At 69.2% G+C, this 55,933-nt stretch carries 55 protein-coding genes and 1 pseudogene (1 of these 56 cut by a window edge); 20 read left to right on the top strand and 36 right to left on the bottom strand.

What is annotated here, in order from left to right; all coding sequences use genetic code 11:
• Together Q9R26_RS00280 and Q9R26_RS00275 are read left to right on the top strand one after the other, a co-directional pair.
• A protein-coding gene (locus Q9R26_RS00280; RefSeq protein WP_311226216.1) for a putative oxygenase MesX crosses the window boundary here: on the top strand, positions 1-668 show its 3' portion. The gene continues 307 nt to the left of window position 1, outside the view; the window shows 668 of its 975 coding nt (coding positions 308-975); the start codon falls outside the window, past its left edge; the stop codon is at positions 666-668.
• 20 nt (positions 669-688) lie between these two features.
• Entirely contained in the window at positions 689-1,738 is a 1,050-nt protein-coding gene (locus Q9R26_RS00275; protein WP_311226215.1) for a methionine synthase, read from the top strand.
• 129 nt (positions 1,739-1,867) lie between these two features.
• Here Q9R26_RS00275 and Q9R26_RS00270 read toward each other — a convergent pair whose 3' ends face one another.
• Positions 1,868-2,266 carry a hypothetical protein gene (locus tag Q9R26_RS00270; RefSeq protein WP_311226214.1) on the bottom strand — a complete coding sequence of 133 codons (399 nt, stop codon included), beginning with the start codon at positions 2,264-2,266 and terminating at the stop codon, positions 1,868-1,870.
• A gap of 145 nt (positions 2,267-2,411) precedes the next feature.
• Positions 2,412-4,298 carry an alpha/beta hydrolase gene (locus tag Q9R26_RS00265; RefSeq protein ID WP_311226213.1) on the bottom strand — a complete coding sequence of 629 codons (1,887 nt, stop codon included), beginning with the start codon at positions 4,296-4,298 and terminating at the stop codon, positions 2,412-2,414.
• A gap of 369 nt (positions 4,299-4,667) precedes the next feature.
• Here Q9R26_RS00265 and Q9R26_RS00260 point away from each other — a divergent pair, with 369 nt between their 5' ends.
• A complete protein-coding gene (locus Q9R26_RS00260; RefSeq protein WP_311226212.1) occupies positions 4,668-5,078 on the top strand; it encodes a hypothetical protein in 411 nt (136 codons plus the stop codon).
• Positions 5,075-5,647, top strand: a pseudogene (locus tag Q9R26_RS00255) (methionine synthase); the annotation flags it as partial. The gene Q9R26_RS00260 and the pseudogene Q9R26_RS00255, both read left to right, overlap by 4 nt.
• 51 nt (positions 5,648-5,698) lie before the next feature.
• On the opposite strand, the gene Q9R26_RS00250 reads toward Q9R26_RS00255, so the two are convergent.
• The 3 genes from Q9R26_RS00250 to Q9R26_RS00240 form a co-directional block, all read right to left on the bottom strand.
• Entirely contained in the window at positions 5,699-6,145 is a 447-nt protein-coding gene (locus tag Q9R26_RS00250; RefSeq protein ID WP_311226211.1) for a hypothetical protein, read from the bottom strand.
• Positions 6,146-6,270: 125 nt separating this feature from the next.
• On the bottom strand, positions 6,271-6,867 hold the full coding sequence (locus Q9R26_RS00245) for a hypothetical protein (RefSeq protein ID WP_311226210.1): 597 nt from the start codon (positions 6,865-6,867) through the stop codon (positions 6,271-6,273).
• A 107-nt stretch (positions 6,868-6,974) separates the two neighbouring features.
• Positions 6,975-8,900 carry an alpha/beta hydrolase gene (locus tag Q9R26_RS00240; protein WP_311226209.1) on the bottom strand — a complete coding sequence of 642 codons (1,926 nt, stop codon included), beginning with the start codon at positions 8,898-8,900 and terminating at the stop codon, positions 6,975-6,977.
• A gap of 297 nt (positions 8,901-9,197) precedes the next feature.
• On the opposite strand from Q9R26_RS00240, the gene Q9R26_RS00235 reads away from it, so the two are divergent.
• Together Q9R26_RS00235 and Q9R26_RS00230 are read left to right on the top strand one after the other, a co-directional pair.
• Entirely contained in the window at positions 9,198-9,605 is a 408-nt protein-coding gene (locus Q9R26_RS00235) for an SdpI family protein (RefSeq protein WP_311226208.1), read from the top strand.
• 8 nt (positions 9,606-9,613) lie between these two features.
• Positions 9,614-10,039 carry a hypothetical protein gene (locus Q9R26_RS00230; protein WP_311226207.1) on the top strand — a complete coding sequence of 142 codons (426 nt, stop codon included), beginning with the start codon at positions 9,614-9,616 and terminating at the stop codon, positions 10,037-10,039.
• A gap of 124 nt (positions 10,040-10,163) precedes the next feature.
• Here the strand turns inward: Q9R26_RS00230 and Q9R26_RS00225 are convergent, their stop codons facing one another.
• On the bottom strand, positions 10,164-10,793 hold the full coding sequence (locus Q9R26_RS00225; RefSeq protein ID WP_311226206.1) for a TetR/AcrR family transcriptional regulator: 630 nt from the start codon (positions 10,791-10,793) through the stop codon (positions 10,164-10,166).
• 91 nt (positions 10,794-10,884) lie between these two features.
• On the opposite strand from Q9R26_RS00225, the gene Q9R26_RS00220 reads away from it, so the two are divergent.
• Entirely contained in the window at positions 10,885-11,631 is a 747-nt protein-coding gene (locus tag Q9R26_RS00220) for an SDR family oxidoreductase (protein ID WP_311226205.1), read from the top strand.
• A 217-nt stretch (positions 11,632-11,848) separates the two neighbouring features.
• Here Q9R26_RS00220 and Q9R26_RS00215 read toward each other — a convergent pair whose 3' ends face one another.
• Positions 11,849-12,733 carry a type II CAAX prenyl endopeptidase Rce1 family protein gene (locus Q9R26_RS00215; RefSeq protein WP_311226204.1) on the bottom strand — a complete coding sequence of 295 codons (885 nt, stop codon included), beginning with the start codon at positions 12,731-12,733 and terminating at the stop codon, positions 11,849-11,851.
• A gap of 255 nt (positions 12,734-12,988) precedes the next feature.
• Positions 12,989-13,630, bottom strand: coding sequence for a GNAT family protein (locus Q9R26_RS00210; RefSeq protein WP_311226203.1), 642 nt, complete (start codon positions 13,628-13,630; stop codon positions 12,989-12,991).
• A gap of 146 nt (positions 13,631-13,776) precedes the next feature.
• Between Q9R26_RS00210 and Q9R26_RS00205 the strand changes: the two genes are divergently transcribed.
• Positions 13,777-14,229, top strand: coding sequence for a GNAT family N-acetyltransferase (locus Q9R26_RS00205; protein ID WP_311226202.1), 453 nt, complete (start codon positions 13,777-13,779; stop codon positions 14,227-14,229).
• An 8-nt stretch (positions 14,230-14,237) separates the two neighbouring features.
• On the opposite strand, the gene Q9R26_RS00200 is transcribed toward Q9R26_RS00205, so the two are convergent.
• From Q9R26_RS00200 to Q9R26_RS00180, 5 genes are all read right to left on the bottom strand, one after another.
• Entirely contained in the window at positions 14,238-14,762 is a 525-nt protein-coding gene (locus Q9R26_RS00200) for an ATP-binding protein (protein WP_311226201.1), read from the bottom strand.
• Between the two features lie 119 nt (positions 14,763-14,881).
• Positions 14,882-15,097: a hypothetical protein gene (locus Q9R26_RS00195; protein ID WP_259580290.1), complete on the bottom strand. Its 216-nt coding sequence runs from the start codon at positions 15,095-15,097 to the stop codon at positions 14,882-14,884.
• A 974-nt stretch (positions 15,098-16,071) separates the two neighbouring features.
• A complete protein-coding gene (locus Q9R26_RS00190) occupies positions 16,072-17,121 on the bottom strand; it encodes an IS110 family transposase (protein ID WP_311226200.1) in 1,050 nt (349 codons plus the stop codon).
• A gap of 377 nt (positions 17,122-17,498) precedes the next feature.
• Positions 17,499-18,302: a CPBP family intramembrane glutamic endopeptidase gene (locus tag Q9R26_RS00185; protein WP_259580294.1), complete on the bottom strand. Its 804-nt coding sequence runs from the start codon at positions 18,300-18,302 to the stop codon at positions 17,499-17,501.
• Positions 18,303-18,512: 210 nt separating this feature from the next.
• On the bottom strand, positions 18,513-19,388 hold the full coding sequence (locus Q9R26_RS00180) for a hypothetical protein (protein ID WP_311226199.1): 876 nt from the start codon (positions 19,386-19,388) through the stop codon (positions 18,513-18,515).
• A 233-nt stretch (positions 19,389-19,621) separates the two neighbouring features.
• On the opposite strand from Q9R26_RS00180, the gene Q9R26_RS00175 reads away from it, so the two are divergent.
• A complete protein-coding gene (locus tag Q9R26_RS00175; RefSeq protein WP_259580296.1) occupies positions 19,622-20,230 on the top strand; it encodes a hypothetical protein in 609 nt (202 codons plus the stop codon).
• Between the two features lie 219 nt (positions 20,231-20,449).
• On the opposite strand, the gene nrdF is transcribed toward Q9R26_RS00175, so the two are convergent.
• The 4 genes from nrdF to nrdH all read right to left on the bottom strand — a co-directional run bounded on the left by nrdF (position 20,450) and on the right by nrdH (position 24,852).
• Positions 20,450-21,451 (bottom strand): class 1b ribonucleoside-diphosphate reductase subunit beta, encoded by a 1,002-nt coding sequence (gene nrdF / locus Q9R26_RS00170; RefSeq protein ID WP_232832744.1) that lies wholly within the window; start codon positions 21,449-21,451, stop codon positions 20,450-20,452.
• 514 nt (positions 21,452-21,965) lie between these two features.
• Positions 21,966-24,071, bottom strand: a complete 2,106-nt coding sequence (gene nrdE, locus Q9R26_RS00165; RefSeq protein ID WP_209135566.1) for a class 1b ribonucleoside-diphosphate reductase subunit alpha — start codon at positions 24,069-24,071, stop codon at positions 21,966-21,968.
• Between the two features lie 17 nt (positions 24,072-24,088).
• Positions 24,089-24,505, bottom strand: coding sequence for a class Ib ribonucleoside-diphosphate reductase assembly flavoprotein NrdI (gene nrdI, locus Q9R26_RS00160; RefSeq protein WP_182064923.1), 417 nt, complete (start codon positions 24,503-24,505; stop codon positions 24,089-24,091).
• A 113-nt stretch (positions 24,506-24,618) separates the two neighbouring features.
• Entirely contained in the window at positions 24,619-24,852 is a 234-nt protein-coding gene (nrdH, locus tag Q9R26_RS00155) for a glutaredoxin-like protein NrdH (protein WP_017886897.1), read from the bottom strand.
• A gap of 355 nt (positions 24,853-25,207) precedes the next feature.
• On the opposite strand from nrdH, the gene Q9R26_RS00150 reads away from it, so the two are divergent.
• From Q9R26_RS00150 to Q9R26_RS00140, 3 genes are all read left to right on the top strand, one after another.
• Positions 25,208-26,413: an MFS transporter gene (locus tag Q9R26_RS00150; RefSeq protein WP_259580297.1), complete on the top strand. Its 1,206-nt coding sequence runs from the start codon at positions 25,208-25,210 to the stop codon at positions 26,411-26,413.
• A gap of 195 nt (positions 26,414-26,608) precedes the next feature.
• The gene (locus Q9R26_RS00145; RefSeq protein WP_311226198.1) at positions 26,609-27,427 is read left to right on the top strand and encodes an aldo/keto reductase; all 819 of its coding nucleotides are present in this window, start codon (positions 26,609-26,611) and stop codon (positions 27,425-27,427) included.
• 56 nt (positions 27,428-27,483) lie between these two features.
• On the top strand, positions 27,484-28,056 hold the full coding sequence (locus tag Q9R26_RS00140) for a hypothetical protein (RefSeq protein ID WP_182064920.1): 573 nt from the start codon (positions 27,484-27,486) through the stop codon (positions 28,054-28,056).
• On the opposite strand, the gene Q9R26_RS00135 is transcribed toward Q9R26_RS00140, so the two are convergent.
• Entirely contained in the window at positions 28,053-28,391 is a 339-nt protein-coding gene (locus Q9R26_RS00135) for a hypothetical protein (protein WP_311226197.1), read from the bottom strand. The two genes, Q9R26_RS00140 and Q9R26_RS00135, sit on opposite strands and share 4 nt — an antisense overlap.
• Before the next feature lie 118 nt (positions 28,392-28,509).
• On the opposite strand from Q9R26_RS00135, the gene Q9R26_RS00130 reads away from it, so the two are divergent.
• Together Q9R26_RS00130 and Q9R26_RS00125 are read left to right on the top strand one after the other, a co-directional pair.
• Complete coding sequence (locus Q9R26_RS00130) at positions 28,510-29,352, top strand: hypothetical protein (RefSeq protein ID WP_311226196.1); 843 nt, start codon at positions 28,510-28,512, stop codon at positions 29,350-29,352.
• Between the two features lie 63 nt (positions 29,353-29,415).
• A complete protein-coding gene (locus tag Q9R26_RS00125; protein WP_027465941.1) occupies positions 29,416-29,937 on the top strand; it encodes a ribonuclease H in 522 nt (173 codons plus the stop codon).
• A 28-nt stretch (positions 29,938-29,965) separates the two neighbouring features.
• Here the strand turns inward: Q9R26_RS00125 and Q9R26_RS00120 are convergent, their stop codons facing one another.
• Positions 29,966-30,217: a DUF6458 family protein gene (locus Q9R26_RS00120; RefSeq protein ID WP_182064916.1), complete on the bottom strand. Its 252-nt coding sequence runs from the start codon at positions 30,215-30,217 to the stop codon at positions 29,966-29,968.
• Positions 30,218-30,281: 64 nt separating this feature from the next.
• Entirely contained in the window at positions 30,282-32,852 is a 2,571-nt protein-coding gene (locus Q9R26_RS00115) for a DUF3516 domain-containing protein (protein WP_311226195.1), read from the bottom strand.
• Between the two features lie 182 nt (positions 32,853-33,034).
• Between Q9R26_RS00115 and Q9R26_RS00110 the strand changes: the two genes are divergently transcribed.
• Positions 33,035-34,048, top strand: coding sequence for an LLM class flavin-dependent oxidoreductase (locus Q9R26_RS00110; protein WP_311226194.1), 1,014 nt, complete (start codon positions 33,035-33,037; stop codon positions 34,046-34,048).
• Between the two features lie 505 nt (positions 34,049-34,553).
• On the opposite strand, the gene Q9R26_RS00105 is transcribed toward Q9R26_RS00110, so the two are convergent.
• Positions 34,554-36,992, bottom strand: a complete 2,439-nt coding sequence (locus Q9R26_RS00105; protein ID WP_311226568.1) for a glycoside hydrolase family 3 C-terminal domain-containing protein — start codon at positions 36,990-36,992, stop codon at positions 34,554-34,556.
• Between the two features lie 217 nt (positions 36,993-37,209).
• On the opposite strand from Q9R26_RS00105, the gene Q9R26_RS00100 reads away from it, so the two are divergent.
• Positions 37,210-37,800 carry a TetR/AcrR family transcriptional regulator gene (locus Q9R26_RS00100; RefSeq protein WP_209135543.1) on the top strand — a complete coding sequence of 197 codons (591 nt, stop codon included), beginning with the start codon at positions 37,210-37,212 and terminating at the stop codon, positions 37,798-37,800.
• Positions 37,801-37,913: 113 nt separating this feature from the next.
• Positions 37,914-38,777: an NAD(P)-dependent oxidoreductase gene (locus Q9R26_RS00095; protein WP_071245140.1), complete on the top strand. Its 864-nt coding sequence runs from the start codon at positions 37,914-37,916 to the stop codon at positions 38,775-38,777.
• A gap of 3 nt (positions 38,778-38,780) precedes the next feature.
• Here Q9R26_RS00095 and Q9R26_RS00090 read toward each other — a convergent pair whose 3' ends face one another.
• Positions 38,781-40,379 carry a methyltransferase gene (locus Q9R26_RS00090; RefSeq protein ID WP_311226193.1) on the bottom strand — a complete coding sequence of 533 codons (1,599 nt, stop codon included), beginning with the start codon at positions 40,377-40,379 and terminating at the stop codon, positions 38,781-38,783.
• Positions 40,376-40,741: a helix-turn-helix domain-containing protein gene (locus Q9R26_RS00085; RefSeq protein WP_311226192.1), complete on the bottom strand. Its 366-nt coding sequence runs from the start codon at positions 40,739-40,741 to the stop codon at positions 40,376-40,378. Before Q9R26_RS00085 ends, Q9R26_RS00090 begins: the two co-directional genes overlap by 4 nt.
• A gap of 103 nt (positions 40,742-40,844) precedes the next feature.
• Between Q9R26_RS00085 and Q9R26_RS00080 the strand changes: the two genes are divergently transcribed.
• Positions 40,845-42,101, top strand: coding sequence for an MFS transporter (locus Q9R26_RS00080; protein WP_182064912.1), 1,257 nt, complete (start codon positions 40,845-40,847; stop codon positions 42,099-42,101).
• 10 nt (positions 42,102-42,111) lie between these two features.
• Here Q9R26_RS00080 and Q9R26_RS00075 read toward each other — a convergent pair whose 3' ends face one another.
• Together Q9R26_RS00075 and Q9R26_RS00070 are read right to left on the bottom strand one after the other, a co-directional pair.
• Positions 42,112-42,561 (bottom strand): TIGR02611 family protein, encoded by a 450-nt coding sequence (locus Q9R26_RS00075; RefSeq protein ID WP_311226191.1) that lies wholly within the window; start codon positions 42,559-42,561, stop codon positions 42,112-42,114.
• A 130-nt stretch (positions 42,562-42,691) separates the two neighbouring features.
• A complete protein-coding gene (locus Q9R26_RS00070) occupies positions 42,692-43,024 on the bottom strand; it encodes a TraR/DksA C4-type zinc finger protein (protein WP_259532384.1) in 333 nt (110 codons plus the stop codon).
• Between the two features lie 50 nt (positions 43,025-43,074).
• On the opposite strand from Q9R26_RS00070, the gene Q9R26_RS00065 reads away from it, so the two are divergent.
• Both Q9R26_RS00065 and Q9R26_RS00060 read left to right on the top strand, forming a co-directional pair.
• Complete coding sequence (locus Q9R26_RS00065; protein ID WP_311226190.1) at positions 43,075-44,112, top strand: LLM class flavin-dependent oxidoreductase; 1,038 nt, start codon at positions 43,075-43,077, stop codon at positions 44,110-44,112.
• A 109-nt stretch (positions 44,113-44,221) separates the two neighbouring features.
• Complete coding sequence (locus Q9R26_RS00060; RefSeq protein ID WP_182064908.1) at positions 44,222-44,668, top strand: DUF2510 domain-containing protein; 447 nt, start codon at positions 44,222-44,224, stop codon at positions 44,666-44,668.
• 150 nt (positions 44,669-44,818) lie between these two features.
• Here the strand turns inward: Q9R26_RS00060 and Q9R26_RS00055 are convergent, their stop codons facing one another.
• The 11 genes from Q9R26_RS00055 to Q9R26_RS00005 all read right to left on the bottom strand — a co-directional run bounded on the left by Q9R26_RS00055 (position 44,819) and on the right by Q9R26_RS00005 (position 55,501).
• Complete coding sequence (locus Q9R26_RS00055; RefSeq protein ID WP_311226189.1) at positions 44,819-45,799, bottom strand: site-specific tyrosine recombinase XerD; 981 nt, start codon at positions 45,797-45,799, stop codon at positions 44,819-44,821.
• A gap of 37 nt (positions 45,800-45,836) precedes the next feature.
• Complete coding sequence (locus tag Q9R26_RS00050; RefSeq protein WP_311226188.1) at positions 45,837-46,436, bottom strand: DUF1349 domain-containing protein; 600 nt, start codon at positions 46,434-46,436, stop codon at positions 45,837-45,839.
• Positions 46,433-47,008 (bottom strand): NUDIX hydrolase, encoded by a 576-nt coding sequence (locus Q9R26_RS00045; protein WP_311226187.1) that lies wholly within the window; start codon positions 47,006-47,008, stop codon positions 46,433-46,435. The genes Q9R26_RS00050 and Q9R26_RS00045 overlap by 4 nt, the downstream gene beginning before the upstream one ends.
• Before the next feature lie 125 nt (positions 47,009-47,133).
• Entirely contained in the window at positions 47,134-48,849 is a 1,716-nt protein-coding gene (locus tag Q9R26_RS00040; protein ID WP_259580310.1) for a CTP synthase, read from the bottom strand.
• Between the two features lie 126 nt (positions 48,850-48,975).
• Positions 48,976-50,670, bottom strand: a complete 1,695-nt coding sequence (gene recN, locus Q9R26_RS00035; protein WP_182064904.1) for a DNA repair protein RecN — start codon at positions 50,668-50,670, stop codon at positions 48,976-48,978.
• A 90-nt stretch (positions 50,671-50,760) separates the two neighbouring features.
• Positions 50,761-51,684 carry an NAD kinase gene (locus Q9R26_RS00030; protein ID WP_071245131.1) on the bottom strand — a complete coding sequence of 308 codons (924 nt, stop codon included), beginning with the start codon at positions 51,682-51,684 and terminating at the stop codon, positions 50,761-50,763.
• Positions 51,681-52,514, bottom strand: a complete 834-nt coding sequence (locus Q9R26_RS00025; protein ID WP_209135527.1) for a TlyA family RNA methyltransferase — start codon at positions 52,512-52,514, stop codon at positions 51,681-51,683. The genes Q9R26_RS00030 and Q9R26_RS00025 overlap by 4 nt, the downstream gene beginning before the upstream one ends.
• Positions 52,507-52,674: a hypothetical protein gene (locus Q9R26_RS00020; RefSeq protein WP_182064902.1), complete on the bottom strand. Its 168-nt coding sequence runs from the start codon at positions 52,672-52,674 to the stop codon at positions 52,507-52,509. The genes Q9R26_RS00025 and Q9R26_RS00020 overlap by 8 nt, the downstream gene beginning before the upstream one ends.
• Positions 52,675-52,684: 10 nt before the next feature.
• Entirely contained in the window at positions 52,685-53,674 is a 990-nt protein-coding gene (locus Q9R26_RS00015) for an HAD-IIA family hydrolase (RefSeq protein ID WP_259580312.1), read from the bottom strand.
• A 13-nt stretch (positions 53,675-53,687) separates the two neighbouring features.
• Entirely contained in the window at positions 53,688-54,539 is an 852-nt protein-coding gene (locus tag Q9R26_RS00010; RefSeq protein ID WP_259580313.1) for a hypothetical protein, read from the bottom strand.
• On the bottom strand, positions 54,530-55,501 hold the full coding sequence (locus Q9R26_RS00005) for a hypothetical protein (protein ID WP_311226186.1): 972 nt from the start codon (positions 55,499-55,501) through the stop codon (positions 54,530-54,532). Before Q9R26_RS00005 ends, Q9R26_RS00010 begins: the two co-directional genes overlap by 10 nt.
• Positions 55,502-55,933: the final 432 nt, after the last annotated feature.

Genomic DNA, 55,933 nt, shown 5'->3' with positions numbered 1-55,933 from the left:
ACCAGCACACCGGCGAGCGCCACCGCGGGATCCTCGGCAACAACTTCTCGTCGTACCTGCGCGACTACGACTTCTCCGTCCTGCTGCCCTCATCGCCGGGCTTGCCGTCTGACTTCGGGGCGCTGCACGGGGCGCTCTTCCAGCGCTTCCTGGAGTCCGACGCCTTCCACGCCGACTTCGACACGGAGCCGGTCGTCTGCATCAGCGTCTCGACGAGCCAGACCTACCGGCAGAACGGGTACGTCCACCCGGTGCTCGGCGCCGAGTACGAGCACGAGCACTCCTCGCTCACCGACGACTACTTCGGCCGGATGGGCATGCGGGTCCGGTACTTCCAGCCCGCCGGAGCGGCAGCCCCGCTCGCGTTCTACACGCGCGGCGACCTGACCGGCGGCTACACGGACCTCCAGCTGATCGGGACGATCGCCACCATGGAGACGTTCCAGAAGATCTACCGTCCGGAGATCTACGCCGCGAACACCCCGGCCGGCAGCACCTACCGCCCCACCCTCGACCACACCGGCTTCACGCCCACCCCGGTGTCCTACGACCGCGAGGAGCGGAGCCGCCTCGGGATCACGCAGGGGCGCTGGACCGAAGAGCACCTCGTGACACCGCACGGCGCGCTCCTCTCCCGTTTCGCTGCCGAACCCGTCCCCGCCCGCTGACCGTCTGGACCGCCACTCCCATGAGCTCTCTCCTCCCCACTTCGATCGTCGGCAGCCTGCCGAAGCCGTCCTGGCTCGCCGAGCCCGAGCGACTCTGGTCCCCCTGGCTGCTCGAGGGTGCCGCCCTGGTCGAGGGCAAGCAGGATGCCCTGCGCTCCGCCGTGCACGAGCAGGAGCACCGCGGGATCGACATCGTCAGCGATGGCGAGCAGACCCGCCAGCACTTCGTCACGACGTTCATCGAGCACCTGGACGGCATCGACCAGGAGCGCAAGGAGACCGTCCGGATCCGCGACCGCTACGACGCTGCTGTCCCCACGGTGGTCGGCGCCGTGAGCCGTCCCGCCCCGGTGTTCGTCGACGACGCCAGGTTCCTCCGCGCGCAGACCGACCGGCCGATCAAGTGGGCGCTCCCCGGCCCGATGACGATGATCGACACCCTCTCCGACCAGCACTACAAGAGCCGCGAGAAGCTGGCGTGGGAGTTCGCCACGATCCTGAACGAAGAAGCCCGCGAGCTCCAGGACGCGGGCGTCGACATCATCCAGTTCGACGAGCCCGCCTTCACCGTCTTCCACGACGAGGTGCAGGACTGGGGCGTCGCCGCGCTCGAACGCGCGACCGAGGGCCTGCGCGCCGAGACCGCCGTGCACATCTGTTACGGCTACGGCATCGAGGCGAACAACAAGTGGAAGGAGACGCTCGGCGCCGAGTGGCGGCAGTACGAGCAGTCCTTCCCGCTGCTGCAGCAGTCGTCGATCGACATCGTCTCGCTGGAGTGCATCCACTCGCACGTGCCGCTCGAGCTCGTCGAGCTGATCCGTGGGAAGAAGGTCATGCTCGGGGCGATCGACGTTGCGACCGAGACCGTGGAGACCCCGGAGGAGGTCGCGGAGGTGCTGCGTCGGGCGCTCGAGTTCGTCGATGCGGACAAGCTCATCCCGAGCTCGAACTGCGGGATGGCTCCGCTGGCGCGGGGGGCGGCGCTGGACAAGCTCAGCGCGCTGTCCGCTGGTGCGGACATCGTGCGGGCCGAGCTCGCTCGCGTCGCGGTGCCGGCTGCGCGCTAGCGTCCCGATCCGCCCGGACGGCTCGCCTCGGCAACGGGGCGGGCCGTCTTCCATCTCACGTCCGGCAGGGGCTCGCGTCCCGGGCCGGTCTGGAGGCGCGGCTCGGTTCCGGCGATCAGGTCGCGGTCGTCATTCCTGGCCGTCGAGGCTCATCTTCTCGAAGTCACCCGCGACGCACTGTGAGCTGCCGTCGATCGTGTATCCGCGGGGATCCGCGCGGAAGTCGGAGGAGCTCACCGGGCCACCCCTGCCACGGACGCCGAGGATCGGGTCCTCGCCCCCGGTCTGGTACCGCTCGGTCGTGACCCCGAGCTCCTTCCAGTGCTGCTCCACCGCCTCGACGTCGGCCTTCGGATCAGCGCTGGCAGCGCGGACCTTCGCGTAGACGTACTGGACGCCCCCTTGCCCGAGGCCGAGGCCGCACTTCCCGAGTCCGGGACCATCACTGACCTCCCAACCGTCGCCGACCACGCTCGTCGATCCTTCTACGAACGTGACGATCGACTGCTTCGCTTCTTTCGTGTTCATGCCAGACCCTTCGCTGCAACCAGTGAGAACGGCAACGGTGAGCAGTGCTGCTCCTGTCGCCCGGAGAACGGAGACGGCTTTCGGCCGAGGTTTCTTCATCTGGGAGTTCCTTCCAGACCACTTCGCTTCTGCGAAATCGGCATCATCAGTTCGTCAATCGTTCGGGCTGTCCGGTCGTGGCGTACGCGACGTTCTGCAGCGACTGTGTGTCCTCGTCGAGGTAACCGCCTCCGTACCAGGTGTGCACGCCATGATCGCGAACGGGCTTGAGGCCTGGCGCTCCGTCGGCGCCGAAGCTCGTCGCACCGAACTCTGGAGCAGTCGGGTCCTGATGATGGTCGGAGCTGAAATCACGCCCGACCGCCGCCCATTCGTCGCCACTCCAGTGCTCGATGATCGGCTTCACCACTTCTGCTTGCCCGGCGTACACCGCATCCGCTTGGATCTCGTCCGCCTCGTCGATGCTGTCGGGAATGCCCGCTGATGCGATGGCGGTGAATGAATCGACATGCACGCCCTCCGTCGTGAGTGCGTATGACGCAGTCGTCGTGCCGTAGGAGTGTCCGAGGACGTTGACCGTCGGCATGCTACCGGCTCTCGTCGCGTCGAGGCCCTTGATCGACGCGGCCAACTTCTCGCCGCCGGCCTTCGCGTAGTCGCTGCCGAAGACGGCGGTGCTCGCCGGCGGAACGGGCGGTGCTTCGTATCCCATCCACGCTACGACGGCGTTCGTAGTGCCGTGTCCTGCGGAGAGGGCCTTTGCCTGCTCGCTGTAGACGTTCTGCGCGGCATCTGTCCAATCGGTCATGCTGCCCGTGCTCGATCCCATCCCCGGCACCGCCCAGGTGACGTTAGTCGCCTCGTCGAGGTCTCCGATCGACACCGCAGCCAGGGGCGGATGGTCCGCGCTGAGCACCGTGAGGCTTCGCGGGCCTTTGCGGCCGTTCTGGTTGAGCGATGCTTTGATCGATTCGAGTGCGGAGAGGTCTTCCGCGTTCTTGCGCCCTTCAGCGCTGTAGACGCGGTCCGGACGACCGAGGTCGTCGAGGAACCGCTCGGCGGACGCGATCCGGCGGTTGAGCACAGCGACGTTCGCTGCTCCGCGCGCCCAGTACGGCGCCCCTTCCAGATTCCCGAGAGCGGTCAGCACCGAGGTCGGGAGAAGTGCGACGTCCGCAGCGTCCGCCCTCGTCAGACCGAGATCCGCCCACATCGCCGCGACCTGGGTCGGGGTCAAGTCGTCGGCAAAGAGCCGCTGAACATCGCGGACGAGCTCGTCGTCGGTCGCCTTGTCGATCCTGGCGTTCGCCAGCGATCCGCCGCTCCCGGCTTGCTCGAACGCGTCCGCGATGCGGTCGATCCATGCGGCATCGGCTCGGTTCTCCTCGAGGAAGCGATCAAACCCAGTCACGAAGGTGCATCCCTCGATGAGCACCCAGGAACACGAAACGGTGAACGCCGTCCATGCACTGGCGAGCGTTGCGGCCTTCGACTCGGCAGTCGTGTCGTTCGCCCGGCTGACGATGCTGAAGTCGCGCAGTCGTGCCGGGTCCGCCGAACTTCGACCGTGTCCCGTGCCGCCTCCGGACCGCCTGCGGTCCCGAGGCGCGAACGCCGCATGGATCGACGGCGGTCGGATCGCGACCTCCGACGGTTTCGGTGCACGGATTGCGATTGGGGGCAATGTGGTCGTCGTGAGCAGGGACGTCGCCGCGGCATGTTCGCGTTCGCGTTCGGCTTCGTTCCAAGCATCGAGTGCGTTCAGCCGTTCCTCCTCGGCCTGCGCAGAGGACTTGGCGTCGCGCACCTGACCGACGAGCTCATCCAGGACGGACGCCAACTTTCCCCGGTCGGTGGACTCAGTCGAGGCAGACTCGGTGAACCGGTCCGCGTAGGCTCCGGAGAAGTCAGCTGCCGCCTCCTCGACGGCGGACCGACGAGTCCCCGACTGAGCGCGGAGTTCCTCCTTCGCCGACGTGGCCGCTCTGATGACGGCGTCTGCTGCCGCCGCGTCAAACTCGATCTTCCCCATGACGTCCCCCTCAGGCCCACCCCGGTCCGATCTCTGACCCTACCCCGAAGCGTCGCCGAAGCGTGTGTTCTACACAACAGTGAGCTGTCGAGAGCATCGTTCCGGTGCCCGGTGCTCACCAACACGCGATCTCGACCGAGATGCAGTGTCTCAGTAGCCTCGCTCACGCCACCATCAATCAAGAAGGGAAGCTCACGAAGTGAACCCTCAGCATCAGCAACCACCACGAATCCGCCGATCACGAGTAGCGACTTGACTCGACGCATGATTCAACGGACTCCCCAGCTGTTGGCGGTTCGACTGTCGGCCACCATCGCCGTGGTCGTCGCAGCGGCATTGTCATTGAGCGGATGCAACGGAGGAACCACCGTGGAGAACGAGCAGACCCCAACAGGGGCAAAAGAGGCCATCGTGGCGATCATCGACGACACCGCGAACGCGATCGGCGGCGCGTGGTCGGTGGCGAGCGGACCGGCAGTTCAAGGATGCAATCGCGACAACGGCGGACGCGGCGCTGCGTACTTCTACACGAAGATGCGGGAACAGCGCAGTGGCGATCCCGCCGAAGATGTAGCGAACGTCGAACGGCTCTGGAAGGAGAAGGGGATCAAGACCGAGCGCTATAAGAGTGGCGGCGCGGATCCGACGCTCGGCCTGCGAGGTGTCGGTGGCCCGATGAAGAGCATCGACTTCCTCGCCGACGAACGCGGGTACAGTCTCGACGCCGTCTCTTCCTGCACCGCCGGCGACGCGGAGGAACTCCAGCGCAACGGGGAGTGAACCAGGAAGCGCGGGAGCTCGAAGCCGCCGGCGTCGACATCATCCAGTTCGACGAACCCGCCTTCACCGTCTTCCACGACGAGGTGCAGGACTGGGGCGTCGCCGCACTCGAACCCGCTACCGAAGGCCTGCGCGCCGAGACCGCCGTGCACATCTGTTACGGCTACGGCATCGACGCCAACAACAAGTGGAAGGAAACGCTCGGGGCGGAGTGGCGGCAGTACGAGCAGTCGTTCCCGTTGCTGCAGCAGTCATCCATCGACATCGTCTCGCTGGAGTGCACCCACTCGCACGTGCCGCTCGAGCTCGTCGAGCTGATCCGGGGCAAGAAGGTCATGCTCGGGGCGATCGACGTTGCGACCGAGACCGTGGAGACCCCGGAGGAGGTCGCGGAGGTGCTGCGTCGGGCGCTCGAGTTCGTCGATGCGGACAAGCTCATCCCGAGCTCGAACTGCGGGATGGCGCCGTTGGCGCGGGGCGCGGCGCTCGGGAAGCTCAGTGCGCTGTCCGCGGGTGCGGACATCGTGCGGGCCGAGCTGGCGAACTTCGCGGTGCCGGCAGCGCGGTAACGGCGCGGCTCCGGACCGGCCTGGAGGCACGGCTCGGCTCCGGCAGGCGGGTCACGTCCGTGAGTCCTGGCTGTCCAGGCTCATCCGGTCGAAGTTCCCCACGAAGCACTGCGAGCTGCCGTCGATGGTGTACCCGCGGGGATCGGCCCGGAAGTCCGAAGACTGTACTGGGCCACCGCCACCTCGGACGCCGAGGATCGGGTCCTCGCCGCCGGTCTGGTAGCGCTCGGTCGTGACCCCGAGGTCCTTCCAGTGCTGCTCCACCGCCTCGACGTCGGCCTTCGGGTCAGCGCTCGCGGACCGGACCATGGCGTAGGAGTACTCGACGCCGCGGACGCCCGGGGCGAGGCCGCACTTCCCGAGCCCAGGGCCCTCACTGACCTCCCAGCCGTCCCCCACCACGTCAGTCGAGCCCTCGACGAACGTGACGATGGACTCCTTCGCCTGCTCGGGAGTCTTCCCGATGCCGGCGCTGCAGCCGGTGAGGACGACCACCATGAACAGTGCGGCTGCGGTCGCCCGGAGGCCGGCGACGGCCCCCCCCCCCCCCCCCCCGAGTGGGTGCCACGCGGGAGTTCCTCGCAGACCGGTCGGCGTCTGCGAGGCGCACCCTCGTCCGGAGATCAGCGCTGCCGGACAGGATCGCTCCACTTCGGGAACGGCTCCGAGACACCCGGCTCGGATTCATCGGGGAAGTCGGCGGGGTCGCGCAGTGCGATCGCCTTGATGAGCTCCGGAGCATCGTGTGCCCAGAACGCCTTGCTGTACACACCGAGCGAGTACTGCCCGTTCGGCCGCACGTTCCAGGTCACCCACCATCCGTCACCGGTGTCGGCCCGGACCTCGTGATCCGTACCGACCTTCGCGTTGCTCCAGCGCCACCCTTCTTCATCGAAGTAGCGCTGCATCGGATCGAGGTCCTCCACCGCGCCGGTCGCACCCTCCGGTTCGATGATCCGTACGGCACGGAACGCGTAGGAGTTCTCCTTGGTCGCACCCTCCGGCGCCTTTCCAAACGCGTCGTCGCCTGCGGGCAGAGGACGGACGTCTCCGCCGTTCCAGTACCACGTGCCGTCCGAGATCTGTCGTTGTGCGGCTGCGAGCACGGCCTGCCCGTGCTCGTACCGCTCGCCAGCCAGCTCGAACTCGTCCTGCAACGAGAGATCGGCTACCTGCGCCTGAGTCTTACCTGCTGCGTCTTGCGCGTCCTGTCCGGTCACGTCGCCTCCTCTGCCTGCGCCGCTTGAGGCGCATCCGGTCGTCGCGAGCACCACGGCCGCGAGCATGGTCACGATCGCGCCGCGCAGTCGGGGACGAATCTTGACTCTCATGGCCCCATCTTCCCGTCTGCGACGATCTGCGCCAGCGTGCGGAGCGTGGTCGAGTCGTTCGAGAGGTACCCGACGTCGTCCGAATCGGAGTCGTGCCACATGTCGTGGCCCGTCACCCCTCTCGTACCCTCGGCTGCCTCCGAGGAGAACTCCTGCACGCCGTCGAACCCGAGCGGATCTGCCCGGGTCGCCACGCCCAGCCACTGACCGCCCGGCCCGAGCGGATCGTCCTTCGCGGCCGTCGCGTACACGTTCGCGGCATGGACGTCGTCGATCTCGGTCCCGCGCGGGAAGCCGACGGACCCGTACGACACGAACGAGTCAACCTGGTGTTCCGTCAACTGAAGCCCCTGCACCGCGGTGGTGGAGCCGTACGAGTGCGCTGCAACCGTGAAGGTGTCGGGGCCACCGTCCGATCTGCTGTCGAAGACACCGTCCACGAAGGAAGCCAGTTGACCTGCGCCGGATTCTGATCGGTCGGGCCAGCCCACCTCCGCCGGGTTCGGCGCGTGGTAGCCGACCCAGGAAACGACGGCGTAGGTCTGCGATCGGTCATCGCTGTGCGCCTGGCGCAACAATCCCTCGGCGGCCACGACGCGCTCGCCCATGCCAGCCACGTCCGAGTTCATCCCCGGCACGTTCACCGTCACGTTCTTCGCCGTGTCGAGGTCGCCAAGCGACACGGCGGCGACCAGCGCACCGTCGTGCACCCCGAATCCAACCAGTTGCGCGGTCTTGGACGCCGCAGGTCCGGGGAGTGTCTCAGCACTGAGGTCGGCCGCGTCAACGGCCTTTTGCAGCGCGTTGACCTGTTCCTCGAAGTCCGACCGGCCGATGCGCTGCTCGCCGAAGCCCATGAGCGTGTACACGCGCTCCGGATCCCGCACCGCCGCCGCAAGCACGGCTCGTGACGCGATGTCGCGCTGCGCAGCAGGGATGCCGTCGAGGTTTGCGAGCAGGTACTGCGTCGCCAACGGCAAGGACTCGATGTACTCGTCCGTCTGCGGGACCTTCGCCCAGGCCGCGGCGACCTCGGCAGGGGTCAGACCCGGCCGGAGCAGCTCGGACAGCGCTGGCGACGCGGTCACCGTCGCCACGGCGTCGAGCATCAGGTCCGGGAGAGCGCCGCCTCCAGCGCGGTCGAAGGCGTTCGCGATGCCTTCGATCCAGCTCGCCTCCAGGGCGTTCTCGGCCATCAGCCGGTCGAACCCCGCCACGACTGTCGAACCCTGGACCGGCACCCATGAACAAGCCGAACAGAAGCGGGTCCAGGCGTTCTTCACCCGGATCAGGTGCTGCCCAGCGCTGCCGTCGGCCGCTCTGCTGGCCCCGACGAACGTCAGGAGCGCATCAGGATCCGCGGAGGACGTGCTTCCCGAGCTCCCGCCAGCCGTGCGCGGGCGCGCCCTCGGCAGGAACGTTGCCGTGACCGGGGTCGGGTGCACAGCCGTGTCATCCGGACGTCGGTCGATCACGCCGTCGATGTAGGCCGACGCCACGGCGAACGGATCCCCGGACGCGCGACGCTGCTCACGCTCCTCCTCACGCGCACTCCATTCGCGCGATTCCCGGAGTCGGCGCCGCTCGGATTCAGCCTCGCGTTTCGCCCGATCGATCGACGTCTTGAGGTCAGCGAAGACACCGGCGAGACGCTGCGTGTCCTCCGACCGGATCGTGCTGTCGGTCGTGAAGAGCGTCGCGTAGCTGCCGCGGAACTCCCGAACCGCTGACTCGACTCGCATCCGATCCGCCATAGCCTGCGATCGCAGGTCCCCGGAGGCCCCCTCCGCAGCAGCGATGAGGGCATCGGCTGCCCCGTCATCGAACACAATCGTCACGCACACCCCCGTGTGGATCGCAATCTGTCCTTCGACCCTACTGGACGGCCGATGACCCTGCGCAACCAGGCGGTCGACGGGCATCGCGATCATCGTCGGACCTCGCGGCAATCCGGAGGTGTGATGGGCCAGTTCAGCGACGGTCGTCTGAGGATCGGACCCGTCCGGGAGGGAGGGTACGACCGGCCGATTCAGTTCCAGCGAGAGCGCAGCCGTCGTCCGGTGCCCCCCTCGTGATGCTTCCCCTCTCGGGCAGCCATCTCTCGACGTTCAGTCGAGTCGGCTCGCGGCCGGGTCCCAGCCATCAGCGTCGGGATGCTCGCTCGCCACCGTGCATCCGGAATGTTGCCGTTCATGCTCCAGGGCGTTAGCGTCGTCACCATGCCCGGAGCAATGGTGGCCGCACTCGCCCTCGAGATCGGCGGAGCGGTCCTCGTGATGTGGTTGACGTGGCGAGCTGCGACCGGACAGCTCGGCCGGAACGACCTCGCTGGCGTCCGGACGCGCGTCACGATGTCCAGCGACGACGCCTGGCGGACCGGGCACCGAGCGGCGCTGCCTCCGACGCTGATCTCGGGCGTGATCACCGTTCTCTGGTGCGCGGTGTGCATCATCGTGCCCGCGCTCCGTACCCCCGCCCCGGTGATCGTCGCGGCGATCATCCTCGCGGGCGGCGCAGTCCTCTCCATTCCTGCTGCCCACCTCGCGGTACGCCGAGCGGCGCTCGAGGATCAGACCGGTCACCAGGACGCGCAGACTGACTCACCGGCGTCAGGCCGAGGGCGTTGACTGCACCCATGATCACGAAGGACCAGATCCACGAAGTGGAGCACGCGACCGTCCGAGACCGCGACGGCGCATCGGTCGGCAAGGTCGCGCAGGTGTTCCCCTCCGACGAGGACGGCTGCGCTGCGTTCGTCAGCGTCGCGACCGGAGTCCTCGGGGGACACACCGCGCTCGTCCCGGTCGAGGATGCCACCTTCGACGGCACGGACCTGCACGTCGGGTACACGAAGAGCGCGATCAAGGGTGCACCCTCCCCCGGAGCCGGGAACACCTTGTCCGTCACCGAGGCGAACGCCGTCCGCAAGCACTTCGGGCTGTCCCCCGCTGGCAAGGCGACCGGCGACATGGGCGATCCGCACGAGAACCTCGACCAGGCAGGCACCGGTCCGGCTGGCGCAGACGACACCGAGGGCGCGGGAACGACGCCACCTGCGTGAGCGGTTGCGGAGCCCGCGCCGTCCCGCCCGCTGGATGCGTGCCTCCAGACCCGCACTGGAGGCGCGACAGCGGCCCGCCCCGCCGGTCACGCCGGCGCGGCGTCACTCTGGTGCGTGACGAGGCTCAGTCCCAGGGACCGTCCGCGGTGCCGAGGTGCTCGGCGCCGAGCGGTGTGATCGGCAGGGCCGCGAGGCTCGCGATCCCCACCTGCAGGAGGGCCGCTCGTGAGGTCCCGACGCGTCCGATCGCCACCATCCCCTCGATGACCGCGCAGAAGTAGGTGCCGAGCGCCTCGGCGTCGGCATCGGCCTCGACCTCGCCTGCCGTCTGCGCGTCGACGATGCAGGCCGTGTAGCCCGCGCGGATGGTGTCGAAGGCTTCAGAGACGGTCGCGGCGACCTCCGCGTCACGGGCCGACAGCTCCACCGCCGCGCGGAGCAGCAGCGAGGGCGCCCCCTGTGCTGCACCGTGCTCGACCGCAACGGACACCAGCTGCGTCCGGATCCGCGCGATGGGGTGCTCGGAACTCCGCATGACGGACTGGACGACCTCGACTGCCTCCGCGGTGTCGCTGAGGAAGGCGCGCATGAAGAGTTCCTTCTTGCCGCCGAACGTGTTGTAGAGGCTCTGTCGCCCGAGGCCGGTCGCCGCGAGCAGGTCGTCGAGAGATGTGCCGTCGAAGCCGGACTCCGCGAAGGTGCGCCGGGCGCGCTCGACCACGTCGGCTTCGTCGAACTTGCGTGGCCGGGGCATCCGAACTCCTCGAGACTCGTTGTTGACTGATCAGTCAAGCACGACGTACTGTTCTGGACCAAGCAGTCAACAACAACTCCAGGAGGACATCATGGTCGGAGCACTGCAGGACAAGACCGCACTCGTCACGGGCGGGACATCGGGCATCGGACTCGCGGTCGTGCGCCGGTTCGTCGACGAGGGGGCGCACGTCTTCGTCACCGGGCGGCGGCAGGAGGCGCTCGACGCCGTGCGCGACGAGCTCGGCGACGCGGTCACGACGATCCGCGCCGACGCCGCCCGAGCGGAGGACATCGCAACCGTCTTCGCCGCGGTCGCCGAGCGCGGTCGCGGGCTGGACGCCGTGCACGCGAACGCCGGCGGCGGGGAGTTCAAATCGCTCGACGCCGTGACCGCTGAGGACTTCGAGGCGACGTTCGGCACCAACGTCCGCGGGACCACCTTGACCGTCCAGGGTGCCTTGCCGTTCCTGCGCGAGGGGTCCGCCGTCGTCGTCACCGGATCGACGGCAGCGTCCGGCACCGAGCCGTCGTTCGGTCTGTACGGGGCGTCGAAGGCCGCGATCGCTGCCCTCACCCGCACGTGGGCAGCCGAGCTCGCGCCGCGCGGTGTCCGGATCAACACGGTCGCCCCCGGGCCCACCGAGACCCCGGGTCTCGCGGGCCTCGCTCCGGGCAACTCGGATGCGATGCTCGAGCAGATGGCGAGCGGGATGCCGTTCGGCCGCCTCCTGCGCCCCGAGGAGGTCGCCGCCACGGTGCTGTTCCTCGTGTCCGACCAGAGCTCGGGGATGACCGGGAGCGAGCTCCTCGTCGACGGGGGCAGCGGCATCGCCTGATCGCGTCAGCCCCCTGACGGGTCTGCATGAAGCTGCCTGCACGCCGCCGGCACCTCGTGGGGTCTCGGATTCTTCCCCCCGCCCAGCAGCGCAACCTCTCCTTGCGTCCGCCGCCCGTCCCGCCGATCGGCTGCCGGCGCTGTCTCGACAGCCGATCCCTTGCTGAGGGGGGGTGCTCGTCAATCGGCGAGGACGAGACGGGTACCGGTGTTGGTGGTCAGCTGCGCATGGAGACACGGCGCTGCATCACCTGGCGAGTAGTGACGAACACCGCACCGGCAAGCACGATGTGCACCAGGACGAGGGCGATGGCGTCGGGCTCGACCCACGTGATCGTCCAGCCCGACTCCAACCAGCCCGTGCCGCCGAGCACGGTGCGGGTCACGCTGAGTTGTGTCCAGTGGAAGGCGACCGCGACCAGGAGTGCGCCCTCCATGGGTAGGCGCCGGGCGGCGACGAGGGCGAGTCCGAACAGTGCCAGTTGCAGTACGTAGACGACGGGCTCGTTCCCGGCGGGGAACACCGACAGCTCGTTGCCCGTGTCGCCCAGCGCGGTCGTTATGAGCCACCGCACGGGCCCGACCACGAGTCCGACGAATGGGAAGAGCGCTGTCGTGGCGAGGGTAGCGACGACGAGGCCCCACCCATCGCGAAGGTTCGTCCACATGTATCCGCGCAGCGCGAGTTCCTCCGGCAGCGCTTCGAAGAGGGCAAGGACGATTCCGTTCACGAGGACGAATCGTGCGAACGCGACGGGGTCGAGGTCATCGACTCGGATCCATCCAGCGAGCCATGCGGGCACCCAGACGACGAGGCCAGTCCCGACCCCGACTGCGATGCCCGTGGTCAGGGGACGCACGATGCGAGCGCTGAGTCCGAGGCTCCCCAGGCTGCGATGATCTATCCGACGGCGCAGCAGGACGATAGCGGGCACCACGAGTGCCGACATGAGGGCCGCCTGCACGAAGACCGCCGTGGGCCGAGCAAGCCCGAACGCCTGGTCGAACGCCGACGCGATCCCGACCGAGAGGCCAAGGCTCGCCCCGATGAGCAGCCAGCCCGCCAGTCCCAGGAGCAGGGCACGGAGTCGCGGCTGAGGCATCTGTGCAGGCTCGCGAGCTGCAGTGCCGGACAAAGCGAAGTCCGAAGGCATGCAGCTCATCTCGTCGGCGTCCGGCGAGCGGCCTGTACCGCCGCCACCCGGCCATACTTCACGGGCGTGCGCGTGCGCGTCAAATACCGAAGCATGCGAACACCCTCTGGCGCACGCTCCGAATGATGCGGGGGTCACCGGTGATCAGAGGAGGCGTCCGGAAAAGGATCGGCTGCCGAGACGTCCGGATCTTTGCCCGTCCGGCTAGATCAAGAACTCAGTCGCTGCTTCGACCCCTTCAGCCGTCAGGCTCCAGGTCGGTCTAGCGAAATCCTCCCGCCGTAGTCGCACCCTGACCTCATCGACAACCTCATCCGCGCGGGTCTGGGCACGACTGACACCGTTGACCTCATATCCGAGCTTCTGCGACACCCGAAGGGATGCTTCGTTCCAAGCGGCTGCGCTCGACTCCGCCCACTCCGCTCCTAGGTGATCGAATGAGAACAGCAGCAGTGCCGTCCGCATCTCGGTCCCGAGCCCGCGGCCTTGATGCGCGAGGGCAAGCCATGATCCGCTCTCGACGGTCTTGCGCGCGGCGAAGCGGCGAGCATGCAACTCCTGGACGCCGACCGGTGCGCCCTGGTAGAGCACGGTGAAGCTCACGCCCCATGAGTCGGGGCTCACTCCGGACCGTAGCTTCCAGTGGTACTGCGCGAGAGAATGCGCCAATGCTGTCGGTTCTGCGTCTGTCCACGGGACACCGAACGGCATCCGAGCGGGATCGTGCACACCCGACAGTGCCACGTCGACGAGCCCGGGAAGGTCCTCGTCGCGCAGGGGGCGCAGTTCCAGCCTGGGAGTGATGAGGCGCAGTCCGAACAAGGGCCAGACTTGATCGAGATCCATCGACCAACGATAGGAGCGCAACGTCGAACGTTACAGGCCGACAGTGTCTCGTTGATCGATCCTCTATCGGGTTGGCTGCCCTACCGGGCAGGCTGGTCTGAGAGCATCAGGGCATGACACTTGTCGGTAGCCGGACTGTGCTTCAGGTGATCTCACCAGCGATGGCGCGACGCATCGTCGTGCGGGACGAGCGTCCTGGTGACGACTGGCACCCCGAGTACCCGTTCGCCGATGAACTGGACCCACTCCGGGTCCTCGCTGCCGAGACCGCAGCGGATCCGGAGTTCACCATGTACCTCGTCCGGCGGCGGTCGGATGGCCTCGCCATCGGTGGTTTCGGATTCTTCGGTCCTCCGGACGACAAGGGAACGGTCGAGTTCGGGTACGGCCTGGTTCCCTCAGCCCGAGGCGCGGGACTCGCGAGCGAAGCCGTGCAGCTCGGACTTCAGCACGCCGCGACGCGCGGTGCGCTGATCGCGCTCGCGGACACGGAACTGAAGAACATCCCCTCGCAACGTGTCCTCGAGAAGAACGGTCTCATCGAGATCAAGCGCGACCAGTCGCACGTGTACTACCGACGCGATCTCGTTGCCCGGTAGCCGATCGCTTACCGGGCGTGGAGTTCGAGGTAATCGAGGGCCTGGCGGACCGTTTCTTCGAGGGGGCGGGTGCTGTCGACGACGAGCCGATCGTCCGTGCGCGGCTCGTAATCGTCGGCGGTGCGCTGTACCTCGTCCCACGTCGGCAAGGTGAACCCGGGCAGGTCGTTCGCCCGCTGTTCCACCCGGCGACGGTGTTCGTCGGAGTCCGCACACACGACCTCGATCACTCGCAGCGGAACCCCAGCAGCATCCGCTGTCGACACCCACCCCGCCCGAGCAGGTTCAACACCACTCACCGCATCCGCGATGACCACCTGACCACGCCGCAGATTCGGCACCGCGATCGCATGCATGACCGAGTACGCGGCGATCCCGGACTGCTCACGCGGAATCTGGTACCTCCACATCGCGCCCTCGATCGCATCAACGCGAAGCGTCAGCGAGGGCGTCAGCGAGGGCGTCAACTCCGCGATCGCAGCAGAGAGCGTTGACTTTCCTGCACCGGGAAGACCACAAACCTGAACCAGCATCGACAACTCCTTCGTTGGCCGTAGCTCACTGTCTATCGGTCATCGACGTGCGGCACCAGCGAAACGGATACGTTCACCGAAGCTTCGATGAGGTGTCCGAAAGCCGATCACCCGGTGATTCACACGTCGGACTCCCAGTCGGGCGGCGATGAGAGGCGCACTGCGCCGATGCGGACCCGCTGTGGCGGAACCCCGAGCATCAGGGCCGCACAGTCTTGTGCCATTGGTCGAATCTCGCTTCGCCGATATGCCTGCGTCACGGAGCCGACGGTGGGGATAACGATGACCCAGAACTTGCCCTCGCGGTGCGCATCAACGTGGATCAGGATGGCCACGGGACCTCCCAGCGGTACTCCGCCGCCGCGAAGAGACCGACCATAGCGACCTAGGTTCCTGCCCGCTACTCGTGGATGGGTTCCAGGCGAACGATCTCGGGTACGAGAGGCGCCGCGAGGACCGGCTGCAGGAGGTGCGCGTGCAGGCACTCGAAGTACCCCCGCAACATCCAGTCCCGGTGCCAACGCGCCTGATCGAGGCTGATCGGTCGGTTTGGGACAGTCCCCCGCGAGCGATCCACGCCTTGAGTCACTACCAGGTAGCCGTGGTGGCCAAGCGGTCCGTCGTAACGGCGCAGCGCGCGGTATCTGGGGGGCAAGTCGGAGTACTCGATGCGATCGTGCCAGTTAGCGGGGTCTGGCCACTTAATGACGGCGACGATCAGGCAACGGGGACGGCTGGCCCGGACTGCTTCGGCTGCAGCCACGGCTGTGGCCGCGGATCGCACTTCGTAGTCGATCAGGCCGCCATCACGGAATCCCACCATCCAGTCACCCACGGTTCAGAACTTTAAGGTGCACGACTTGTCTCGACCCTTCTATAGGTGATGTCAAGCGATCATCGATGTGGCGAGGCTCTGGGACTAACGTTTCCGAACGTGACCAACAGCCTCGTGACCGCGCGTTTTTCTCCCGGACCCTGGTGGGGCTTCAATGGAGTGGACGTCCTAGAGCTCGACGACGCGTCACTGGTCCGACGGCGCTTCAAGCTGCTGCGTGGGCGCGTGCCGACCGTAGTCTCGCTGTCCTCCGTCGCTCTTGTGTCGGTCGAGCTCCGGCCGAGAAAGCGCGGCGGTGATCCTCACTGGGTTCGCGTGGTCCTGCTTCTCGGCGGGGCTCGTAGGACTTTCACCGGACGAGTGCGTGATGGGCGGCCTTTCGCTGAGGCGCTCGCTCGTCGAGTGACTACGGCGCCCACGCCCTGAGCCCCACCTCGAGATCAGCTGCCTGAACGCACGGCTTCGCTCGTGATGTCAGGCGGTCATTGTGGCGGTGAGTTGTCGGTAGATCTGTCGGGCGATGTAGCGCTTGAGCATGCGCTTGACCTCTCTCGTGGTCTTCCCTTCGGCGAGACGACGTTGCTTGTAGGCGCGGGTGTCGGGGTCGTAGGAGAGCCGGACGCGCGCGACGGTCTCGAGCGCGGAGTTCAGCCGTCGGTCGCCGTGCCGGTTCAGTCGGTGTCGGCTGGTGTTGCCGCTGGAGGCGGGGATCGGCGCCGCGCCGGCGAGGGACGCGAACGCGGCTTCGCTGCGGACTCGGCCCACGTGCGAGTACGCGGTGAGGAACACGGCGGCTGAGACGGGGCCGACGCCGGCGATGTCGAGCACCGACGGCGCGAGAGCGGACACGTGCAGTCGGAGCGCGTCATGGTTGGCTTCGAGCTTGCCGGTCAGGTCGATGACGTCGCGGGCGAGGCGGACCGCTTCGCCGCGACCGATGACCCTGTCGATGTCGTCACTGGGGTGGTGCCGCCATGCTGCGATCGAGGCGATCTGCTTGTCCATCGGCGGGCGCCGAGCGTCGATGCCGAGGTCGATGGTGCGCAGCAGCGCGGTGAGCGCGTTCCGGCTTGCGGTGCGTTGACCGTCCATCGATCTCCGGGCAGCCAGCAGCACGCGCAGCGCCGACCGGATCTTGCCCGACCTGGGCCAGGAGAGCATCGCCGTGTCGGTGCGCAGCACGGCACGAGCCGCGGCCTCAGCATCGATCGGGTCGGACTTCCCGCGAGCCCCACGGTCGGCTCGGCGTGGTGGCCGCGCTTCGACCACGGCGATATGAGCCTGCTGCAGCGCTTCGGTGAGGGACGCTCCATAAGAGCTGGTTCCCTCGACGGCGGCGAGTCGGCCGGCGGATGATCGACGGTCGATCCATGCCAGAGCCCGGGCGACACCCGCAGGACTTGTCGGGAACGTCGCTGTATCAACGATGCCGCCGGTGCGGGTGTCGAGGATGACATAAGTGTGGATTCTGGCGTGCGTGTCGACGCCGATGACGTGCGTGTACTCGTCTGCGACGATAGGCATCGCGGGACTCCTTCCGAAACGGGAACCGTGTTGGTGCCGGCCCGGGGAAAGTCGTTGCGGGGCGGATCTCTAACGAGTCACAACCAGGTAGCTGGTCGGACGACCTTCTATCAAGCCATCGCAGCGGACGGGCCGGCACCAGCCCCGCCACCCGCGGTGGACGAGTCGAGACAACGCCACGCCACGATGGCGGGCAGATAGCCGAAGAGTCACACCCCGAGCCGGGACCAGTGCCAGCCTGTCAGCCGACCCCAGGCCAGCCAAGATCCATTAGAGATAGCCGATCGGCTATCGGACACGGGCCTCGGGTACGTGTCCGTGCTTGACGTCGTTCGCGCCCTTGCGCTGCGAGCGGCGTCGATCCCCAGTGGCGTGCCCTACCGCGGCTGGCTGCTGAGGGCGGGTGTCTCGGCGAGGTGTTCGTTTGATCCGCGGATGACCCACCAGACAGCGATGAGAGCGAATGCTCCGATGAGCAGCTCGAGTCCGCCCATGTCGGTGAACGAGGCGGGGTGGCCTTTCCCGGTGGCGAAGACGGCGAAGTCCCAGAGCGCGTGGAGCACCATCGCCCAGACGAGCGTTCCGGTGATGCGACGGAGGATGTACAGGACGGTGCCGAACAGGAATGCGGAGAGCACCTGGAAGCTGGTCCGGCCGAAGTCTTGGCCGCTGAGGACGTTGACGTAGTGCATGAGGCCGAACGCGAGGGAGGAGAGGAACCAGACCCAGCCCTCGCCGAGCCTGGAGCGGAGCGCTGTGATGAGCAGTCCGCGCGTGGCGATCTCCTCGGTGAACCCGACGAGCAGGAGCACCAGTGAGGCGACGAAGAAGCCGAGGTCGTAGGCACCCCAGTCAGTGCCGATCAGGTTGAGCAACATGAGGACGGTCATCAGCGCCGGCGCGATCACGGGCCACCGGGACGTTGACCGGTGCTGTTCGCGTATCGCTGGCCGCCACCAGCCGAGCAGAGTCGTGACGACGGTGAGGGCGATGGCGCCGAGGATCAGTGAGATGCCGACGCCCCGGAACAGAGTGCTGCCGTTGTCGCCGAGGTCCGGGTAGGGAACGCCGGAGAGGTGTTGGGTGATCGAAACGAGGGCCACGTAGCCGACGACGACGGCGACGCCGATCCAGATCCGAGGTCGGACGCGAAGATCCGACCGATCAGCGGGTGAGTGCATGGTGCCCCATTTCAGACGGCGGCGTGCGTCCCCTGCGGCGCTCAACCACTCGGTAGTCATCCTATGAACAACCGTCGCGGACTGTCCGGAGCTGGTGTTCACGGGATGCTGCATCGCTGCTTCGCTGCATGCTGTCGGCGCGGAAGGACTCCGCCGTCCCGCTGAACCGCGCGGCACGGCCGTCGGAGCGAATTGAGCTCCCTCGATGGGTCAGCGGGTTGGCGGCAGGGCGTGGGTGACGAGCCTGGACACTTCCTCGGCCGCTCGGCTCGCGGCCTCGGGGCCGGCAGCGCCGGTGACGACGAGTGCGAGTACGACGGGCGCTGCGTCCCCCGAGGTGCGGTAGGGCGCTTCGAGAGTGCTGACCTCGACGAGGGTGCCGGCTTGGCTCCTGTCGCTGACCCCGGCTACTTCCCACAGTGCGTCGGTGCCGGCTGCGGTCGCAGGGGATCCCGCACTGTTGAGCAGGATGTTCCGCAGCGTGCCGCGACGGTCAGGGGCAAGCGTCTCGCCGTAGATGGCGTCGTCGAGCAGGGTCGCGAAGCTCCGCGCTGACGACGCGGCAGACGAGGGACCAAGGATCGCGTCAGCGCGACGATGAAGAGCATCCTCGCCGCCGAGCCACGTCACGAGCGTCTGCTGAGCTTCCGGCGCGCTGGTCTGCAGGGCAGCGGCGACGGCATCCAGGAGCGTCGCGGAGGCTCCGGTGTCGGCCGTGGCCTCGGACGTGGCAGGGGACGCTGCGAGTTGATCGTCGGAGGCATTGGCGAGCACGAGCACGCCCGCGGTGAGGGCGCGCATGTCGAGCGGTACTGCCTCGGTGGCACGGAAGCCCAGGTGGTGGTCGTTACCGGTGTCGATGGCGTCGACCCGTACACGGAGGTCGTGCTTCCGCTCGTAGGCGGCCAGACGCTCGGAGAGCGCTGCGGCCGTGATCGCCTGCGGAGTCCGAGAGGCTGCCGGGAGCGTGTGAGGTGCGGCCGGTTCTGGGGCCGCGGAACAGCCCGCGAGGGACACGCTCGTGGTGACCAGCACCGCCAGGGAGGTGACCAAACGGGCTGTGGGGCGGTGGAGCAGGCGGGGCACGGAATAACGATACGGTGACTCAAATGACTGGCTGCACGCGTGGGTACCTGTATCGCGTGATCAGTCGGGCGCTTGCCGTCGCGGTGTCGGGCCTGATCTTGAGCGGTTGCGCCCCGGCGTCGACCACCGCAGCGGACACACCCAGCAAGACGGCAGAGCCGAGTACAGCTGCGTCACCTGACGAGGCGCCGGTCCTTACAGCGCCATCGTCGAGCGTCCGTCCTACGACGACCATGGAGAGCGCGTTGGTTGCCTTGGAACAGGCCGAGCAGGCAGCCGTCAGCACCTGCGTGATGAGCGGCGCGACTGGCGCAGTCTCGACCTACGATGGCGAAAGCGACATGCCAGCGGACGCTCTTCTCGCAGTGGTCCTTCCCGCGATCGCTCCCCGGATCGATCCGAGTGCGACGATGCTGCCGGTCGCGCAGGACCGCTCTGGTGTCGACGCACAGATCCGTCGACTCGGTGGTGGTAGCAGTGTCGCCGCCGGTCTCGCCGCACTGGACGACCGCGTGACAACGACGCGCACGACGACTGCCCGGCAGGCCTGCAGCGACATCAACACTGCGCTCCAAGGCGATCTGCTCGACGGGCGGGCGAACAGCACGTACCGAGAAGCGCTCCTCTCAGCAGCCAGCCGCGAGACCGCCAGATCCTTCCGCGCATCGGTGCCGGATGGATGGACCGCCGCGGGGACCGTCCTCGTGAACGGATCGACCGCAGGAGCAGTGGCGGTACTCAGCGGCGTCCACTGGTCCACGGTCATCACGATCTTTGTCACCGGTGCAGCGGACCCGCTCGACGTGATCGCCCGCGCGACCGAGATCGCCCTCACCGCCTGATACTGCGTCCCGCAATCCTGCCGCCTCCCAATGTCCGATGGCCGGTCCTTCACCGAGCCGGACCTGACCGAATGCCTGCCCGGCGGCCGCCTGTCTCACATGACCCGTCCGGATCGATCCTCTCTGGAGGGGCGCCATCCGGACACGTCCATGGGTCCCGGAGCACGAGAACGCCCCACCGGCCGAAGCCAGCGGGGCGTCCCACGAGTCAGACCAGGATCAGAAGTCCCAGTCCTCGTCCTCAGTCTTCTCCGCCTTGCCGATGACGTACGACGACCCAGACCCCGAGAAGAAGTCGTGGTTCTCGTCCGCGTTGGGCGACAGGGCCGACAGGATCGCCGGGTTCACGTCCGTCGTCTCCTTGGGGAACATCGGCTCGTAGCCCAGGTTCATCAGCGCCTTGTTGGCGTTGTAGTGCAGGAACTTCTTGACGTCCTCGGTCAGCCCGACGCCGTCGTAGAGGTCCTGCGTGTACTGCACCTCGTTCTCGTAGAGCTCGAACAGCAGGTTGAACGTGTAGTCCTTGATCTCCTGCTTGCGCTCTTCCGAGGCGCCCTCGAGGCCCTTCTGGAACTTGTACCCGATGTAGTACCCGTGGACGGCTTCGTCGCGGATGATCAGGCGGATCAGGTCGGCGGTGTTGGTGAGCTTGGCGCGCGAGGACCAGTACATCGGCAGGTAGAAGCCGGAGTAGAACAGGAACGACTCGAGCAGCGTCGAGGCGACCTTGCGCTTCAGGGGGTCGTCACCGGTGTAGTAGTCGAGGACGATCTGCGCCTTCTTCTGCAGGTTCACGTTCTCGGTGGACCAGCGGAAAGCGTCGTCGATCTCGGGCGTCGAGGCCAGCGTCGAGAAGATCGACGAGTAGCTCTTCGCGTGCACCGACTCCATGAACGCGATGTTCGTGTAGACGGCCTCTTCGTGCGGGGTGATCGCGTCGGGGATCAGGCTGATCGCGCCGACGGTGCCCTGGATGGTGTCGAGCAGCGTCAGGCCGGTGAAGACCCGCATGGTGAGCTGCTGCTCCTCCGGCGTCAGGGTGTTCCACGACTGCACGTCGTTCGACAGCGGCACCTTCTCGGGCAGCCAGAAGTTGTTGACCAGCCGGTTCCAGACCTCGACGTCCTTGTCGTCCTGGATGCGGTTCCAGTTGATGGCACTGACCGCACTGATCAGCGGGATGGACTTGCCCGTGGCGTGGACCGGGTCGGTGAGGGTCATGGTCTCTTCCTGGATATAGCTTGCCGTCGAGGTGGACGGGGCAGGCCGTAACCTGCCCCGTCCCAGCGCTTACACGCGCTGCGTGATGGTGTCGCCGGGGTTCCGCTTCGCGGTTGCCTCGGTCACGAACCGGCCGCTGCTGGCCGACCGGCTCACGGTACGGGAGTTCCCGGTCCCGCTGCCGACACGCTCGGTGGTCGTCTTCGACGGCCAACGAGCGGCAGCAGCGTTGCTGACGAAGCGCCCGCTTGCCGCACTCCTGTTAACGCTCTTGCCCACTGTCATCACCTCCTCCCGGGGCTACCTCAGCCCCGAGAGCCCGACCCGGGAGGGTCGGTTCGACTCATGTACAGTGGACGTTCCAGCCGACAAGTTGGAGTCCCTGTTTGGGGCTGTTCAGGACCAGGTTTTCGCGAACCTGGTCCTGAGCTCTTTGTGGACTTGTGTCGACTGGAGGCTTGTGGCGGGCTCGCCATCAGCCTCCAGTCAGGGCGGTCGCGTCAGCGACCACTAACTACAGCATGCAGCTGACGCAGCCCTCGACCTCGGTGCCCTCGAGGGCGAGCTGGCGCAGACGGATGTAGTAGATCGTCTTGATGCCCTTGCGCCATGCGTAGATCTGCGCCTTGTTGATGTCACGCGTGGTGGCGGTGTCCTTGAAGAACAGCGTCAGGGACAGGCCCTGGTCCACGTGCTGCGTCGCCGCGGCGTACGTGTCGATGATCTTCTCCGGGCCGATCTCGTACGCGTCCTGGTAGTAGTCCAGGTTGTCGTTCGTCATGAACGGCGCCGGGTAGTAGACGCGGCCGAGCTTGCCTTCCTTGCGGATCTCGATCTTCGACGCGATCGGGTGGATCGACGACGTCGAGTGGTTGATGTACGAGATCGAACCGGTCGGCGGGACAGCCTGCAGGTTCTGGTTGTAGATGCCGTGCTCCTGGATGGACGCCTTCAGCGCCTTCCAGTCGTCCTGCGTCGGGATCGTGATGTTCGCGTTGTCGAACAGCGATGCCACGCGGGGGGTCGCCGGCGTCCAGAGCTGGTCGGTGTACTTGTCGAAGAACTCACCCGACGCGTACTTCGAGTCGCGGAAGCCGTCGAAGGTCTCGCCGGTCTCGATCGCGATCTTGTTCGACGCACGAAGGGCGTGGAACAGCACCGTGTAGAAGTAGATGTTCGTGAAGTCGATGCCCTCTTCGGAGCCGTAGTAGACGCGCTCACGAGCCAGGTAGCCGTGCAGGTTCATCTGGCCGAGGCCGATGGCGTGCGACTTGTCGTTGCCGTCCTCGACGCTCCGCACCGAGGTGATGTGCGACATCTGCGAGACCGAGGTCAGGCCGCGGATGGCGGTCTCGATGGTCTTGCCGAAGTCCGGCGAGTCCATCGTCAGCGCGATGTTCAGCGAGCCGAGGTTGCAGGAGATGTCCTTGCCGATCTCCTTGTAGGACAGGTCCTCGTTGAAGGTCGTCGGGGTGTTGACCTGCAGGATCTCCGAGCACAGGTTGGACATGTTGATCCGACCCTTGATCGGGTTGGCCTTGTTCACCGTGTCCTCGAACACGATGTACGGGTAGCCCGACTCGAACTGGATCTCGGCGATGGTCGTGAAGAAGTCACGCGCCTTGATCTTCGTCTTCTTGATGCGCGAGTCGTCGACCATCGCGCGGTAGTTCTCGGAGATCGGGACGTCGCCGAAGGGCACGCCGTAGACCTTCTCGACGTCGTACGGCGAGAACAGGTACATGTCCTCGTTGTTCTTCGCGAGTTCGAACGTGATGTCCGGCACGACGACGCCGAGCGACAGCGTCTTGATGCGGATCTTCTCGTCGGCGTTCTCGCGCTTGGTGTCGAGGAACTTCATGATGTCCGGGTGGTGGGCGCTGAGGTAGACCGCGCCGGCACCCTGACGCGCACCGAGCTGGTTCGCGTACGAGAAGGAGTCTTCCAGCAGCTTCATCACGGGGATGATGCCCGAGGACTGGTTCTCGATCTGCTTGATCGGGGCGCCGGCCTCGCGGATGTTCGAGAGGAGCAGGGCCACGCCGCCGCCGCGCTTCGAGAGCTGCAGCGAGGAGTTGATGCCGCGCGAGATCGACTCCATGTTGTCCTCGATGCGGAGCAGGAAGCAGGAGACGAGCTCGCCGCGCTGTGCCTTCGCCGTGTTGAGGAACGTGGGGGTCGCGGGCTGGAAGCGGCCGGCGACGATCTCTTCGACCAGGTCGATGGCGAGCTGCTCGTTGCCCTGGGCCAGGCCGAGGGCGGTCATGACGACGCGGTCCTCGAAGCGCTCGAGGTAGCGCTTGCCGTCGAACGTCTTGAGCGTGTAGCTCGTGTAGTACTTGAACGCGCCGAGGAACGTCTGGAACCGGAACTTCTTCGAGTACGCCAGGTCGTTGAGTCGCTGGATGAAGTCCAGCGAGTACATGTCGATCGTGGCTTTTTCGTAGTACTCGTTCTCGACCAGGTAGTCGAGCCGCTCCTTCAGGTTGTGGAAGAAGACGGTGTTCTGGTTGACGTGTTGCAGGAAGAACTGCTTGGCGGCCTCACGATCCTTGTCGAACTGGATGTTCCCGTCCGCGTCGTAGAGGTTGAGCATCGCGTTGAGGGAGTGGTAGTCCATCCCCGTCTGCGGCGACGTCAGATCGACGTCTGCAACTGCTGCGTCCAAAATGCATCCAATCCTGAGTTGACCGCCGACACGTCGTCAGGGGTCCCGAAGAGTTCGAATCGATAGAGAAGGGGGACGTTGCACTTCCGTGCGACGACGTCCCCTGCCAGGCCGTACGCCTCGCCGAAGTTCGTGTTGCCGCCCACGACCACGCCGCGGATGAGCGAGCGGTTGTGGGCGTCGTTGAGGAACTTGATGACCTGCTTGGGGACTGCACCCTCGCCGTTGCCGCCACCGTAGGTGGGCAGGACCAGGACGTAGGGCTCGTCGACGTGCAGGAAGGGATCGCTCGGGTAGAGCGGGATCCGGTCCGCGTCGCGGCCGAGCTTCTCGACGAAGCGCGCGGTGTACCCGGACACGCTCGAGAAGTAGACCAATCGGCTCATGGTGCGCTCCTCTGGAGAAGGTGCGGACGGACGGACCGGGGCGACCTGGCGGAGGCGGGTCGCGCCTCCAGGCCGGCGGTGGGTGGTGCGGGCCCGACGGGACCCGCACCGACTCACGCCAGTTCGGCGCTGAGCGTCGCGATCTTGTCGGGGCGGAAGCCCGACCAGTGGTCGTCGTCCGTGACGACGACGGGGGCCTGCATGTAGCCGAGGCTCTTGACGTGCTCGAGCGCTGCCTCGTCCGTGGAGACGTCGTGCACTTCGTACTCGATGCCCTTGTTGTCGAGGGCGCGGTACGTCGCGGTGCACTGGACGCAGGACGGCTTGGTGTAGACGGTGACGGCCATGATCTCCCCTGGTTCCTACTGGTTTCTGCTGTGCTGTGGAGGTGGTGCTGATGTCTGTCCGCAGTCGTGTCCGGGAGGGGCCGCTGCGATGCCTCCACACTACATCTAGTGGCTGGCCGCGACACCGACCACAAGAGGAAGTGTTACAGCCGTGTAGTTCTCCACAACGTCCTCCACAGTCTGTGGATTCCCGAGAGGCCCGAGTTTCCGCCAGTCTCCGGCCGACCACCGACACTTCCCCACACCGGTGGACAGCCACGATCCACATGTGTGGAATCAGCGCTTCGGCGTGTCGCGTCAGGCCCCTCCCCAGGACGGGGGACAGCCCGATCCGTCCGGTCCGTACACTCGTCTCGTGAGTACGTACGGGCCCCTCCTGAAGACCCCTGGCGTGGGTCGTGTCATCGCCGCACAGCTCACCGCACGGTTCCCGTTCGGCATGCTGTCGCTGGCGTACCTGCTGCACGTCGAGCACGTGTTCGGCTCCTACGGCGCCGCCGGGCTGGTGCTCGCGACGACGAGCATCGGGCAGGCGCTGGCCGGTCCGCTGACGAGCCGGTGGATGGGCAGCTGGGGCATGCGTCCCGTCCTCATCCTGACGAGCATCGTCGCGCTGATCAGCATGGTGGTCATCGCGTTCCTGATCATGCCGCTCTGGGGCTACGTGGTGGTCGGGTTCCTCGGCGGCCTGGCGGTCCCGCCCGTGCAGCCGGCGGTGCGCACCATCTACCCGAAGATGGTGACCTCGGCGCAGCTCACACCCCTCTTCTCCCTCGACGCCAGCGCGCAGGAGCTCATCTGGGTCGCCGGCCCGGTGATCACCACGTTCGTCGCGACGCAGATCGGCACGGTCGAGGCGATCGTCGTCGCGATGGTCTTCCTGGTCGTCGGCGGCACGTGGTTCATCGCCTCCCCCGAGCTCGGACGCGTCCGCATCCCCCGGTCCAAGCGCGCGTTCGGCGTCGTGCTGAAGCGTCCCTCGGTCGTCGTCGCCACCCTGACCGGCCTGCTCCTGATCGGGGCCTGCGCCGCGGTCGAGGCCAGCGTCACCAGCGTCTTCGGCGAAGGCAGCCCGAACGCCGGCATCGTCCTCGCGGTGTTCGCGGTCGGGTCGCTCGTCGGCGGCCTGGCGTTCGGCCACCGCCCGATCTCGCGCAACACGCTGTGGACGCGCATGGCCGTGGTCTTCGTCGGCCTCACCCTGGCCCTCGGCGGCACGAACTTCTGGTGGCTCTGCCTGGCCCTCGTCATCGCGGGTGTGGGCATCGCCCCGGCCCTCGCGGTGATGTTCGGATCCGTCTCCGCCACGGTCAAGTTCTCCGACACCGCCGAGGCCTACGGCTGGATGGGCACCGGCCAGCTGATCGGTGCCGCCGGCGGATCGGCGATCGCCGGCTTCCTCATCGACAGCAACGGTCCGGTCGGCGGCTTCACCGTCGGCGCCGTGATGGCCGGACTGGGCGTGCTGCTCCCCCTGGCGATGCGCAGCTGGCTGCCCGACCTGCGCGGCCGTGACGCCAGCCCCCTCCCCGACACCGAGCCGGTGCACCTGCCGACCTGAGCCGGGGGCGCGGGCGCTTTCGGCGTGCCTGGTCGAATCGGGCGTACCTGGTCGGGAGTTCTGACCAGGTACGCCCGTTTCCACTCCCCATCCCGGCTGGCATGGGAAGGAACGGGCGTCCGGCAGGCGGGTCGCGTTCTCCACAGTGGCCGGGAGGCCCGGCGCCTGCCCGCCACGCACCGGCAGGATGGGTGCATGGTCAGTTCACTTCCCCTCCGCGACGGCGCCGCGATCCCCGCGATCGGCTTCGGCGTCTACAAGGTCGACGATGCCGGAGCAGAGACGGCGGTCGGTCTCGCGCTCGACGCCGGCTACCGGCACGTCGACACCGCCGAGATGTACGGCAACGAGACCGGCGTCGGCAAGGCGATCCGGACCTCCGGGCTGGACCGTGACGACGTCTTCGTGACGACCAAGGTGTGGAACGACCACCAGGGGCGCGACGCGACCCTGCGGGCGTTCGACGGCAGCCTCGAGCGGCTGGGGCTCGACGCCGTCGACCTCTACCTCATCCACTGGCCGGCCGCCGCGAACGACCGCTACGTCGAGACCTGGCAGGCGCTGGTGGAACTGCGCGAGTCGGGGCGGGCGCGGAGCATCGGCGTCTCGAACTTCCAGGTGCCGCACCTGCAGCGGCTCATCGACGAGACCGGCGAGGTGCCGGCACTGAACCAGGTCGAACGGCACCCCTGGCTGCCGCAGCGCGAACTCATCGCGTTCCACGAGCAGCACGACATCGTGACCGGGGCGTGGTCGCCGCTCGGTCGTGGGCGCCTGATCGACGAGCCGGTACTGACGGGCATCGCGGACGCGCACGGCGTGAGCGTGGCGCAGGTGCTCGTGCGGTGGAACGTGCAGCACGGCGTCGTGGTGCTGCCGAAGTCGGTGACGCCGTCCCGGATCCGGTCGAACCTCGACGTCGACGGCTTCGAGCTCACCGACGACGAGCTCGGGGCGATCGCGACGCTCGAGTCAGGGCAGCGGACGGGCTCCCACCCGGACTCGGTGTCGTAGCCGGGCGGGGTACGCACTGTTCCGCCACAGCGAGTGACGGGCCGTACTGTCGAGGGGTGATCGATCCTCAACAGACCGCCCGTGAACACCTGCGCCCCGATGAGCACTTGTACTGGGCCGGCACGAGCGACCCGGCCAAGCTCCTCTCGGGCCGCGACGGGTTCCTCATCCCGTTCTCGCTGCTCTGGTGCGGATTCGTGGCGTTCTGGACCGCCTCGGCCGTGACCAGCGGTGCGCCACCCTTCTTCTTGCTCGTCGGGTCGCTGTTCACACTGATGGGCCTGCACCTGCTGGTCGGACGGTTCCTCGTGAAGCGGTACCGCAAGCGGACGTCCGTCTACGCCGTCACCGATCGCCGGGCCCTCGTGATCACCCCTCGCGGCACGCGGGAGGTCCCGATCGGCCGCACCGACCGCACCGTGAGCTGGACCGGCGACCGACGGCACTGCAACGTCGAGTGGGACGCGACGGGAGGCGGACCAGGATCGATGCTCGTCGGCCGGGGAACGAACGCGAAGGTCTACGCGAACACCGGTCTCGACGGTTTCTTCGGACCACAGCCGATGGCGTTCTGGGACGTCACCGATGGCGATGCTCTCGTGCGCGAACTCGACCGGGCGTCGAGCTAGCCTCGGCGGTCCTCCTCGGACTGCCACGGCAGGTGCAGGTCGCCTGGTTCGGGCTCGACATCGCCGGCGTCGTCCGCGCCGCCCGTCCCGGGGGCTGCGACGACCTTGGACGGGTCGATGCCGTCCTCACGCAGGTCGGCGTCGTCGCGCTGCTTCGTCTGGGACGCGTCCATCTCGCGCTCGCTCGACGGGCTGTACGAGGTGTCGGCGGCACGTTGCTCGCGTCCGCTGACCCCGTCGACGTCGTCGCTGTGTGCGGCGTCGCGGAGCGCGTCGGTACGTGCGCGGTCGTCGGACGGCTCGGGGCCGGGGGCGTTCGGGATGCTGTCGCTCATGGTGTTTCCTCCTGCAGCGGACGCTAGTCCTCGGCCCCGTGTAACGAGTCTGGCTCGGTCCGCTCCCCGCACTCGATGACGTCCCTGGCCCCCGCTACGCTGCCGACGAGGGGGAACGATGGGAAGAACACGGACCGCGACGACCGCGGTGATCGGCTCGGCGCTGGTGGGGCTGCTGCTCGCCGGGTGCACGGCGTTCGGCGGCGACGACGCGATCCCGACGCCGACGCGACAGGCGGCCGAACGCACGGCGGAACCCGCGCCGGACCCGACGCGCGACGCCGATCCGGTCGAGACCGAGACCGAGCACGAGCCCGAGCAGGCGTTGCCCACCGGCACCGTGGCGGCCGAGACCGACGTCGTCTCGCCGAGCGGCGAGACCAGCATCCACGTCCGGGTGGTCGCGAACGACCGCGGGACCTTCGACGCCCAGCTCTCCGGGTACCGGACGACCAATCCGCAGCCCATGCGGTTGGAGTTCCGACACCGGCCCGCGAAGCCGCTCGACGGCTGGGACGGCTCGGTGCGCGAAACGGTCGAGTGGGACGCCGCAGTTGCTCCTCCGACCTCGTTCACGATGGGTCAGGCGGGTCCACACCCCGATTACCTGCGCAGTGTCGTCCTCGTCCCTGCGACAGCGGCCGACGAGGACTCGTCCAAGCGCCCGTGGGCGGGATCAGTGCTCGCCGCCGCTGACCTCAGGTGGAACATCCCGAACCCCTACCCCGGCCTCCGGGTCACCGTCGGCGACGACCGACCGGGCGCCTACGGCATCGTCACCGAGGTCGACGGCCGACCGGCGAACTACCTGGTCGCGCACGGTGACGAGCTCTCGACGGTCTCGGAGCGGTTCGGCATCACGCCGGCGCAGGTGCAGTGGATGAACCCCTTCATGGAGCAGCGCGACGACGACTGGCTGCTCGAGGGCAGCACGCTCAACATCGATCCCGCTCGCCGTTGAGACGAGGGGCCGGGTCGGTCGGTTACGGTTGACCAGCACTCGGCACCACCAGGAGGTCCCATCGTGACGATCGTCGCCGCCGCAGACGGCTCAGCCCTCGGCAACCCCGGCCCCGCCGGCTGGGCCTGGTACGTCGACGACGACCGGTGGGCGGCCGGCGGCTGGCCCCGTGCAACGAACAACATCGGCGAACTCACCGCCGTGCTGCAGCTGCTCCGTGCCACGAAGGACACCGGCGAGCCGCTGCACATCCTGTGCGACAGCCAGTACGCGATCAAGGCCTGCACCGAGTGGCTCGCCGGCTGGAAGCGCAAGGGATGGCGGAAGGCCGACGGCAAGCCGGTGCTCAACGTCGAGATCATCAAGGAACTCGACGCGGAACTGCAGGGCCGCAAGGTCACGTTCGAGTGGGTCCGCGGCCACGTCGGTCACGAGATGAACGAGGCCGCCGACGTGCGTGCCCGCGGTGCCGCGACCGCGTTCCAGAACGGCACCGACGTGCCGCACGGTCCGGGCTGGCCCGGCGCCGAGGTCCCCGAGCCGTCTGCGCTGCCCGACGCCACCCCGCCCGCGACCCTCTTCTGACGAACGGGGCGAGAAGCCCCGCCGCGGCTCAGTAGGTGCCGTCGCGGCGGTCCTGCTGGGTGATCTGCTCCCCCGAGGCCGGGTCGACACCGGTGCGGGTGGTCGTGGTGGTGCGTCGACCGCCGAACGCGACGGCCAGGCTGATGATGAGCAGCACGACACCGGCGGCCATCAGGATGTAGCCGATCAGGCGGAGGTCGATACCGGCGAGCTGGATGTTCAGCGCGAAGGCGACGATCGCGCCGATGACGATCAGGGCGATGCTGGATCCGATGCGCATGACGCAGTCCTCTCGGGTGGGGGTGGTGCCGGAGACGGTACACGTCCGGCGAACCCAGCGCCGATCAGTCGACGTCCACCTCGGCCCACCCGTCGAACCGCCCGATCTCGGTGACCCGCACGACGGCCTCGCCGACCTCGTCCGAGGCGTCCAGGTCGATCGTCGCCGAGAACCCGAAGTCCTTGTCGCCCTCCGGGTCGGCGAAGATCTGCCGCGCCTTCCACACCCGGGGTGATGCGGTGGCACCGCGCTCGTCGAGCACCAGGTACTGCATCGACCGCGCGTCGGCGTCGGTGCCGATGGAGTCGTGCTCCTCGTAGTACTCCTCGAGCACGGCGTCCCACGCAGAGCGGTCGAACCCGGCGGTCGCGTCGAGTTCCCCGAGCCCGTCGATGTCGTCGGCCGCGGCGAGCAGCACCCGCTGGAACAGGGCGTTGCGCACGAGCACCCGGAATGCCCGCGGGTTGCCGGTGAGCCGTGCGGGCTGCGGCGGTGCGATCTCCTCGTGCTCCTCGGAGGCCAGCAGGACGTCGCCGTTGAGCAGCGCTTCCCACTCGTCGACGAGCGACGAGTCGGTCTGCCGCACGACCTCGCCCAGCCACTCGATCAGGTCGTCGAGCTCCTGGGTCCGCTGCTCCTCGGTGATGGTCTGGCGCATCGTCCGGTACGCGTCGGACAGGTAGCGCAGCACGAGTCCCTCGGACCGGGTGAGCTGGTAGAAGCGCACGAAGTCACCGAAGGTCATCGCGCGTTCGTACATGTCTCGGACGACGGCCTTCGGGGACAGCTGGAAGTCGAGGACCCAGGGCTGTTCGGCGGCGTAGGCCTCGTACGCCGCCTCCAGCAGCTCGGACAGCGGGCGAGGCCAGGTGACCTCCTCGAGCAGCTCCATCCGCTCCTCGTACTCGATCCCCTCCTGCTTCATCCGGGCGACGGCCTCGCCGCGCTCCTTGAACTGCTGCTGCGACAGGATCGCCCGCGGGTCGTCGAGCGTGGCCTCGACGACCGACACCATGTCCAGCGCGTAGGTCGGCGACTCCGGGTCGAGCAACTCGAACGCGGCGAGCGCGAACGGTGACAGCGGCTGGTTGAGCGCGAAGTTGGGCGCGATGTCGACGGTCAGGCGGTAGGCGCCGTCGACCTTCTCGATCACCCGTGCGTTGATGAGGGTCCGGGCGATGACGAGTGCCCGCCGGGCCATCGCGAGCTGCCGCGATCGCGGTTCGTGGTTGTCGTAGACCAGCGATCGGACGTCCGCGAAGGCATCACCGCCACGAGCGACGACCGACAGCACCATCGCGTGCGTGATCCGCATGCGCGAGACCATCGGCTCCGGCTCGGCCGCGATCAGCCGCTCGAACGACGCCTGCCCCCAGGACACGAACCCCTCGGGCGCCTTCTTCCGCTTGATCTTGTTCTTCTTCTTCGGGTCGTCACCGGCCTTGGCGACGGCGCGGGCGTTCTCGATGTCGTGTTCGGGTGCCTCGGCGACGACGTCACCCTCGGTGTCGTAGCCGGCACGTCCGGCACGACCGGCGATCTGGTGGAACTCCCGCGCGGACAGCTGGCGCATCTTCGTGCCGTCGAACTTCGTCAGTCCGGTGAACAGCACGGATCGGATCGGCACGTTGATCCCGACACCCAGGGTGTCGGTCCCGCAGATGACGGGCAGCAGGCCGCGCTGGGCGAGCTGCTCGACGAGTCGTCGGTACTTCGGCAGCATGCCGGCGTGGTGCACGCCGATGCCCGCCCGGATCAGGCGGGACAGGGTCTGTCCGAACCCGGCGCTGAACCGGAAGCCGGCGATGGCGTCCGCGATCTGGTCCCGGCGTTCGCGCGAGGCGACCTTCGCCGACATCAGCGACTGCGCCCGTTCGAGTGCGGCGGCCTGGGCGAAGTGCACGATGTAGATCGGCGCCTTGCCCTCCTCGAGGAGCCGCTCGACCGTCTCCTGCACGGGCGTCATCACGTACTGGTACTCGAGCGGCACCGGCCGCGAGACACCGGTCACGCGGGCGGTGGGCCGGCCGGTCCGGCGGGACAGGTCGTCCGCGATGGTGGTGACGTCACCGAGGGTCGCCGACATGAGCAGGAACTGCGCCCGCTCGAGCACGAGCAGCGGCACCTGCCATGCCCACCCGCGGTCGGGGTCGCCGTAGAAGTGGAACTCGTCCATCACGACGACGTCGACGTCGGCGTCCGGCCCCTGGCGGAGGGCCAGGTTGGCCAGGATCTCGGCGGTGCAGCAGACGATCGGGGCGTCGGCGTTGACGCTGGAGTCACCGGTGACCATGCCGACGTTCTGCGCGCCGAACAGGTCGACGAGCTGGAAGAACTTCTCGGACACCAGCGCCTTGATCGGTGCCGTGTAGTAGCTCCGCTTGCCCTCGGCGAGTGCGGCGAAGTGCGCGCCGGCCGCCACGAGCGACTTCCCGGTGCCGGTCGGGGTGCTCAGCACGACGTTGGCGCCGGAGACGAGCTCGATGACCGCCTCGTCCTGCGCCGGGTACAGCGGCCGGCCGCCCTCGGCGGCCCACGCCGCGAAGGCCTCGTAGACCTCGTCGGGGTCGACGACGCCGTCCACCGCCGCCGGGATCGCGGCGACGAGCGGGGGCACGGTGGTGACGTCGGTCATGTGCCCATCCTCCCAGGTGCGCATGTGCCGGACTGGGCCCACGCCGCCGGTTCCGGTCCGACGCGCCAGCGGTGGACCGGCCGTGCCGGTGACGGGAGGCCCGTGGCGGCGCCGCCACGGGCCTCCCGTCCGGCCCGTCGCCGACCCAGGCCGATTTCGATACGTGCGCATAGACTCGCGACATGCGCGAACTCGGCTTCCTCTCCTTCGTCCCGAACCACGGCGGCACCGACGGCGCCGCCAGCGCCCTGGAGGACGGCCTGCGCCTGTTCGAGACCGCCGAGTCGCTCGGGTACGGGACGGGCTGGGTGCGCGGACGGCACTTCGAGCCGTACCTGACGAGCCCGATGACCTTCTTCGCCGCCGCCGCCCAGCGCACCAGCACCATCGCGTTCGGCACCGCCGTGCTCGGCATGCGGTACGAAGACCCGGTGCGCCTGGCCGAGGACGCCAGCACGGTCGACCTGCTCAGCGGTGGCCGGGTGCAGCTCGGCATCAGCACGGGCATCGCCGGCTACGGTCCGATCCTCGACCCGGTGTTCGGCACGGTCGACCGCAGTTTCCGCGACGAGGCCGAGGCCCGCGCCGCACGGCTGCTCGAGGTACTGCACGGCGAGCCCCTCGGCAGTGCCGGCAAGGGCTACGAGAGCATCCCCGCCGGGGCCGACCTGACCCTGCAGCCGCTCAGCCCTGGCCTGCGCGACCGCGTCTGGTGGGGTGGCGGCAGCATGGGCACGGCGGTCCGCACCGCCGAGAAGGGCCTCCTGCTGCACTGCTCGACCCTGAACACCGAGGACACCGGCGCGCCGTTCGCGCAGGCGCAGGCCGACCAGATCGCCGCCTACCGCGAGCGGTTCGTCGAGCTGCACCCGGAGCGCGAGTCCAAGGTCGCCGTGGGCCGGATCGTGGTGCCGCTCCTCGACGACCACGACCGCGCCGTGCACGAGGAGTTCCTGACCGGGTACGCCTCGGGCATGGACGAAGAGGGCCGGCCGCTCTCGGGCACCCCGCCGTTCCGGTTCAGCAAGGTCCTGTCCGGCGACCCGGCGGCGATCGTCGACGCCCTGCTCGCCGACCCGGCGGTCACCGCCACCGACGAGCTCGTCATCACCCTGCCGGCGAACGGCGACCGTGCGGCGCATGAGCGGATCCTGCGCATCGTGGCCGAGGAGATCGCCCCGGCGCTGCGGGCCTGAGGGCCGGCGCTGCGGGCCTGACAACCGGTGCCCCGAGCCGGACGCCCGCGACACCGCCGCTGCACCATCATCACCGAGAGTCAAGGGCATCCGGCAGGGCTCAGATCGAGCTGGTGAGGCCCGAGAGCCCGGCCGGATGACCATCTCGTCCCTGATCCACACGAGATGGTGCACTCATCGTTCCACCTACCAAGCGGTTTGTCACACCGATCCGCGCACCCGGGACGTATGAAGTTGACCAAGTGTCACTCGTTTTTCCGAACCGGGACGAAGTGCCCGAGCAGGTTCGCATCGCGGCCGGAACGACGAATGCGTCCCCGCGCGGACGCGGGGACGCATTCTGGGACGCACCGGGGAGGCCAGGGCGACAACGGCCGGATCAGGAGACCGAGTCGCTCACCCAGCGACCCCGTAGTCGGTGCGTGCGCGGACGGTAACCAGCCGACTCGCGCACGTAGATGTTACTGAACGGAGCCGGGAGCTGCGCGGAAACCGGACGACTTCGTCACTCCAGTTCGAGGGACGCGGTTCCGGCGTCGTCGACGACCGAGGCGCCGACGTGCAGCGTGAAGGTCCCCGACTCGTACTGCCACGAGCCGTCCCAGTGGGCGAAGGCTCGCGCCGGGACCTCGATCGAGACCTCCGTCGAGGCGCCCGCGGCGAGCCGGACCGGGGCGAAGCCGACCAGCCAGCGCACCGGGCGGTCCACCGCCGACTCCGCACGGGATGCGTAGACCTGCACGACGTGCTTGCCGGCACGGTCGCCCGTGTTCGCGACGGTCGCCGTGACGATGACGGCGTCACCCTCGCGCACGGTCGGGGTCGAGGACACGCCATCGATCGACCACGTCGTGTAGCCGAGGCCGTGTCCGAACGGGTACGCCGGCTCCGTGCCGGCTCGCAGCCAGGCCCGGTAGCCGACGTGGACACCCTCGTCGTAGGCGACCTTCCCGTCGACCGGGGTGACGTCGAGCACCGGGACGTCGGCCATCGCGACGGGCCACGTGGTGGGCAGTCGGCCGCCGGGCTCCTGTGCCCCGGTCAGCACGTCGGCCAGCGCGTTGCCGTACTCCTGCCCGCCGAACCAGGTCAGCAGCACCGCGGCGACGTCGTTCCGCCACGGCATCTCGACCGGTGACCCGGCGTTCACGACGACGACCGTGTTCGGGTTCGCCGCGGCGACCGCGCGCACCAGGTCGTCCTGGTGGCCGGGGAGTGCCAGCGAGGAACGGTCGTAGCCCTCGGACTCGACCTTGGAGTTCGTGCCGACCACGACGACGGCGACGTCTGCACCACGGGCGGCGTCCACCGCGGCCTCGATGAGCACGGCGGGGTCGTCGTCCGACGGCTCGGTGCCGAACTGGTACGCCAGCACCCCGCCGAGCGTCTCGTCCTGCACGATGTCGTACTCGATGCGGATCGCGACCTGCTGGCCGGTGGTCACCGACACCGGCACCGACCGCGCCGGCGGGTTGAGGAACGCGGCGCCGAGCTGGTCGCCCTCGAACGGCACGTCCTCGTCGAGCAGCAGTTCGCCGTCGATCCACATGCGTGACCGTCCGGCCGCGCCGATGCCGAACCGCACGGTCCCGGTCGACTCCGCCGTGTACGTGGTGGTGATGTCGAGCCGGTCGGCTTCACGGGTCGGGGCGTCGCCGCCGAACCAGAACAGCGCGGTCGCGCGGCGGTCCTCGACGAACAGCTCCTCGCCGTCCTTGACGAAGGCGACCCGAGCTCCGGGCTCCCCGGTGCCGGGGTTCGTGATGGTGGACAGCGGGAACTCCGCGATGCCCTCCTGCACGACGGCGCCGATCGCGTGGTCCACGCTCGCGCCGGGGAACGCCGAACGGATGCCGTCCAGCGGTGACACGACCCGCGACGGCACGACCGTGGCCGAGCCCCCGCCCTGCGTGCGGGCCTGGTCGGCGTTGTGCCCGATCACCGCGATGCGCGACACGGCGGGAGCGTCGAGCGGCAGGACACCGGTGTTGCGGACCAGGACGGTGCCCTCGGCCTCGGCCTCGCGCACGAACGCGATGCCGTCCTCGACGTGCACGGGTGACGCGGCGACGGGCTCGAAGCCCTCGAGCGCGCCGACGCGGGCTGCCAGGGTCAGGATCCGGCGGACCTTGCGGTCGATCGCCGCCATCGGCACCTCGCCGGACTGCACTGCGGCGAGCAGCGGGCCTTCGCTCCACCACGGGTTCGGCCCGGGCATCGCGACGTCCTGCGACGCCTTCGCCGAGTCCACCGACCGCACCCCGGTCCAGTCGGACACGACGATGCCGTCGAAGCCCCACTCCGAGTTGAGCGGGGTCTCGAGCAGGTCGTTCTCCGACGCCGTGACGCCGTTGATCGCGTTGTACGAGGACATGATCGCCCAGGCGTGCGCCTCGGTCACGGCCTTCTCGAACGCCAGCAGGTACAGCTCGCGCAGCGCGCGGTCCGACACCTCGGTCGACGCGGTGAAGCGATCGGTCTCGTAGTCGTTCGCGATGTAGTGCTTCGGGGTCGCGGCGACACCGTTCTCCTGCACACCGTCGACGTACGACGCGGCCAGGTCGCCGGTGAGCAGCGGGTCCTCACTGAACGCCTCGAAGTGCCGGCCCCCGAGCGGGGACCGGTGCAGGTTGATGGTCGGGCCGAGCACGACGTCGACGCCCTTGCGGCGGGCCTCCACCGCGGCGGCGGCGCCGTAGCGCTTCGCGATCGCGCGGTCCCACGAGGCACTCAGCGCCGTCGCTGACGGCAGGTTCAGGGACGGGTCGCGCTCGTCCCACACCTCGCCGCGCACCCCCGAAGGTCCGTCCGACATCAGGATCCGGCGCAGCCCGATCTTCTCGATGGGCCAGGTGGTCCAGAAGTCACGTCCGGTGAGCAGCTGCACCTTCTCGTCGGTGGTCAGCTGGCCGAGGAGCGCATCGATGCGCTCGGTCAGCGGCATCGACGGACTGGAGGCGGTGCTCGAGTCGTTCACGGTGGTCACGGTGGTCGGTCCTCTCGTTCAGGGCCGCGGGGCGCCGCCTGGACGGCCGGGGCCTCGTCGCCCACACCCACCATCCACCGGTTTCGCCGCCCGCGCTGGCAGCTCCTGCACCGTACCACCCAAAACCAACCGTTGCTTGGTTTTTTGGGTCTCCTGTGGGCGGTACAGTCTGGCCATGGCACGACGGGGTTCGTACGCAAAGGGCATCGCGAAGCGCGAGGAGATCCTCACGGTCGCGCTGGACCTCGTGGCGTCGCAGGGCTTCCGGCGGACGAGCATCAAGGACATCGCCGACGCCGTGGGGCTGACCCAGGCCGGCCTGCTGCACTACTTCGACTCGAAGGACGAGCTCTGGGTCGAGATCCTCCGCCGCCGCGACGAGCTCGACCTCGCGCACGACTGGCAGGCCGCGGACCCGGCAGCCCTGCTCGCCGCGATCGTGCGGCACAACGCCGAGGTCCCCGGGCTCGTGCAGATGTTCGTCAACCTGTCCGCCGCAGCCGCCACCGACGCCGAGCACCCGGCGCACGAGTACTTCCGCGAGCGCTACGAGCGCAGCCGCCGCGACCTGTCCGCGGATTTCCGGACCATGCAGCAGGACGGTCGGCTGCGCACCGACATCGACCCCGACGAACTCACGAGCGTGCTGCTCGCGGTGTCCGACGGCATGCAGATCCAGTGGCTCTTCGACCCCACCCGCGACATGGCCGAGCACGTCGAGCTCGTCGCCCGCCTCGCGATCGCCCAGGTCACTCCCACCGCCTGACCACCGCCCCCGACGCTCCGGGGTACGGACAGGGCCTGGTCGCGTCAGGTGCGGCGGGGCAGGATGGTCGGTGCCCGCCAGGGTGTGTTCCGACGACGATGTGGAGTGACGCGATGACGCGTGTAGTGGTGACCGGTGGCAGCGGCAAGCTCGGACGAGCGGTGGTGCGCGACCTCGATGCGCACGGGTACGACGTGGTCCTGCTCGACCGCGTCCCCTCCCCCGACAAGCCCGAGCGTGTCCCGTTCGTGCGGATCGACCTGACCGACCACGGCCAGGTCCTGAACGCCCTGCTCGGCATCGACGACCGGTACGACCACGTCGACGCCGTCGTGCACCTCGCGGCGGTGCCGGCCCCGGGGCAGGTTCCCGACGTGGCCCTCATCACGAACAACGTGACCTCGTCGATCAACGTCTTCCACGCCGCCCGTGCCGCGAAGATCAAGAACGTCGTGTGGGCGTCGAGCGAGACCCTGCTCGGCATCCCGATGGGCGAGCACCACCCGCCCTACCTGCCGGTCGACGAGGAGTTCGCGGTCCGCCCGCAGTCGTCGTACTCCCTCGGCAAGGCGGTCGAGGAGGAGATGGCCCGCCACTTCACGCGCTGGGACCCGGAGCTGAAGATGATCGGTCTGCGCTTCTCGAACGTGATGGACGAGACCGACTACCCGGCGTTCCCGTGGGACGCCACCCCCGAGGCGAAGACGTTCAACCTGTGGTCGTACATCGACTCCCGCGACGGGGCCCAGGCCGTCCGCCGGGCACTCGAGGCCGACCTCACCGGGTTCGAGGCGTTCGTCATCGCCAGCCCCGACACGGTGATGGACACCCCGACCATCGAGCTCGTCGAGCGCTTCGTGCCGGACATCGAGCGCCGTGCGGACATCGACGGTGTCAGCTCGCTGCTGTCGTCGGAGAAGGCCCGCGAACTCCTCGGCTACACGCCCGAACACAGCTGGCGCGACCACCGCGCCTGATCGTCAGGCGGCGGGGACGAGCAGCCCGTCGAGCACCAGGTTGCGCGCCGCCGGCAGCAGGTCGGCGGCGAGCGCCTGCTCGTCCACGCCGGTGATCTGCGCGAGCGCGCCGATGATCGCGGCGACGGACAGGTCGCCGTCACACGCGCCCACGAACGCCGCGAGTGCGGTGTCCGCGTCCACCCGGCGCCCGAGCCCACCGCCCTGCACCAGGGTCATCACGGTGGGGTCGTCGTTCCCCGGCCAGTAGTACCGCTCCTCGGTGACGTCACCGGCCACCGACAGGTGGGCGGCGGCGAGCGCGGCGTCGTCGTGCGCGGCGAGCCAAGCGGCCGCGTCGAGGACGCGGGCGACCGTCGCGCCGAGCCCCGCGGGGTTGGAGCCGAGCGTCTCGGGGACGCGCTCGAACCGGCGGAGGCCGGACGTGCCTCCCCCCACGGGCTCGGGCAGGGGTCGACGCACCACGATGTAGCCGAAGCCGACGCCGGTGACGCGACGGTCCGCGAAGTCGTCGAGCCAGGCGCCCATCAGGGTGTCGAACTCGGCCGTGCCGGGCTTCGTCCCGCCGTCGCGGATCCAGGTCTCCGCGTAGGACGTCGGGTCCTGCCGCTCGCGCTCGATCACCCAGACGTCGAGGTCGGTGTCGGCGAACCAGCCGCGCACGCGGTCCAGGCCGTCGACGCCCCAGTGGTACTCCCAGTTGCCGAGGAGCTGGGCGGTCCCACCGGGCTCCAGGTGGTCTGACAGGCCGCGGAGCACCGTCTCGACCAGGGCGTCGCCGACCATGCCGCCGTCGCGGTACTCGTACGACGGGACACCCTCGCGACGGGGCGTGATGACGAAGGGCGGGTTCGAGACGATCCGGTCGAAGCGCTCTCCCGCGACCGGCTCGAACAGTGAGCCGAACCGGAAGTCGATGCCGTCGATGCCGTTCAACTGGGCGTTGAACCGTGCGATGTCGAGGGCACGGCGCGAGATGTCGGTGGCGACCACTTGGTCGGCGAACCGCCGTGCGTGCATCGCCTGGATGCCACAGCCGGTGCCGAGGTCGAGCACCCGCTCGACCGGCACGGGCACCTGCAGGCCGCTCAGCGTCGTGGTGGCGCCGCCGATGCCGAGGACGTGTTCCTCGCTGATCGCGTGACCGAGGGCGAGCTCGCCGAGGTCGGAGACGATCCACCAGCTGCCGGCGCCGAGGTCGTCGACGAAGGCGTAGGGGCGCAGGTCGACGGTGGGGTGGACGAGCGCGTCGGCGCCGTCGCCTTCGCCTTCGCCTTCGCTGCGCAGCAGGCCCGCGGCGATGACGGCGTCTATCCCGGTGGTCGGGAAGGCCGCTGCCGCCTCGGACCGCGTCACCGGCAGGCCGAGCACGAACAGCGTCGCCAGGGTGCCGAGCGGCGTGGCCTCGCGGGCGGCGAGCGCACGGAGCGCGGCGACCCGCGAACCACGGTGCAACGATGCGGCGGCCTCGGCGCCCCACAGTGAGTCGAGCCGCTCGACGGTGAAGCCGGCCGCCGTCAGGTCCGCGGCGAGCGCCGTGGTGACAGCAGGGTCCGCGACGATCGACGGAAGCGTGTGCACAGCGTCCACGCCGGCGCTCACGATGCGATCCCCTCGCGCAGCAGGGCGGCGGGGACCTGCCAGTCGAGCACCAGGTCGAGGAGCCCGGGGAACCGCTGCTGCACGTCCTCGACGCGGACGCGGCTGACGCGGGTCAGGCCCTCCAGGTGCTGCTCGAGCAGACCGGCCTCGCGCAGGACCCGGAAGTGGTGGGTCAGCGTGGACTTCGGCCGGTCGATGCCGACCCAGCCGCAGCTGCGCTCGCCCCCGGCCGCGTCGACCAGGTAGCGGTGCAGGATCGCGAGTCGGATCGGGTCACTCAGGGCGTCCATCACGACGGGGAGGTCCATCTCGGCCACGGACGGCTGCGGCAGCCGTTCAGGAGCATCGACGTACGCGGGCATGGACGGGACGCTACCACCGTTCGGCTCGCTGTACGACTTGCGTCGTACTGTTCAAGTGCGGTACGAATGCAGTCGTACTGCACGGAGACGGAAAGGGGTGCGCATGCACCAGTCAGCTCGTTCGGTCGCCGGGTTCTGGATCCTGGCGGCGATGCTCCTGGTCTCGGTCGCGTCATCGGCCGTCCCGTCGCCCATCTACCCGGTCTACGCGGCCGAGTGGCACCTCACCCCGCTCATGCTCACCGGGGTCTTCGCCATCTACGTCGCCGGCCTGCTCGCGAGCCTGCTCGTCGCGGGTCGCCTGTCCGACCACGTCGGCCGCAAGCCCGTGCTGGTCGTCGGCGGCCTGGGCGTCGCACTGTCGCTCGGCCTGTTCGCGATGGCGGACGGGGTCGTCGCGCTCATCGTCGACCGGATCGTGCAGGGCGTCTCGGTCGGGCTGCTCATCGGGGCCCTCGGCGCCGCCCTCATCGACAACTCCCTCGAACGCCACCCCACCATGGCCGGCGTGCTGAACGGCGTCATCCCGCCGATCGCCCTGGCCACCGGCGCGATGTCGAGCGGCGCGCTGGTGCAGTGGGGTCCGGCGCCGGAGCAGCTCGTCTACCTGTTGTTCGGAGCACTCCTCGTGCTGCTGGTGCTCGCGCTGTTCGTCGTCCCCGAGCAGGTGCAGCGCCGCCCCGGCGCGGTCCGCTCCCTGCGGCCGACGATCAGCGTGCCGCGGTCCTCACGCCGGCTGTTCCGCGGCGTCGCCGGTTCGCTCGTCGCCAGCTGGGCCCTCGGCGGCATGTTCCTGTCGCTCGTCCCCTCGGCGCTCGGCGCGGTGTTCGGCATCACGAACCACTTCGCCGCCGGTGCGCTCATCGCCGTGGTCACCGGCGTCGGCGCCCTGACCGGCCTGGCGATCCAGCGGATGGACACCCGTCGCGCGGTCCTGCTCGGACTCGTCGCGCTCGTGCTCGGCCCGATCGTCACCGTGTCGTTCGTGTTCGCACACTCCCTGCCGGGCATGGTCGTCGGCAGCGCGATCGCCGGTGTCGGCTTCGGTGCCGGGTTCCAGGCGCCGCTGCGGATGCTGCTCGCCACCGCCGCCCCGACCCACCGCGCCGGGCTGCTCTCCACGATCTACGTCGTCAGCTACCTGGCGTTCGGGGTGCCATCGGTCATCGGAGGCCTGCTCGAGCCCTCGGTCGGCCTCGTCCCGGTCATCGCCGGGTACGGCGGCTTCATCGTGCTCGCCGCGGTCGTCGCCCTCGTGCTGCAGCTGTCGTCGAAGGACGCCGCCGAGGTCGAGGAACGCGCCGCCGAGGTCATCGAGCGCACCGCAACGGGCTCGATCCAGGTCGCCTCCGCCGACTAGTGCCGCCGCGCTAGTGGCCCGGTCGCGCCGAGTTCGTACCGCGAGCCCGCGCACGCACCCCGACCGTCCGCGCCGCACCGGTGTGCGCAGCGTCGACGTCGGCCTTGCCCCGGTCCGCCGCATCGCGCAGACGCTTCGGCCCGTGCCGCTTGGCCCAGTCCCAGAAGCGGTGCAGCTGCGCCTTGAGCCACGTGATGATCTTGTGGAAGAAGTGGAACTCGCTCGCCAGTACCGTGAGGCCGATGAACACCACGAGCCACCCCGGGCCCGGCAGCGGCACCAGGATCAGCCCGATGATGACGACCAGCCCACCCACCAGACCGACCAGCACCTTGTAGAACAGGTGGACGTGCGGCCGCGCGTGGATCCAGGCGCGCATACGGTGGAACCACTGGAAGCGCTGGCGGGGCGCGCCATCGGCCCGGGCTTCGCCGGGTCGGTCGTTCGGGTCGCCGTCCATGCCGAAAACGTAGGGTGCGCGGCTGGGAATCAGCGGCGCACGGGGTGGACGCACGGTGCGCGTGCCGGGAGGCGCGTGGCGGGGCCACACCGTGCCTCCAGACCGTCAGGCGGCACCGGTCGCGTGCCCCTCAGGCGTGCGCGACGCACGTCGCCGCCCACGGGACGGCGGCCAGGCGGGCCTCCGGGATCGGCTCGCCGCCGACCGTGCAGCGGCCGTAGGTGCCGTCGTCGAGTCGCGCGAGTGCGGCGTCCACCTGACGGACCCGCAGCCGGGCGCCGTCGCGGACCGCACCGAGCGAGCCGCGCTCCCAGGCCAGGGTCGCGCCCTCGGGGTCGTGCTCGTCGTCGGAGTTGGCGTCCTGCCGGGCGTCGCTGACGTCACGCATGCTCCGCTCGACCTCGAGCAGCAGCCGTTCGTTGCGGGCGCGTTCGGCCTCGAGTGCTGGGCGGGGGTCCTCCATCCCGGCCACGGTAGTCGCGACGGAATGGCCCCGCCTCCGGATGCGTTCGCATGGACATGACGAAGATCGGGTTCCTGTCGTTCGGACACTGGCGTGACGTGCCGGGGTCGAAGGTGCGCAGCGGGCGGGAGGCCCTGGTGCAGGCGATCGACCTCGCGGTCGCAGCCGAGGAAGCCGGCGTCGACGGCGCCTACTTCCGCGTGCACCACTTCGCGCCGCAGCAGGCCGCACCGTTCCCGCTGCTCTCCGCCATCGCCGCGAAGACCAGCCGGATCGAGATCGGGACCGGCGTCATCGACATGCGCTACGAGAACCCGCTCTACATGGCGGAAGAAGCCGCGGCCACCGACCTCATCTCCGGCGGGCGACTGCAGCTCGGTGTCTCGCGGGGATCACCCGAGACCGCCCTCGCCGGCTACCAGCAGTTCGGCTACGTGCCCGATGCCGCTGACGATAACGGCGGCGACATGGCCCGTGCGCACACGAACGTGTTCCGCCGTGCGATCGCCGGCGAGCCGATGGCCAACGCCAACCCGCAGATGACCGGTTCGGTCGGGTCCCTGCCGATCTCCCCGCTGTCGGACTCGCTCGGCGACCGCATCTGGTGGGGCGCCGGCACCCGCGCCACCGCCGAGTGGACCGCCGAGCAGGGCATGAACCTGATGTCCTCGACCCTGCTGACCGAGGACACCGGCGTGCCCTTCGACCAGCTGCAGGCCGAGCAGATCGAGCGCTTCCGCCGGGTGTGGTCCGAGTCCGGCTGGGACCGCGAACCGCGCGTGTCGGTCTCGCGCAGCATCATCCCGATCATCGACGACGAGTCCCGCCACTACTTCGGCGTGCGTGCGCAGGTCGAGGGGCAGGACCAGGTCGGGCACCTCGACGGCGGGCTGGCCCGGTTCGGCCGGTCCTACATCGGTGAGCCCGAGCAGCTCGTCGCGGAGCTCGCGGCCGACCAGGCCGTCCGTGCTGCCGACACCGTGCTCGTCACCGTGCCGAACCAGCTCGGTGTGGACTTCAACGCCCGGCTGCTCGCCGCCGTGAAGGACGTGTTCACCGAGGTCGACGCGGAGCCCGTCCCCGCCTGACCCCATCGTGGTCCCCCCTTGTGCTGACACCCGGCTGGGGACTGGGGCGAGGCCGACCGCGCTCCTAGGCTCGGGAGCGTCGATCCACCCCGCACCTCGAGGAGCAACCGTGACGCTGCCGGCCGCAGGCTGGTTCCCGGACCCGCAGGACGCCCGTCGTCTGCGCTGGTGGGACGGTCGCACCTGGGGCGCAGCCACGCGGGTCCCCGCGGCCGCTGCGGAACCGGTCACGCCGATCGTCGTCGCTCCGGCGGGGCCGTCGTTCTCGGTGCAGACCGCTGCGATCCGGACGGACGCGTGGGCGTCGGGCACCGCCGGCGACCGTCGGCTCTGCGTGTTCACGGTGCTCGCCGTGCTGCTCGCGGTGGTCTCGGTCATCGCGAACCCCTGGGGCCTGGCAGGGCTGCTCGCCGTGGCGTGCGGCGTCGTCGGCATCGTCCGTCCCGGAGCCGTCGGCGCCTGGGCTGTCCTGGCCCGGAGCGCTTCGGCGAGCGCCCTCGTCGTCGCGGTGACGACGACGGTCATCGCCGCGTCGGCCCAGTTGCACCTGTTCTGAGCTCGCAGGGCTCGCCTACCGCGGCGGTCCACGGCGCTTCGTGAGCACAAATGGTCGAGTGGGACGGCGCGACCCGACCATTTCTGCTCACGAAACGCGCCCGTCCCGCACCCGCACGGCCCATGCACCCGCACGGCCCGCGCTGTCCGCCTACCGCCGCGCCCGCGGGTGTGCCGTCTGGTACACGTCCCGCAGCATGTCCGCCGTGACCATCGTGTAGATCTGCGTCGTGGCGACACTCGCGTGGCCGAGCAACTCCTGCACCACGCGCACGTCAGCACCGCCCTCGAGCAGGTGTGTCGCGAACGAGTGCCGGAACGTGTGCGGTGACACGTGCGCCTCCAGGTCGGCGGCAGCAGCGGCGGCCTGGATCACGAGCCAGGCGCTCTGCCGCGACAGCCGCGCTCCACGGGCACCGAGGAACAGCGCCGGCGTCGACGGCCCGCGCGAGGCGAACACCGGCCGTGCCCGGACCAGGTAGGCGTCGATCGCGGCCCGGGCGAAGCTGCCGAGCGGCACGATCCGCTGCTTGTTGCCCTTGCCGGTGACCTTCACGACGGAGAGCTCGCCGTCGGCGTCCGACAGCGTCGTCACGTCGTCGACCGACAACCCCACCGCCTCGGAGATCCGCGCGCCTGTGGCGTAGAGCAGCTCGAGCAGGGCCTTGTCCCGCAGCTGGACGGGGTCGTCAGCGTCGACGGACACCGCGCCGAGCAGCCGTTCCATGTCCTCGACGGGGATCGCCTTCGGCAGCCGCATCGGGGCCTTCGGCGGGCGGACGGCGGTGCCGGGGTCGAGCGGCAGCCAGCCCTCCCCCGCGGCGAAGGCGGTGAACGAGCGCACCGAACTGAGCATCCGCGCGATCGACCGCGGTGCGAGCGGACCTTCCGGTCGGGTGGCCAGGTGTGTCACGAACCCCGAGACGTCCGCCCGTGCCAACCGTGCCACGTCCAGCAGCGCCGAGGATCCCCCGGCCCGGTCCGCACCGTCGGACTCGACGACCGGAGCGGCCGCCAACCACGACGTGAACACGGCAAGGTCCCGCCGGTACGCGGACAACGTGTGCTGCGAGAGTCCCCGCTCGATCGCGACGTGCCGCAGGTACGTCTCCACGGCACGGTCGAGGGGCATCACCTCAGCAGGCTAACCGGCGCGGGGCCACCCGCCGTCAGTGCAACGCCTCGTCCGGCCCGTCCACGCGGAACCCGGTGAACGTCACCGTCAGCCCGGCCCGCGTCGGCCCCGCGCACAGCAGCCCCGCCGACACGACGGCGTCCGGGTCGAGGTACGCGACCCGCACCAAGCGGGACTCGTCACCCTCGGCCCACGCCCGGATCGTCACCGCGTCACCATCGCGGCTCGCACGGACGGTCACCACCCGGCCCGCCCACGCCGGCACGGGCGACACCGACCAGTCCGAGAACCCACGCGTCACCACGGCGCCGAGCTGCGGGGTTCCGTCCGAGAACTCCACGCCGGCCTTGATCCAGTTCTGCTCGTCGACGCGCAGGAACACCCCGGCCTGGTCGAACTGCTCGGTGTAGTCGAGCACGAACGACGCCTCGACCGAGAACGGCCCGTCCGTCGGCTGCAGCAGTGCGTGCTCGGAGTCGTGCACGAACCCGTACGAGGTGGTCCGCCAGGCGTCACTGCCCTCGACCGCGGTGACGCGGAACACGTCGCCGTCGAACTCGGCGGCCTCCGGCTCGTGCGTCCACGTCCCCGTGGCGACCAGGTCGCGCAGACCGCCGACCGCTGACCCGCTCACTTGCCGCGCTGTTCGATGGCCTCGACGGCGAGCGTCGCGACGACGAGGGCCGAGTTGTTGAGCCGACCGCCCAGGATCCCTTCGAGCAGCTCCGCCCGCGGCACCCACCGCGTCACGATGTCGGCCTCTTCCGCCTCGCGCTCGAACGCGGACTCCGTCGACCGAACACCGCGCGCCCGGTAGATCTGGATGAACTCGTCGCTGCCACCAGAGGACGTGTTGTAGCGGACCAGGGGCTCCCACGTGTCGGCCTCGAGGTCGGCCTCCTCGCCCAGCTCGCGCTTCGCGGCCGCCAGGTGGTCCTCGCCCTCCATGTCGAGCAGACCGGCGGGCAGCTCCCAGTCGCGCAGCCGCACCGGGTGACGGTACTGCTGGATGACCAGGACGCGGCCCTCGTCGTCCTCGGCGTACACGGCGACGGCGCCGGTGTGGTCGATGTACTCGCGGACCATCGAGTCGCCGTTGTACGCGACGGTGTCGCGGCGCACGTCCCAGACGGCGCCCTCGTACACGACGGTGGATTCGGTGACCTCGAAGGAGGCGGACTCGTCAGCGATCGGTGCGTCTGTCACGGCTCCATCCAAGCACGCGCGCCCCTGACGCCCCCATCGGCACCAGGTTCCGTGCACGCGACCCCCGGACGGACCGGAGGCGTGGTGCCAGCTGGCACCGCGCCTCCGGTCAGAGACCACTCGCGTTACGCGACCTGCTCCTCGGTCTGCGGGTCGAACAGGCTGGACGCCTCGTGGCGCTCGATCGCGGCCGCGACGAGTCCCGCGAACAGCGGGTGCGCATCGGTCGGGCGCGAGCGGAGCTCCGGGTGCGCCTGGGTGGCGATGTAGAACGGGTGCACGTCGCGCGGGAGCTCGACGTACTCCACCAGCGTGCCGTCGGGCGACGTGCCCGAGAAGACGAGGCCGGCGTCCGCGATCTGCTCGCGGTACTTGTTGTTCACCTCGTAACGGTGACGGTGCCGCTCGGAAGCCTCGGGAGCCCCGTACAGCTCCGCCGCCAGCGACCCCCGCGTGAACGACGCCGGGTACAGGCCCAGGCGCATCGTGCCACCCAGGTCGCCACCGGCGATGATGTCGACCTGCTCCGCCATCGTCGCGATGACCGGGGTCGAGGTCTCCGGGTCGAACTCGGTGCTCGACGCGTCGGTCAGACCGACCTCGTGGCGGGCGTACTCGATGACCATGCACTGCAGGCCGAGGCACAGGCCGAGCGTCGGGATGCCCTGCTCACGCGCGAACTGCAGCGCGCCGAGCTTGCCCTCGATGCCGCGCACGCCGAACCCGCCGGGGATGCAGATGCCGTCGACGTCGCCGAGCTGCTTCGCCGCGCCCTCGGGCGTGGTGCAGTCGTCCGACACGACCCACTTCAGCGTCACCTTGGCGTCGTGGGCGAAGCCACCCGCACGGAGTGCCTCGGTGACGGACAGGTAGGCGTCCGGCAGGTCGATGTACTTGCCGACCAGCGCGATCGTGACGTCCTTCTTCGGCTCGTGCACGGCCTTCAGCACCGGGGTCCACGCGGTCCAGTCGACCGGACCGGCGTCGAGCTTGAGCGCCTCGACGATGACCTGGTCGAGGCCCTGGTTGTTCAGCAGCGTCGGCAGGTCGTAGATCGAGGGGACGTCCACCGCGTTCACCACGGCGTCCTCGTCGACGTCGCACATCAGCGCGATCTTGCGCTTGTTCGACTCCGACACCGGACGGTCGCTGCGCAGCACGAGCGCGTCGGGCTGGATGCCGATCGAGCGGAGCGCGGCGACGGAGTGCTGCGTCGGCTTGGTCTTCTGCTCACCCGAGGCGTTCATGAACGGCACCAGCGAGACGTGCACGAAGAACACGTTGTTGCGGCCGAGCTCGTGCCGCACCTGACGGGCGGACTCGATGAACGGCTGCGACTCGATGTCGCCGACGGTGCCACCGACCTCGGTGATGATGACGTCGGGCTGCGGGTCGTTCTGCGCCTGCTCGCGCATCCGGCGCTTGATCTCGTCGGTGATGTGCGGGATTACCTGCACCGTGTCGCCGAGGTACTCGCCGCGACGCTCCTTGGCGATCACCGTCGAGTACACCTGACCGGTCGTGACGTTCGCGGCCTGCGACAGGTTGATGTCGAGGAAGCGCTCGTAGTGCCCGATGTCGAGGTCCGTCTCCGCACCGTCGTCGGTCACGAAGACCTCGCCGTGCTGGAACGGGTTCATGGTGCCCGGGTCCACGTTGAGGTACGGGTCGAGCTTCTGCATGACGACCTTGAGGCCGCGAGCCGTGAGCAGGTTGCCGAGGCTGGCCGCCGTCAGGCCCTTGCCGAGAGACGAGACGACCCCGCCGGTCACGAAGATCTGCTTCGTCACCTTCGGGGTCGAGTTCGAAGAATTGGTACCGCCGCTGAGAGTGTCCGCCACGGGATTCCATCGTACGTCAGAACTGCCGGGAGGCGCGACCTCGGTTCGCCGTGGGCGTTGCGCGGGCGGGTGGCCGGGTCCTCGGACCGTGGCCGGGTCGGCGGACAGTGCCCGCCTGCCCGATCGTCAGGCTCGCTGGCCGGCCACGTCGAGCAGCTCGCGGGCGTGCTCGATGCCGCTGGCGCTGTCGCCGAGTCCGGAGAGCAGCCGTGCCATCTCCTGCAGACGGTCCTCGCCCTCGAGCCGGCGCACGCTCGACGAGGTCACGGCACCGCTGGCGTCCTTCACGACGTTGAGGTGGTTGTTCGCGAAGGCCGCGACCTGGGCCAGGTGCGTGACGACGATGACCTGCGTGCGCTCGGCGAGCTTCGCCAGCCGTCGGCCGATCTCGATGGCCGCCGCCCCACCGACACCGGCGTCGACCTCGTCGAAGACGAACGTCGGCACCGTGGTGCTGCCGGCCATGACGACCTCGATCGCGAGCATCACGCGCGACAGCTCACCGCCGGACGCCCCCTTGCCGATCGGCCGGGGGTCGGTGCCTGAGTGCGGCTGGAGCAGGATCGTCACCTGGTCGCGGCCGTGGCGGCGGTACTCGCCGGCGTCGGTGACCTCGACCACCAGGGTCGCACCACCCATCGCGAGGGTCTTCAGCTCAGCGGTCACGCGCTTCGCCAGGTCGGCGGCCGCCTTGGTGCGCGCCGTCGTGAGCGCGGCCGCGGCCGTCTCGAGCGCCTGCTCGTCCTGCTCGACCGACTGCTGCAACGCCGCGATCCGGTCGTCGTCGCCGTCGAGCTCGAGCAGCCGGTCGCTCGCGCGCTGCCCGTAGGCGATGACGTCGTCCACCGTCTCGCCGTACTTGCGGGTGAGGCCTGCCAACAGGGCACGACGTTCGTTGATGAGCTCGAGGTCGTGCCCCGCCTCGGGTTCCAGGGAACCGAGGTAGCTCGAGATGCTCGCCGAGGCCTCGGCCGCCTGGATCCCGAGCTCCGTGAGCTGCTCGAGCACCGGCTGCAGGGCAGTGTCGGACGACACCACACGCTCCACGGCACGGCGTGCGGACTCGACCAGGCCGACGACGTCGGAGACGCCGTCGAGGGACTCGCTGGACAACGCCTCGTGTGCCAGGGCCGCGGACAACCGGAGCTCCTCGAGGTTCCCCAGGCGTTCGGCGCGTTCGGCCAGCTCGACGTCCTCGCCGGGCTGCGGGTCGGCGGCCTCGATCTCGTCGGAGGCCGCGCGGATCCGCTCGGCCTCGGCGACCCGGTCGTCCCGGTCCCGGACCAGCACCTCGAGTTCACCGGCGTGCTGCTGCCAGGCGTCGTACGCGGCGACGTACCGGGCGAGGGCCTTCTCGAGCGAGGCTCCCCCGAACCCGTCGAGGGCAGCCCGCTGCGCGGTGGCCGAGGTCAGGCGGATCTGGTCCGACTGCCCGTGCACGGTCACGAGCTGGTCGGCGAGCTCGCCGAGCACCGCCACGGGCGCACTGCGACCACCCACCGTGGCACGGCTGCGCCCCTCGGCGGAGACCGTGCGGGTGAGGATGAGTTCGCCGTCCTCCACGGTGCCGCCGGCGTCCTCAACGCGTTCGGCGACGGCGTCCTGCTCCGGGACGTGCCAGCGGCCTTCGACGACGGCGCTCGACGCACCGCGGCGCACCGAACCGGCATCGGCCCGCGCACCGAGCAGCAGTCCGAGCGCGGTGACGATCATGGTCTTGCCCGCACCGGTCTCCCCGGTGACGACGGTGAAGCCCGGCCCGAGTTCGAGCGTGGTCTCGCCGATGACGCCGAGGTCGCGGATCGCAATCTCCTCGATCATCGGGCGTCCTCCGTCGTTCCCTGCGCCACAGCTGACCCGGCGGATGCGATGCTGCGCCCTTCCACGGCGATCATCGGTCGTCCTCCGGGCTCATCGGTCGTCCTCGTCGCTCTGGGGGCCGCGCCACCCGGCGACGGGCAGCTGGAACTTCGCGACCAGGCGGTCGGTGAACGGAGCGTCCTTCAGTCGGGCGACGCGCACCGGGTCCGGCGAACGCCGGACCTCGACACGGGCGCCCGGGGGCAGGTCGTGGGTCCGTCGGCCGTCGCACCACAGGACACCGACGCCGCTCGTGCGCCGCAGGACCTCGATCGCGAGCGTGCAGTCCGGCCCGACGACGATCGGACGGGCGAACAGAGCATGGGCGCTCAGCGGCACCATGAGCAGCGCGTCGACGTCCGGCCACACGATGGGGCCACCGCCGGAGAACGAGTACGCCGTGGAGCCGGTCGGGGTCGACACGACCACGCCGTCGCAGCCGAAGGACGACAGCGGGCGGCCGTCGACCTCGGTCACGACCTCGAGCATCCGTTCCCGCGAAGCCTTCTCGATCGTGGCCTCGTTCAGCGCCCAGCTCGAGTAGACGATCTGGTTGCCCACGACCACGTCGACCTGCAGGGTGACGCGTTCCTCGACGTTGTACTCGCCGGACAGCGCACGCTCGACCGTCTCGGACAGACCGTCGCGCTCGCTCTCGGCCAGGAACCCGACGTGCCCGAGGTTCACCCCGATCAGTGGAGCGCCGGTGTTCCGCACGAGTTCGGCCGCGCGGAGGATCGTGCCGTCGCCACCGAGCACGATGACGATCTCGAGCTGGTTCGGCTGGACGTCGACGCCGAGGATGTCGACCTTGCCGACCGACGCTTCGGCGCGACGGATGTCGGCGTACTCGTCGAAGGGCATGACGGGCGTGAGACCGGCCGCGTGCAGGAGGTCGCAGACCTCGACCGCAGCGTCGATCGAGTCACGGCGACCCGTGTGGGACACGAGCAGGATGTGCCGTTCGTCACTCATGAAGACCCTTCCGTGAGTTCGGTCGCCCGGACTCTCCATTCTGTCGGATTGCCCCCGACACCGCGTTGGAAGCGGGCCAGGTACTCGTGGTTGCCGTGTGTCCCGACGATCGGGGACGCGGCGAGCCCACTGGTGCCGAGGCCCAGGTCCCACGCCGCCCACAGCACGTTCATGAGCGCGTCGTTCCGGAGCCCGGCGTCGTGCACGATGCCCTCGCGCACACCGCCACGACCCACTTCGAACTGGGGCTTCACCAGGAGCACGAACTCGTCCGCGGGGACGGCTTCGGCCAGCGCCGGCAGCACGAGTCGGAGCGAGATGAAGGACAGGTCCCCCACCACCAGGCTCGTCTCGCCGGCGGCGCCGTCGAGCGCCAGGTAGTCGGCGCGCGTGAGGTTCCGCGCGTTCGTCCCCTCGACCACGGCGACGCGATCGTCGAGCGCGATGGTGGGGTGCAGCTGTCCGTGGCCGACGTCGAGCGCGATGACACGGCGCGCGCCGCGTGTGAGCAGCACCTGGGTGAACCCCCCGGTGCTCGCGCCCACGTCGAGCACGACCCGGTCCTCGGGGTCGACGTCGAACGCATCGAGTGCGCCGACGAGCTTCCGGGCCGCACGCGAGACCCACTCGTCCGCGGCGTCGACCTCGATGTCCGCGTCGGATGCGATCGGCGTCGACGGCTTCAGGACGGCACGGCCGCCCACGAGCACCCGGCCGTCCTGGATCAGCTTGCTGGCGACGGTGCGCGACCGTGCGAGCCCGCGTGCAGCGAGGAGGGCGTCGAGGCGGACCGGGGTCGCGTCGTGCACGGCTCCGTCCGGCTCAGGCACTCGCGGAGCCGCCGCTCTCGAGCCGCGTCCGCAGCTCGTCGTGCAGGGAGGAGAAGGCGTCGGCACGGTCGGCGAGCGGCAGAGCCTCGGCCTCGGCGGTGCGCGCGGCGAAGGCGCCCTGCTGCTCGGGATCGGCGGACGGCTGCTCGGGGTTCGGCACGTCCGACACGCTACTCGCCGCCGTACAGCTGCGGGTCCACGTCGAGGCCGTAGATGGCCAACCCGGACTCCCAGATGAGCGTCGCGCCGGCACGGAGCCGATCGATGTCTGTCCCGGCGTCGAGCACCCGGACGACGTGACCGCGCATCGCCACCGTCGAGGTACCGACGCTCACGTACCGGGTGCCGTCCTCGTCCTCGCGCCGCACCGTCGCCGGGTACGGCTGGGCCAGCCCCCGGAGGTCTTCGAGCACGTAGGTGGGACGTGAGCGCTGGTCGGCCGCGAGCACCTGCTTGGCCTTGTCGATGCCGGTGAGCACGAGCACGCTCGGGATCCCGACGTCGTTCGCACCCTTGATGTCGGTGTCCAACCGGTCCCCGATGAACAGGGTCCGACCGCCGCCGAAGCGCGCGACCGCCGTGTCGAAGATCGGCCGCTCGGGCTTGCCGGCGACCACGGGCATCCGGCCGACCGCCTGGTGCACGGCGGACACGAGCGTGCCGTTGCCGGGCGCGATGCCCCGCTCGACCGGGATCGACCAGTCCATGTTCGTGGCCACCCACGGCACGTCCGGGTCGGCCAGGGCGAACGAGGCCTCGGCCAGTTCCTTCCAGCCGAGGTCCGGCGAGAAGCCCTGGATCACCGCGGCCGGGGAGTCCTCGGCACTCGAGGTGACCGTGAACCCGGCAGCCTCGACGATGCTCGACAGCCCGAGCCCGCCGGTGACCAGGACGGTCGATCCGGCCGGTACCAGGGTCGCGAGCAGCTGGACGCCGGCCTGCGACGAGGTGACGACGTCACCCTCGGAGACCTCGAGCCCGTAGCGCTCGAGGTGCTCGGCGACGTCGATCGGGCGGCGGGACGCGTTGTTCGTGATGTAGCCGACCCGCGCCGTCAGCGATGCCCGGGTCAGGGCTTCGACCGCGTGCGGGATGGCGTTGCGGCCCCGGTAGACGACGCCGTCGAGGTCGGTGAGGACCACGTCGACGCCGTCGGTCAAGGTCGCCGAGTGCTCAGTCGGCTGCGGAACCGTCGACGTCGCGGGGGTTGTCGTCGTCGATCTCCCCGGGCTCGTCGGCTGCGGAGGTGTCGTCGTCGAGATCGTCGAGGGCGGGTTCGTCATCGATGTCGTCATCGAGGCCTTCGGCGGATTCGTCGTCGCCGTCGAGTTCGTCGGTCGCGACGTCGTCGGCTCCGAGGTCATCGGCGGCGTCGTCTCCGGCGTCTCCGTGTTCTTCGACTTCGAGCGTTTCCTCGACCACATCAACTGTCTCCCAAGCGTTGTCGTCCGCGATTTCGGCGAGGGCCGCTGCCGCGCGGTCCACCCGGGCCCACCACTCGTCGGCCTCGTCCTGTCGACCGAGCTCCTCGAGCGTGGCCGCGTAAGCACTGTAGAGCGCCGGGGACCACGTGTAGGCGGTGGACGGGTCGAGCTGTGGAATCTCCAGCTCACCGAGGGCGGCTGTGGGGTTCCCGAGGTCGAGACGAGCGCCGGACATGGCGATCGCGAGCTCGACCTGCACCGGGGTGTCGAGGGCCGAGCGCTCGACCGAGCGACCGAGCTCCAGTGCCCGCTCCGGACGGCCCAGGCCACGCTCGCAGTCCACCATCATCGGGAGCTGGTCGTTGCGACCGGAGATCCGACGGTAGGTGCGGAGCTCCCGGAGCGCGGTGGCGAAGTCGCCGAGGCGGTACGCGGTGATCGCGGCCGTCTCCCGGACGACACCGACACGACCGGCACGACGAGCAGCGCTCAGGGCGTGCTGGTTGGCCGTCTCGGGGTCGTCGTCGACGAAGAGCGCAGCTGCCACGAGGTGCCGCGCGACCCAGTCGGCGTTGTCCTTGCTGAGGGTCTTCAGCTCCATCCGGGCCGCAGGGTCGAGGTCGCGCGCCTGGATCTCCTCGGGGATCTCCGGGTCGTCGTGGCGCGGACGGATCGACTTCGTGCCGTAGGGGTCGCGGTCTTCCCAGTCGTCGCGCGCGGCCTCGCCGAACCGGGCGCCGGCGTGACGTGTCCCGTCACCGAAGCGGCGACGTTCCTCACCGCCGTCGCGACCCGAGCGGTCCGACGAACCGCCGCGGAACGGACGGTCGGAGGAACCACCTCGGGCCGGGCGGTCGGACGATCCGCCACGGTACGGGCGGTCCCCGTCACGAACGGGACGGTCCGAACCACCACGGTACGGACGGTCGCCATCTCGGGCGGGACGATCCGAACCACCACGGTACGGACGGTCCCCGTCACGAGCCGGACGGTCAGAGCCACCACGGAACGGACGGTCGCCGTCACGCCGCGGACGGTCCGACGATCCGCCACGGTACGGGCGATCGCCATCACGAGCCGGACGGTCCGACGATCCGCCACGGTACGGGCGATCGCCATCACGAGCCGGACGGTCCGAGGAGCCGCCACGGTACGAGCGATCGCCATCACGAGCCGGACGGTCCGAGGAGCCGCCACGGAACGGACGGTCGCCGTCACGAGCGGGACGGTCCGAGGAGCCGCCACGGTACGGGCGATCGCCATCCCGGCGCGGACGGTCCGAGCCGCCCTGGAACGGGCGGTCACCGTCACGACGCGGACGGTCAGAGCTCCCACCACGGAACGGACGGTCACCGTCACGAGCCGGGCGATCGGAGCCGCCACGGAACGGACGATCGCCATCGCGCCGCGGACGATCGGCACCGCGCGGACCATCGCCGCGCGGCGGCCGACCGGAGTCTCCACGGTCTCCCTGCCACGACGGACGGTCGTTGCGGTCGCCGGACCGGAACGGACGGTCGCCGTCCCGACGCGGAGCGCCGTCCCGTCGAGGCGCGCCGTCACGGAACGGACGGTCTCCACCCTGCGGACGATCACGACGGTCGCCTTCGCGGCGCTCGAACTCGCGGGGACCGGACGACCACCGACCATCGCTCTGGCCGTCCCGACGCGGAGCGCCGTCGCGACGGGGGAACCGGTCGCCGTCCCGTCGGGGTCGATCTCCGCGGTCCCTGTCGTTCCGCCGCTGATCGTCGTCGTTCGCCACCGTTGCTCCTCATCGCGTGCCCGGTCCAGAGCCTCGGGCGTTCGTCCGCTGTGTCGTTGTGTTGGGTGCCGCGTCGGTCACCCGACGTCGGCTTCCAGTCCATCACGAACCGGAGCCGGCGTCGAGCGAACGGCGGCAGAAACAGAAATGGCCACCGGCCCCGACCGAGAACGAGGGTTTCCCCTGCGAATTCTCGATGGAGGGCCGATGGCCACATCTTTCATACGTTG

This window comes from Curtobacterium sp. BRB10 (assembly GCF_031844325.1).
Classification (GTDB): Bacteria; Actinomycetota; Actinomycetes; order Actinomycetales; family Microbacteriaceae; genus Curtobacterium; species Curtobacterium poinsettiae_A.
The sequence above is the reverse complement of the archived record's forward strand: the minus strand, read 5'-3'. Positions and strand labels throughout refer to the sequence as shown.

Excerpts from the sequence above, each read along its gene's own strand:
- Q9R26_RS00235 (WP_311226208.1), top strand. The coding sequence starts at position 9,198 with ATGCCCGGAGCAATGGTGGCCGCACTCGCCCTCGAGATCGGCGGAGCG.
- Q9R26_RS00275 (WP_311226215.1), top strand. The coding sequence starts at position 689 with ATGAGCTCTCTCCTCCCCACTTCGATCGTCGGCAGCCTGCCGAAGCCG.
- nrdH (WP_017886897.1), bottom strand. The coding sequence starts at position 24,852 with ATGGCCGTCACCGTCTACACCAAGCCGTCCTGCGTCCAGTGCACCGCG.
- Q9R26_RS00115 (WP_311226195.1), bottom strand. The coding sequence starts at position 32,852 with ATGACCGACGTCACCACCGTGCCCCCGCTCGTCGCCGCGATCCCGGCG.
- Q9R26_RS00095 (WP_071245140.1), top strand. The coding sequence starts at position 37,914 with ATGACGCGTGTAGTGGTGACCGGTGGCAGCGGCAAGCTCGGACGAGCG.
- Q9R26_RS00220 (WP_311226205.1), top strand. The coding sequence starts at position 10,885 with ATGGTCGGAGCACTGCAGGACAAGACCGCACTCGTCACGGGCGGGACA.
- Q9R26_RS00130 (WP_311226196.1), top strand. The coding sequence starts at position 28,510 with ATGGGAAGAACACGGACCGCGACGACCGCGGTGATCGGCTCGGCGCTG.
- Q9R26_RS00070 (WP_259532384.1), bottom strand. The coding sequence starts at position 43,024 with ATGGAGGACCCCCGCCCAGCACTCGAGGCCGAACGCGCCCGCAACGAA.
- Q9R26_RS00135 (WP_311226197.1), bottom strand. The coding sequence starts at position 28,391 with ATGAGCGACAGCATCCCGAACGCCCCCGGCCCCGAGCCGTCCGACGAC.
- Q9R26_RS00175 (WP_259580296.1), top strand. The coding sequence starts at position 19,622 with ATGGAGAGCGCGTTGGTTGCCTTGGAACAGGCCGAGCAGGCAGCCGTC.
- Q9R26_RS00120 (WP_182064916.1), bottom strand. The coding sequence starts at position 30,217 with ATGCGCATCGGATCCAGCATCGCCCTGATCGTCATCGGCGCGATCGTC.
- Q9R26_RS00250 (WP_311226211.1), bottom strand. The coding sequence starts at position 6,145 with ATGGTGGTCGTCCTCACCGGCTGCAGCGCCGGCATCGGGAAGACTCCC.
- Q9R26_RS00080 (WP_182064912.1), top strand. The coding sequence starts at position 40,845 with ATGCACCAGTCAGCTCGTTCGGTCGCCGGGTTCTGGATCCTGGCGGCG.
- Q9R26_RS00105 (WP_311226568.1), bottom strand. The coding sequence starts at position 36,992 with ATGCCGCTGACCGAGCGCATCGATGCGCTCCTCGGCCAGCTGACCACC.
- Q9R26_RS00200 (WP_311226201.1), bottom strand. The coding sequence starts at position 14,762 with ATGCTGGTTCAGGTTTGTGGTCTTCCCGGTGCAGGAAAGTCAACGCTC.
- recN (WP_182064904.1), bottom strand. The coding sequence starts at position 50,670 with ATGATCGAGGAGATTGCGATCCGCGACCTCGGCGTCATCGGCGAGACC.
- Q9R26_RS00225 (WP_311226206.1), bottom strand. The coding sequence starts at position 10,793 with ATGCCCCGGCCACGCAAGTTCGACGAAGCCGACGTGGTCGAGCGCGCC.
- Q9R26_RS00030 (WP_071245131.1), bottom strand. The coding sequence starts at position 51,684 with ATGAGTGACGAACGGCACATCCTGCTCGTGTCCCACACGGGTCGCCGT.
- Q9R26_RS00185 (WP_259580294.1), bottom strand. The coding sequence starts at position 18,302 with ATGCACTCACCCGCTGATCGGTCGGATCTTCGCGTCCGACCTCGGATC.
- Q9R26_RS00075 (WP_311226191.1), bottom strand. The coding sequence starts at position 42,561 with ATGGACGGCGACCCGAACGACCGACCCGGCGAAGCCCGGGCCGATGGC.
- nrdI (WP_182064923.1), bottom strand. The coding sequence starts at position 24,505 with ATGAGCCGATTGGTCTACTTCTCGAGCGTGTCCGGGTACACCGCGCGC.
- Q9R26_RS00270 (WP_311226214.1), bottom strand. The coding sequence starts at position 2,266 with ATGAACACGAAAGAAGCGAAGCAGTCGATCGTCACGTTCGTAGAAGGA.
- Q9R26_RS00010 (WP_259580313.1), bottom strand. The coding sequence starts at position 54,539 with ATGGAGCTGAAGACCCTCAGCAAGGACAACGCCGACTGGGTCGCGCGG.
- Q9R26_RS00100 (WP_209135543.1), top strand. The coding sequence starts at position 37,210 with ATGGCACGACGGGGTTCGTACGCAAAGGGCATCGCGAAGCGCGAGGAG.
- nrdE (WP_209135566.1), bottom strand. The coding sequence starts at position 24,071 with ATGGACTACCACTCCCTCAACGCGATGCTCAACCTCTACGACGCGGAC.
- Q9R26_RS00110 (WP_311226194.1), top strand. The coding sequence starts at position 33,035 with ATGCGCGAACTCGGCTTCCTCTCCTTCGTCCCGAACCACGGCGGCACC.
- nrdF (WP_232832744.1), bottom strand. The coding sequence starts at position 21,451 with ATGACCCTCACCGACCCGGTCCACGCCACGGGCAAGTCCATCCCGCTG.
- Q9R26_RS00055 (WP_311226189.1), bottom strand. The coding sequence starts at position 45,799 with ATGCCCCTCGACCGTGCCGTGGAGACGTACCTGCGGCACGTCGCGATC.
- Q9R26_RS00065 (WP_311226190.1), top strand. The coding sequence starts at position 43,075 with ATGGACATGACGAAGATCGGGTTCCTGTCGTTCGGACACTGGCGTGAC.
- Q9R26_RS00085 (WP_311226192.1), bottom strand. The coding sequence starts at position 40,741 with ATGCCCGCGTACGTCGATGCTCCTGAACGGCTGCCGCAGCCGTCCGTG.
- Q9R26_RS00265 (WP_311226213.1), bottom strand. The coding sequence starts at position 4,298 with ATGGGGAAGATCGAGTTTGACGCGGCGGCAGCAGACGCCGTCATCAGA.
- Q9R26_RS00230 (WP_311226207.1), top strand. The coding sequence starts at position 9,614 with ATGATCACGAAGGACCAGATCCACGAAGTGGAGCACGCGACCGTCCGA.
- Q9R26_RS00190 (WP_311226200.1), bottom strand. The coding sequence starts at position 17,121 with ATGCCTATCGTCGCAGACGAGTACACGCACGTCATCGGCGTCGACACG.
- Q9R26_RS00210 (WP_311226203.1), bottom strand. The coding sequence starts at position 13,630 with ATGGATCTCGATCAAGTCTGGCCCTTGTTCGGACTGCGCCTCATCACT.
- Q9R26_RS00240 (WP_311226209.1), bottom strand. The coding sequence starts at position 8,900 with ATGCCCGTCGACCGCCTGGTTGCGCAGGGTCATCGGCCGTCCAGTAGG.
- Q9R26_RS00145 (WP_311226198.1), top strand. The coding sequence starts at position 26,609 with ATGGTCAGTTCACTTCCCCTCCGCGACGGCGCCGCGATCCCCGCGATC.
- Q9R26_RS00215 (WP_311226204.1), bottom strand. The coding sequence starts at position 12,733 with ATGCCTCAGCCGCGACTCCGTGCCCTGCTCCTGGGACTGGCGGGCTGG.